53 protein-coding genes (2 of these 53 running past the window's edge) are annotated in these 55,830 nt (G+C 65.7%); 29 read left to right on the forward strand and 24 right to left on the reverse strand.

The genetic code is table 11. The features are described 5' to 3' along the window. Positions 1 to 996, reverse strand: the 5' portion of a protein-coding gene (locus NLR35_RS21320; RefSeq protein ID WP_257168675.1) for an NAD(P)/FAD-dependent oxidoreductase. Its footprint begins 513 nt before the window's first position; the window shows 996 of its 1,509 coding nt (coding positions 1–996); its start codon is at positions 994 to 996; the stop codon falls past the left edge of the window. A gap of 97 nt (positions 997 to 1,093) precedes the next feature. On the opposite strand from NLR35_RS21320, the gene NLR35_RS21325 reads away from it, so the two are divergent. Together NLR35_RS21325 and NLR35_RS21330 are read left to right on the forward strand one after the other, a co-directional pair. Next, positions 1,094 to 1,819, forward strand: coding sequence for a hypothetical protein (locus NLR35_RS21325; RefSeq protein ID WP_257168494.1), 726 nt, complete (start codon positions 1,094 to 1,096; stop codon positions 1,817 to 1,819). 166 nt (positions 1,820 to 1,985) lie between these two features. After that, positions 1,986 to 2,717 (forward strand): alanyl-tRNA editing protein, encoded by a 732-nt coding sequence (locus tag NLR35_RS21330; RefSeq protein WP_257168495.1) that lies wholly within the window; start codon positions 1,986 to 1,988, stop codon positions 2,715 to 2,717. Positions 2,718 to 2,737: 20 nt separating this feature from the next. Here NLR35_RS21330 and NLR35_RS21335 read toward each other — a convergent pair whose 3' ends face one another. From NLR35_RS21335 to NLR35_RS21350, 4 genes are read right to left on the reverse strand one after another with little or no spacing between them, the layout of a single operon-like run. Beyond that, positions 2,738 to 3,028: a hypothetical protein gene (locus NLR35_RS21335; protein ID WP_257168496.1), complete on the reverse strand. Its 291-nt coding sequence runs from the start codon at positions 3,026 to 3,028 to the stop codon at positions 2,738 to 2,740. 29 nt (positions 3,029 to 3,057) lie between these two features. Next, a complete protein-coding gene (locus NLR35_RS21340) occupies positions 3,058 to 3,927 on the reverse strand; it encodes a lysozyme inhibitor LprI family protein (protein WP_257168497.1) in 870 nt (289 codons plus the stop codon). A 13-nt stretch (positions 3,928 to 3,940) separates the two neighbouring features. Continuing rightward, entirely contained in the window at positions 3,941 to 5,191 is a 1,251-nt protein-coding gene (locus NLR35_RS21345) for a dienelactone hydrolase family protein (RefSeq protein ID WP_257168498.1), read from the reverse strand. Between the two features lie 23 nt (positions 5,192 to 5,214). Further along, entirely contained in the window at positions 5,215 to 5,706 is a 492-nt protein-coding gene (locus tag NLR35_RS21350; protein ID WP_257168499.1) for an ATP-binding protein, read from the reverse strand. A gap of 299 nt (positions 5,707 to 6,005) precedes the next feature. Here NLR35_RS21350 and NLR35_RS21355 point away from each other — a divergent pair, with 299 nt between their 5' ends. The 4 genes from NLR35_RS21355 to NLR35_RS21370 all read left to right on the forward strand — a co-directional run bounded on the left by NLR35_RS21355 (position 6,006) and on the right by NLR35_RS21370 (position 8,648). Further along, positions 6,006 to 6,296: a hypothetical protein gene (locus NLR35_RS21355; RefSeq protein WP_257168500.1), complete on the forward strand. Its 291-nt coding sequence runs from the start codon at positions 6,006 to 6,008 to the stop codon at positions 6,294 to 6,296. A gap of 193 nt (positions 6,297 to 6,489) precedes the next feature. Next, positions 6,490 to 6,768, forward strand: coding sequence for a PepSY domain-containing protein (locus NLR35_RS21360; RefSeq protein ID WP_257168501.1), 279 nt, complete (start codon positions 6,490 to 6,492; stop codon positions 6,766 to 6,768). 67 nt (positions 6,769 to 6,835) lie between these two features. Then, the gene (locus NLR35_RS21365; RefSeq protein WP_257168502.1) at positions 6,836 to 7,477 is read left to right on the forward strand and encodes a cytochrome b/b6 domain-containing protein; all 642 of its coding nucleotides are present in this window, start codon (positions 6,836 to 6,838) and stop codon (positions 7,475 to 7,477) included. Between the two features lie 133 nt (positions 7,478 to 7,610). Further along, complete coding sequence (locus NLR35_RS21370) at positions 7,611 to 8,648, forward strand: D-alanyl-D-alanine carboxypeptidase family protein (RefSeq protein WP_257168503.1); 1,038 nt, start codon at positions 7,611 to 7,613, stop codon at positions 8,646 to 8,648. Between the two features lie 174 nt (positions 8,649 to 8,822). Here the strand turns inward: NLR35_RS21370 and ahcY are convergent, their stop codons facing one another. The 3 genes from ahcY to NLR35_RS21385 form a co-directional block, all read right to left on the reverse strand. Further along, positions 8,823 to 10,244 (reverse strand): adenosylhomocysteinase, encoded by a 1,422-nt coding sequence (gene ahcY, locus NLR35_RS21375; protein ID WP_257168504.1) that lies wholly within the window; start codon positions 10,242 to 10,244, stop codon positions 8,823 to 8,825. 199 nt (positions 10,245 to 10,443) lie between these two features. After that, positions 10,444 to 11,640, reverse strand: a complete 1,197-nt coding sequence (metK, locus tag NLR35_RS21380; protein WP_257168505.1) for a methionine adenosyltransferase — start codon at positions 11,638 to 11,640, stop codon at positions 10,444 to 10,446. 84 nt (positions 11,641 to 11,724) lie between these two features. Continuing rightward, entirely contained in the window at positions 11,725 to 13,074 is a 1,350-nt protein-coding gene (locus NLR35_RS21385; RefSeq protein ID WP_257168506.1) for a hypothetical protein, read from the reverse strand. 176 nt (positions 13,075 to 13,250) lie between these two features. Between NLR35_RS21385 and NLR35_RS21390 the strand changes: the two genes are divergently transcribed. The 5 genes from NLR35_RS21390 (at position 13,251) to NLR35_RS21410 (ending at position 18,702) form a co-directional block, all read left to right on the forward strand. After that, on the forward strand, positions 13,251 to 14,366 hold the full coding sequence (locus NLR35_RS21390) for an aspartyl protease family protein (RefSeq protein WP_257168507.1): 1,116 nt from the start codon (positions 13,251 to 13,253) through the stop codon (positions 14,364 to 14,366). Positions 14,367 to 14,473: 107 nt separating this feature from the next. Further along, positions 14,474 to 16,147 (forward strand): caspase family protein, encoded by a 1,674-nt coding sequence (locus NLR35_RS21395; RefSeq protein ID WP_257168508.1) that lies wholly within the window; start codon positions 14,474 to 14,476, stop codon positions 16,145 to 16,147. Positions 16,148 to 16,332: 185 nt separating this feature from the next. After that, positions 16,333 to 16,722 carry a DUF2147 domain-containing protein gene (locus NLR35_RS21400; protein WP_257168509.1) on the forward strand — a complete coding sequence of 130 codons (390 nt, stop codon included), beginning with the start codon at positions 16,333 to 16,335 and terminating at the stop codon, positions 16,720 to 16,722. A gap of 49 nt (positions 16,723 to 16,771) precedes the next feature. Next, positions 16,772 to 17,464, forward strand: coding sequence for an SGNH/GDSL hydrolase family protein (locus tag NLR35_RS21405; RefSeq protein ID WP_257168510.1), 693 nt, complete (start codon positions 16,772 to 16,774; stop codon positions 17,462 to 17,464). A gap of 107 nt (positions 17,465 to 17,571) precedes the next feature. Then, complete coding sequence (locus tag NLR35_RS21410; protein ID WP_257168511.1) at positions 17,572 to 18,702, forward strand: acyltransferase; 1,131 nt, start codon at positions 17,572 to 17,574, stop codon at positions 18,700 to 18,702. Between the two features lie 40 nt (positions 18,703 to 18,742). On the opposite strand, the gene NLR35_RS21415 is transcribed toward NLR35_RS21410, so the two are convergent. The 6 genes from NLR35_RS21415 to NLR35_RS21440 form a co-directional block, all read right to left on the reverse strand. Beyond that, complete coding sequence (locus NLR35_RS21415; RefSeq protein WP_257168512.1) at positions 18,743 to 19,861, reverse strand: cobalamin-independent methionine synthase II family protein; 1,119 nt, start codon at positions 19,859 to 19,861, stop codon at positions 18,743 to 18,745. Between the two features lie 355 nt (positions 19,862 to 20,216). Continuing rightward, a complete protein-coding gene (locus NLR35_RS21420) occupies positions 20,217 to 20,933 on the reverse strand; it encodes an ABC transporter ATP-binding protein (RefSeq protein ID WP_257168513.1) in 717 nt (238 codons plus the stop codon). Then, positions 20,933 to 21,679 (reverse strand): ABC transporter ATP-binding protein, encoded by a 747-nt coding sequence (locus NLR35_RS21425; protein ID WP_257168514.1) that lies wholly within the window; start codon positions 21,677 to 21,679, stop codon positions 20,933 to 20,935. The genes NLR35_RS21420 and NLR35_RS21425 overlap by 1 nt, the downstream gene beginning before the upstream one ends. Further along, on the reverse strand, positions 21,676 to 22,713 hold the full coding sequence (locus NLR35_RS21430; protein WP_257168515.1) for a branched-chain amino acid ABC transporter permease: 1,038 nt from the start codon (positions 22,711 to 22,713) through the stop codon (positions 21,676 to 21,678). Before NLR35_RS21430 ends, NLR35_RS21425 begins: the two co-directional genes overlap by 4 nt. 7 nt (positions 22,714 to 22,720) lie before the next feature. Beyond that, complete coding sequence (locus NLR35_RS21435; RefSeq protein WP_257168516.1) at positions 22,721 to 23,590, reverse strand: branched-chain amino acid ABC transporter permease; 870 nt, start codon at positions 23,588 to 23,590, stop codon at positions 22,721 to 22,723. A gap of 140 nt (positions 23,591 to 23,730) precedes the next feature. Beyond that, on the reverse strand, positions 23,731 to 24,876 hold the full coding sequence (locus NLR35_RS21440; protein ID WP_257168676.1) for an ABC transporter substrate-binding protein: 1,146 nt from the start codon (positions 24,874 to 24,876) through the stop codon (positions 23,731 to 23,733). 351 nt (positions 24,877 to 25,227) lie between these two features. Here NLR35_RS21440 and NLR35_RS21445 point away from each other — a divergent pair, with 351 nt between their 5' ends. Next, complete coding sequence (locus NLR35_RS21445) at positions 25,228 to 25,509, forward strand: hypothetical protein (RefSeq protein ID WP_257168517.1); 282 nt, start codon at positions 25,228 to 25,230, stop codon at positions 25,507 to 25,509. Positions 25,510 to 25,659: 150 nt separating this feature from the next. Here NLR35_RS21445 and purU read toward each other — a convergent pair whose 3' ends face one another. Then, positions 25,660 to 26,523 (reverse strand): formyltetrahydrofolate deformylase, encoded by an 864-nt coding sequence (gene purU, locus NLR35_RS21450; RefSeq protein ID WP_257168518.1) that lies wholly within the window; start codon positions 26,521 to 26,523, stop codon positions 25,660 to 25,662. Between the two features lie 148 nt (positions 26,524 to 26,671). Here purU and NLR35_RS21455 point away from each other — a divergent pair, with 148 nt between their 5' ends. Continuing rightward, positions 26,672 to 27,514, forward strand: coding sequence for a uroporphyrinogen-III synthase (locus NLR35_RS21455; RefSeq protein ID WP_257168519.1), 843 nt, complete (start codon positions 26,672 to 26,674; stop codon positions 27,512 to 27,514). A 130-nt stretch (positions 27,515 to 27,644) separates the two neighbouring features. Here NLR35_RS21455 and NLR35_RS21460 read toward each other — a convergent pair whose 3' ends face one another. Then, on the reverse strand, positions 27,645 to 28,598 hold the full coding sequence (locus NLR35_RS21460) for a GDP-L-fucose synthase (protein ID WP_257168520.1): 954 nt from the start codon (positions 28,596 to 28,598) through the stop codon (positions 27,645 to 27,647). Between the two features lie 42 nt (positions 28,599 to 28,640). Then, positions 28,641 to 29,315, reverse strand: coding sequence for a Crp/Fnr family transcriptional regulator (locus NLR35_RS21465; protein WP_257168521.1), 675 nt, complete (start codon positions 29,313 to 29,315; stop codon positions 28,641 to 28,643). Between the two features lie 335 nt (positions 29,316 to 29,650). Between NLR35_RS21465 and NLR35_RS21470 the strand changes: the two genes are divergently transcribed. The 9 genes from NLR35_RS21470 (at position 29,651) to NLR35_RS21510 (ending at position 40,024) form a co-directional block, all read left to right on the forward strand. Continuing rightward, positions 29,651 to 30,472, forward strand: a complete 822-nt coding sequence (locus NLR35_RS21470; RefSeq protein WP_035644545.1) for an ABC transporter ATP-binding protein — start codon at positions 29,651 to 29,653, stop codon at positions 30,470 to 30,472. Beyond that, complete coding sequence (locus NLR35_RS21475) at positions 30,469 to 32,400, forward strand: long-chain fatty acid--CoA ligase (RefSeq protein ID WP_257168522.1); 1,932 nt, start codon at positions 30,469 to 30,471, stop codon at positions 32,398 to 32,400. Before NLR35_RS21470 ends, NLR35_RS21475 begins: the two co-directional genes overlap by 4 nt. Positions 32,401 to 32,707: 307 nt before the next feature. Beyond that, a complete protein-coding gene (locus NLR35_RS21480; protein ID WP_257168523.1) occupies positions 32,708 to 33,601 on the forward strand; it encodes a branched-chain amino acid ABC transporter permease in 894 nt (297 codons plus the stop codon). 4 nt (positions 33,602 to 33,605) lie between these two features. Continuing rightward, on the forward strand, positions 33,606 to 34,679 hold the full coding sequence (locus NLR35_RS21485; RefSeq protein WP_257168524.1) for a branched-chain amino acid ABC transporter permease: 1,074 nt from the start codon (positions 33,606 to 33,608) through the stop codon (positions 34,677 to 34,679). Positions 34,680 to 34,736: 57 nt separating this feature from the next. Continuing rightward, positions 34,737 to 36,023 carry an ABC transporter substrate-binding protein gene (locus NLR35_RS21490; protein ID WP_257168525.1) on the forward strand — a complete coding sequence of 429 codons (1,287 nt, stop codon included), beginning with the start codon at positions 34,737 to 34,739 and terminating at the stop codon, positions 36,021 to 36,023. 164 nt (positions 36,024 to 36,187) lie between these two features. After that, entirely contained in the window at positions 36,188 to 37,027 is an 840-nt protein-coding gene (locus NLR35_RS21495) for an ABC transporter ATP-binding protein (protein WP_257168526.1), read from the forward strand. Between the two features lie 126 nt (positions 37,028 to 37,153). Then, positions 37,154 to 38,374 (forward strand): phenylacetate--CoA ligase family protein, encoded by a 1,221-nt coding sequence (locus NLR35_RS21500; RefSeq protein WP_257168527.1) that lies wholly within the window; start codon positions 37,154 to 37,156, stop codon positions 38,372 to 38,374. Between the two features lie 129 nt (positions 38,375 to 38,503). Next, entirely contained in the window at positions 38,504 to 39,694 is a 1,191-nt protein-coding gene (locus NLR35_RS21505) for a CaiB/BaiF CoA-transferase family protein (protein ID WP_257168528.1), read from the forward strand. A 168-nt stretch (positions 39,695 to 39,862) separates the two neighbouring features. Continuing rightward, on the forward strand, positions 39,863 to 40,024 hold the full coding sequence (locus NLR35_RS21510) for a hypothetical protein (RefSeq protein ID WP_257168529.1): 162 nt from the start codon (positions 39,863 to 39,865) through the stop codon (positions 40,022 to 40,024). A 419-nt stretch (positions 40,025 to 40,443) separates the two neighbouring features. On the opposite strand, the gene NLR35_RS21515 is transcribed toward NLR35_RS21510, so the two are convergent. From NLR35_RS21515 to NLR35_RS21540, 6 genes are all read right to left on the reverse strand, one after another. Continuing rightward, positions 40,444 to 41,964, reverse strand: a complete 1,521-nt coding sequence (locus NLR35_RS21515; protein ID WP_257168530.1) for a tripartite tricarboxylate transporter permease — start codon at positions 41,962 to 41,964, stop codon at positions 40,444 to 40,446. 120 nt (positions 41,965 to 42,084) lie between these two features. Next, positions 42,085 to 42,627 (reverse strand): tripartite tricarboxylate transporter TctB family protein, encoded by a 543-nt coding sequence (locus NLR35_RS21520; RefSeq protein WP_257168531.1) that lies wholly within the window; start codon positions 42,625 to 42,627, stop codon positions 42,085 to 42,087. Positions 42,628 to 42,652: 25 nt separating this feature from the next. Beyond that, positions 42,653 to 43,639: a tripartite tricarboxylate transporter substrate binding protein gene (locus tag NLR35_RS21525; protein ID WP_257168532.1), complete on the reverse strand. Its 987-nt coding sequence runs from the start codon at positions 43,637 to 43,639 to the stop codon at positions 42,653 to 42,655. 132 nt (positions 43,640 to 43,771) lie between these two features. After that, positions 43,772 to 44,569, reverse strand: coding sequence for an enoyl-CoA hydratase/isomerase family protein (locus NLR35_RS21530; RefSeq protein ID WP_257168533.1), 798 nt, complete (start codon positions 44,567 to 44,569; stop codon positions 43,772 to 43,774). Further along, positions 44,569 to 45,762: an alanine--glyoxylate aminotransferase family protein gene (locus tag NLR35_RS21535; RefSeq protein ID WP_257168534.1), complete on the reverse strand. Its 1,194-nt coding sequence runs from the start codon at positions 45,760 to 45,762 to the stop codon at positions 44,569 to 44,571. The genes NLR35_RS21530 and NLR35_RS21535 overlap by 1 nt, the downstream gene beginning before the upstream one ends. 208 nt (positions 45,763 to 45,970) lie before the next feature. After that, complete coding sequence (locus NLR35_RS21540) at positions 45,971 to 47,176, reverse strand: alanine--glyoxylate aminotransferase family protein (RefSeq protein WP_257168535.1); 1,206 nt, start codon at positions 47,174 to 47,176, stop codon at positions 45,971 to 45,973. Positions 47,177 to 47,302: 126 nt separating this feature from the next. On the opposite strand from NLR35_RS21540, the gene NLR35_RS21545 reads away from it, so the two are divergent. The 6 genes from NLR35_RS21545 (at position 47,303) to NLR35_RS21570 (ending at position 54,184) form a co-directional block, all read left to right on the forward strand. After that, complete coding sequence (locus tag NLR35_RS21545) at positions 47,303 to 48,070, forward strand: GntR family transcriptional regulator (RefSeq protein ID WP_257168536.1); 768 nt, start codon at positions 47,303 to 47,305, stop codon at positions 48,068 to 48,070. Between the two features lie 117 nt (positions 48,071 to 48,187). Next, positions 48,188 to 51,142, forward strand: a complete 2,955-nt coding sequence (locus tag NLR35_RS21550) for an FAD-binding and (Fe-S)-binding domain-containing protein (protein WP_257168537.1) — start codon at positions 48,188 to 48,190, stop codon at positions 51,140 to 51,142. A 133-nt stretch (positions 51,143 to 51,275) separates the two neighbouring features. Next, positions 51,276 to 51,704, forward strand: a complete 429-nt coding sequence (locus tag NLR35_RS21555; protein ID WP_257168538.1) for a heme-binding protein — start codon at positions 51,276 to 51,278, stop codon at positions 51,702 to 51,704. 67 nt (positions 51,705 to 51,771) lie between these two features. Further along, positions 51,772 to 52,632, forward strand: coding sequence for an MBL fold metallo-hydrolase (locus NLR35_RS21560; RefSeq protein WP_257168539.1), 861 nt, complete (start codon positions 51,772 to 51,774; stop codon positions 52,630 to 52,632). A gap of 103 nt (positions 52,633 to 52,735) precedes the next feature. Then, positions 52,736 to 53,740, forward strand: coding sequence for an SDR family oxidoreductase (locus tag NLR35_RS21565; protein WP_257168540.1), 1,005 nt, complete (start codon positions 52,736 to 52,738; stop codon positions 53,738 to 53,740). Positions 53,741 to 53,821: 81 nt separating this feature from the next. Next, positions 53,822 to 54,184 (forward strand): VOC family protein, encoded by a 363-nt coding sequence (locus NLR35_RS21570; RefSeq protein WP_257168541.1) that lies wholly within the window; start codon positions 53,822 to 53,824, stop codon positions 54,182 to 54,184. A 1-nt stretch (position 54,185) separates the two neighbouring features. Here NLR35_RS21570 and NLR35_RS21575 read toward each other — a convergent pair whose 3' ends face one another. Continuing rightward, complete coding sequence (locus NLR35_RS21575) at positions 54,186 to 55,055, reverse strand: GNAT family N-acetyltransferase (protein ID WP_257168542.1); 870 nt, start codon at positions 55,053 to 55,055, stop codon at positions 54,186 to 54,188. Between the two features lie 60 nt (positions 55,056 to 55,115). Here NLR35_RS21575 and NLR35_RS21580 point away from each other — a divergent pair, with 60 nt between their 5' ends. Beyond that, positions 55,116 to 55,830 carry the 5' portion of a DUF418 domain-containing protein gene (locus NLR35_RS21580; RefSeq protein WP_306577669.1) on the forward strand. It continues 578 nt past the right edge of the window, so the window shows 715 of its 1,293 coding nt (coding positions 1–715); it begins with the start codon at positions 55,116 to 55,118; its stop codon lies beyond the right edge, outside the window.

Genomic DNA, 55,830 nt, shown 5'->3' on the forward strand with positions numbered 1-55,830 from the left:
CGAGGCGCGCTGCTCGCGAATGGTCTTGAACAAATCGCCGTCCGGCACCAGGCACAGCCGCTGGTCCCACGGGTTGTAGCGCGGCGTGAAATGCGTGGCGACATCGTAGTCGGCGCCGAGCGCGGCGCGCACCCCGCCGAGGATGAGCTGCTTGACGCGCTCCGGCTTGCGCCGGCTCAGCTGGAAGAAATACATCCCGAACAGCACGTTGCGCCAACGGATCAGGTGATAGGCGAGACCAGGCGGCAGATGGCGGCGCAACTTGTTGGCCAGCGCATCCTGCGCCGGGCGTGACACCACATAGGTCGGCGATCGCTGCAGCATGGTGACATGCGCCGCGGTCTTGGCCATCGCTGGCACCAGGGTCACGGCCGTGGCGCCGGACCCGATCACCACCACGCGCTTGCCGGCATAGTCGAGATCATCAGGCCAGGCCTGCGGATGCACGATGCGGCCCTTGAAATCGGCCATGCCCTTGAAGTCCGGCAGGTAGCCGTTCTCGTAGCGATAATAGCCGGAGCACATGAACAGGAAGCCGCAGGTGATCTGCACGGCTTCCGTGCCCTGCTCCGTCTTGCGCTCGGCCTCGACCGTCCAGCGAGCGTCCGCGCTGGACCAGGAGGCGCGGACGACGCGATGGTTGAAACGGATGTGGCGGTCGATGCCGTTCTCGGTCGCAGTATCCCGGACATATTTCAGGATCTGCGGGCCGTCGGCGATCGCCTTGGGATCGGTCCACGGCTTGAACGAATAGCCGAGCGTGTACATGTCGCTGTCGGAGCGGATGCCGGGGTAGCGGAACAGGTCCCAGGTGCCGCCGATCGCGCCGCGCCCTTCCAGGATCGCGAACCGCTTGCCCGGGCATCTGTGCTGCAGATGATAGGCGGCGGCGATGCCGGACAGTCCGGCGCCGACGATCAGCACGTCGACATGCTCTGTTGACATGAGGCGGTCCTGGCGTTCCCTGGTCCGGCGTCCCGCGCCGGTGGCGGACAGTCGCAACCCCGACCGCCGCTGTCAAATCGGCGGCGCGTTCGTAGTCGATCAACTCTCCTGCTCTATCCAAGATGGTCATCCTCAGACGGACCTCGCGATGAACATCCCCGCCCCGCAGCATGAACCACCCGGCCCGGACGGCAGCCGGGACCGCGGCGGCGCGCAAGCGCATCGCATCGCTTTGGGCGTCACCATCGCCGCGATCGGGCTGGCAGGCTGGTCGCTGTTTCCGAGCTTCCCGGCCGGACAGCTGATCGCGGTCGTCACCGTGATCCCGCTGCTGGCGCTGATCCTCACCTTGCGCTTTCCCGGCCGGTTCCGCATCGGGCTGGGCTCCGGCTACGGCGCCAATCTCGGCACCGGCTGCATCGTGGCCGCCGGCACGCTCGCCGCGCGCACGCTGTCGGACATCAATCTCGTCAGCTGGCTTCCGCTCACGGCCTTCGCCATCGCAGTCGCCCTCGTGTTCCTGATCGTCGCCATCAGGTTCGAAACCCAGCTGCGCCGCCGCGGCTGGCGGATCCTGCTCGCGTCGCTGTTCGTCGGCGCCTACGCCTTCGGGACGCTCGGCCAGTTCAACACCGCGCTCGACCACTCGGCCCCGGCGCTGCTGCGCAGCCGGGTGCTCTCAAAGCATCTCGGCCACAGCCGTCTTGCGACCCATCAGGTGACGCTGGAGCCCTGGGGCCCGTTTGCGATGGCCACCGACGCGCATGTGGCGCACGCGCTGTACGAGCGGCTCCAGCCCGGGGATACCGTGTGCCTGCGCCTGCATGATGGCGCGTTCCGGATGGCGTGGTTCACGGTGGCGGCGTGCCGATGAGGCGCCGCTGGGCACCGAACAGCGATGACCGGCCATTTGCGTCGCGGCGTAATGCTGCGTATCCTCTTTTCTCAGGCCGTACGAGCGCAGCGACATTAGGGGCCTTGCGCGCCACTCCGAATACCCGGGACCTCACTCCAGGCCACGCCACGCGAGCCGTCGTCGCATGACCGACTTCCTGCCCCGCCCTTTCGCCGTCGACCATCCCGATGTGCTGGGACTCGACGTCCCGGCGCTCGACGCACGCCCCGGCGCGGTGCTGCTGGCGCGCTCGCCGTTCTATCCCGGCGGCGGCGGGCAGCTGCCGGACCGCGGCATGATCGCCTGGAACGGCATCGTTCGCGAGGTCGTGGGCTTCGAGCCGACCGCTGACGGCCTCTGGCACCTGCTCGGCGACGATGCCATCCCCGACGGCACGATCGAGCTCCACGTCGATCCCGCCTTCCGTCAGCGCATGTGCGAGCAGCACACCGTCGCCCACCTCGTCAACAGCGCGGTCTACACGCTGTTCGACGGGGCGCTGCTGACCGGCGTGCGCATGACCGACACCGACGAATTCAGCGTCGATTTCGATCTGCCGAAAGTGTCACCGGAGCAGCTCCGCGCCGTCGAGGACGCCGTCAACGCCGCGATTTCCGACGACCGCCCAGTGCGCACCTTCGATATGGATTACGATTCGGCCCAGGCGACCGCCGGCCTGTTCCGCGCCAAATCCGTCGCCCCGCCACGCCAGTCCGACGGCATGATCCGCATCGTCGACATCGAAGCACTCGATCGCCAGGCCTGCGGCGGCACGCATCTGATCTCGACCGCAAAGGCGCGGCGCATCCGTATTCTCAAGGCGGACAACAAGGGCCGGCAGAATCGGCGGCTTCGGATTGGATTGGGGAGCGATTAGCAACACCTGCCGGCGCGACGTCATTTCCGACGATCGTCGATCGTCCCTAGCTCGCTCTCGGCCGCCTCGAAAAGCGCGTCATGCAACGCTTCGTCCTGCTCCCTCGTGTCGCTCCAAACGGGGCTGACGTGCACGATCGCCTTCGCCTCCTGGAGGGTGATGCCCAACGCAGCACGAAGGACGACGATGCTGTCGATCTTCCAACAGCCGCCGTCCCGCAGATGACGCACGAGATCGTCGGTCGTCGCTCCGGCGGCGAGCTTGTCCTTGCAGCTGCGCGCCAGCGCGGCGCGGTCGACCTTCAGCGCCATATGTTCGTCACCCATTGTCCGAGCCGGCATCATGGCTTGGCCGCGGGAGCCGATCGGGTCTGGGCGGGTGGCGGGAAGACCGGCGCGAACAGGCAGTCCTCCATCCACGGCTGATCCTCGAGACGCGCATCGACGTCCGGATCGTATGTCCAACGCTGCTCCCGCGCCGGTGCCGGCGCTGCGGCCGCTCCCGGCGACGCCGTGGTCCAATGGGCGATGGCCTTCACGTCTACGTCGTCATCAGGCTCGGGACATTTGTCGTCGCCGACAAAATCGCGGATCGCGCAACTCGCCTTGGGGCTCGCGCGACCATCCTTCACAACGTCGAGGCTCCGCACCTCAGATATATGGCCGCTGGCCCATTCCAGGCTCACGCTGCAGATGCGGTCCTGGTGCTGGCGATACATGCTGCTGAGGCACAGGTAATTCCAGTTTCCGTAAGGCGGGGGCGAGAAGAAGCACGACGCAGGTTCGTAGCCAGCGAAGGCTCCGCCGCTGTCCTTCGCCACGATCTTCCGCTGCCGCTCCATCGCGCGGATCAACGCGCCGCCTTGCAACTCATCTGTTCGGTGGCGGGTGCGGTCCAGGAGGATGCGTGCATCGCTCTGCTGGGCCTCCGGATCGCTTTCGGCCGCTCCGAAGCGGTCGACGCCACCGGACCGCACCTTGAGCCAGCGCCGCTGGCTCCGGATCAGCGCCTCGTGAAACTCAGGATCCGTCGTCTCGCGCAGCAGCTTGAAGTAGGCGGCGCTCATGGCCTCGTCCGCCTTCTTTAACTGCGGCGAGGCGCAGATGATCTTGTCCACGGGCTGCTGCGCCTTCGTGCAGTCCAGCGCGCGCGCTTCTGGCGCCAGCGCCAGGCCGGCGACAAGCAAAGGTACGTAAGCCGCTACTTTCATCGAACATTTCAATCTACTTCGCCAGCGACGCCAGGAACGCATCGCCGATCGCGCGCCAGCGGTCGGGATAGAGCCGCAGCAGATGACCGTCGCCGGGAACGTCGTGCAGCAGCTCGAAACGCACGCTGCCACCGGCGGCCGCAAAGGCTGTGTGATACTCATTGATCAGGGCCTCCGGGTATAGTCGGTCATTGTCGGCGTAGAGCCAGAGCTGCGGCACTTGTCCCGCAGAACCGCGGCCCGCATTGACGTAGTACGGCGTGGTCACGGGGCCGTAGGGATACCAGCCGCCGGAGAAGTTGACGACGCCCAACACCTCGGCCGGCTTCAGGCCGGCATAATGCATGGCGAGAAAACCGCCGCGCGACTGGCCGGCGAGCAGCACCGGCCCCGGACGCACGCCGGGCAAGGTGCGGCCGAAGGCGATTGCGGAGTCGAGATCCTCGACCGCCTGTGCCACGCCGGACGAGACGTCAACGAGGCTGCCGTCATGGGCGCGGCCGAAATCCTCCTCGCCATTGATGCCCTCTGAACGGCCGCGGCCGCGCCGCATGAACGTCAGCACGGCAAAGCCGTTGTCGCGCAGCCAATGCGCCTCGGTGGCAAACGACCATGTGCGCAGCTGGTTGCGGCCGACATCGGAGCCGTGGGTGACGATCGCGAGCGGCGCCGGGACCGGCCCAGGCGCAGGGTAGTAGGTCGCCTCCAGCCGGATCGGCCGGCTGGCATCGGGCGTGCGCAGCGTCAGATGCGGAATGAAGACGCGCTCGCCTGGCCACGGCCACTCCTCCGGGCGATCGCCGGCCGCGAGGCGCGCGGCGTCGCCGCGCACCAGCGCGCCCGAGGTGACGCCACCGTTCTTGAGCGTCGCGGTCAGGTAGAGCCGGTCCGGACCATCGAAGGCATAACGGAAAATACGGAATCCGGTCATGACGAGAACGCCGTCTTTGATGACCGCCTCATCGCGCCACCATTCGCGATTAGCGCCGTAGAATGCCGAGTCCGACATAGCGAACACGACGTTGGCATGGCCGTCGGCGCGGATACGCTCGACCACCAGGATGTGGCGGTCGTCATGCCAGGTGCCGATCCACGCGCCGAGAAAGCGCGCCATATCCGCCGGCACGTCCGGCGCCGGCGGCTCGATCTCGAACGCCGGCGGCAGCGGCACGATGGCCTCTGGATCGACGGTCAGGGGTAGCGCGACAGCGCCGTGCATCATCATCGCCACCATTATTGCGAGCAAAGCCGATCCCAGACGCATGACGTCACCCCCGGCCGTGAACGTTACGGCCGATGCACAATCACGTCGAATCCTTCCTCGGCCGCCGGCGCCACGAAGTAGGACGTGAACAGATCGAACTCCTCGTCGGTCACGTTGAACGCATGCCCACCCGCTTCATTCCGAGCCCGCAGCCGCGCCTTGCAGACCGCGTCGGGGACGTCGAGATGGTGCAGCTGGTGCGGCACGCCGGCGGCTTCGAACAGGCCGCGCATCCAGCCGCGGCTGGCCAGCGTGTTGGCGGGGAAGTCGAGCACGACCGAGACGCCGGCACGTAGCAGCGCGACGATGTGCGGTCCCATCACGGCGCGCAGCCGCGACGAATTGCGGACATAGTCGGCGAGGCTCGTCTGCTCGCCTGGATAGAGCTGCGCCAGCCAATCGTCCTCGGCCACCACGATGGTGGTCGGGCGTTGGCCCAGCTCCGCAACGAGCGTCGATTTGCCGGCAGCGATCTTGCCGCACACGAGGTGCAGCATGGGTTGGTTCGAAGACATGGACTGAATCCTCACAAGCGGCGCCGCCTCGGGCGCCGAAACGTTCACAAGATGACAATCGCAGGCAAACGCGCCCGGCCCGACGGATCAGGCCGGGTCGGTAATTCGGCGGCTGAGAGCCGCGCCTGCGATGTGAACGCGTGAGATCATGTCAGGAACTCTGCCAGAGATCGGCAGCATCGTCCAGTGACGGCGCTGCCTGCGTTGACGATCCCCGCGCTTATCCCGTTCAATGAGCGCAACACCGGTGGTCTTCGCGCCTGCTTTCGGGGGCCCCGTCGGAAATCAGAGTCTGAGCCATGCTTGAGAGATCATCCGTTTTTCTGTCCCTGACCCGCGCTCTGCTCGGCGAGGTGACGCCATCGCTACGGACCGTTCAGTTTGAGCTCGTTGATCGAAACATCGACATCTTCTGCATCTTCGACGGCAGCATTTCGGAGGATGACCGGGAGTCGATGAGTTGCATGGAGACTGAGGTGATGGCCAACTTCCCGGAGGCGACCGTCCAAGCGCGGTGTCTGCGGATCGACCTGCCGGATCCCGTGCCGAATGCTCCCGGTAGGTCCGTTGTGTTCGCGCGTCGAGAATAGGTCTTCGAGCAGCGAGACCTAACGTCGCGGATACCGGCGAGATCGCTGCGGCCCTTGTTTTTCAGAGGCCGACCGCAATCTGGAAACCCTCTAAGAGCGATTCCAGCCGCCGCTCCGTTGACACATTCGCACCGTTGCCGTCTTCCCTGATCCCACGATGCATCGTGTTTGAATTTGCTCATTGGAGGGATTGATGAGACTGACCACCGCCGCCGCGATCGGCGCCATCCTCGCCGGCTTCGCCATCTCGCCGGCCCTGGCCGACGGCTACAAGGACTGCACCAAGCTCGACAAGGCCCAGTGGAAGCCGGCAGCGGAGGCCGAGGCGAAGGCGAAGGCTCTCGGCTACGAGGTGCGCCGCTCCAAGATCGAAGGCAGCTGCTACGAAGTTTACGGCGTCAAGGAAGGCAAGCTCTACGAGCTGTTCTACAGCCCGGAAGATCTCAGCCTGAAGCATACCGTCGCCAAGTAAGTCGCCAAGTAAGTCGACAAGTCATCGGGGTGGCGTGCGGCTCCGCCGCGCGCTGCGATCTGACGCCATGCACGGCACAGCTCCCAGAGCCAGCGTGACAGACCCGGACCAGGCCGAGACGGTGCTGGTCTGGGATCTCCCCTTGCGCCTGTGGCACTGGCTGCTGGCCGTGCTGGTGCTCGTCGCCTGGATCACTCCGAACGTCTATGATGGCCTGCATCGCCTGGCCGGCTACGCGATCCTCGGGCTGCTCGCCTTTCGGCTGATCTGGGGCGTGCTCGGCACGCGCCATTCGCGCTTTCGCAGCCTCCGTGCCCGGCTCCGCGCGACGCCGTCCTATCTGTGGAATCTGCGGCGCGGCAAGACGGGACGCTATCTCGGACTCAACCCCGCAGGCACGGCGATGCAGCTGGCGCTGCTGCTCGTGCTGATCGTCTCGGCGGTGACCGGCGCGATGCAGGTCACCGTGCGCTTCTTCGGCGTCTGGTGGGTGGAGGATACCCACGAGGTGACGTCGTATCTGCTGATCCCGCTCGTCGTCCTCCATGTCCTCGGGGTCGTGCTCGTGAGCCGGCTGCAGCGCGAGAACCTCGCACGGGCCATGCTGACGGGACGCAAGCTGCTACGGCGCACGACGCAAGGCATCGTCCAACGCCAAACGGACTCATCAGGGACACACGGAACTCACAATCCCCGATCGTTGCGCTGAGGCCACAGTTCCCGCAAAAGCTGCCCGAGACGCCCGTTGTGTTATTGCACCCTGGCGCCAAGCACCGAACAATCGCAGGTATCGGATGCCTGACCGCTCCTGCCTGCAGGAGCACGGATCTTGGGGAGGCCGGATGATGAGCTCGCAGCAGTTCACCACGCGTGCGTTGTGCCGATCGGTTGTTCTCGCAGGCTGCGTCATCGCTTGGCCCGCGTCGGCCGCCGAGCCGGAGACGACGACGCCGGTCGTTGCGGAAGTGACGGCATCCACCACGACGGCAGCGACAGCGGCGCAGGCGCTCTCATCGGAAACGGCGCTGACGACGGCATCGATCACGCCGTCGGCTCCCCTGCCCGTCGACGAGTTGGTCGCGCCGGTGGCCTCCGGCGAAATGCCGAAGTCGGCCGTCGCCAGCGCCGATCGCATCGAGATCCTCGACGAGTGCCCCGATATCGATGCCTGCGTCGATCGCTATCTGTTCGCGCTGTATGAGCGCGCGCCAAAGCTCGACAAGATCCGTGAGACCGAGCGCCGCGTCGTCTCCGTCAAGCGCAAGGGCCGCATGGTGAAGGTGACGCGCAGCTTCACCAAGCTCGTCGACAATGATTTCGCCTGGAAAGATCCGAAGGCGGCCGAGCGGGTCGGCCGCAGCATGGCGGAGTATGTGATCGGCGGCATGGATCGCGGCTTCAAGCTGAAGCTGTTTCATACGCTGCACGCCGCGGAGGCCGCAGGGCTCGCGCCCGGCATCACCAGCGGCTTCCGCGACGACTATCGCCAGGAGATCGCGAGCGGGCTGAAGGCGGCGACCAACCGCTCCTATCACGGCGGCAGCCTGCGCGGCGGCTACGGCCACGGCCTCGCCGCCGACATCGTCAGCGTCAACGGCGCCACGCGTGCGCAGCGCTGGGTGGCGACCGAGCAGCTGTGGAAATGGGTCGACGCCAACGGCAAGAGTTTTGGTGTCGGCCGTCCCTATCTCGACCGCGACCCGCCGCATGTCGGCCCGGTCGACGGCGAGGAATACACCAAGCATCGCACGCCGGCCGTGAAGGTCGCGGCGGCGGAGACGAAGAAGGGCAAACGAATTGCGGCGCGGTCGGAGCATCATGCCGCCAAGCGCGCGAAGGCGGTGCGAGCGTCGGCGCTGTCGTCGCGGCGGACGGGGTGATTGCGAGCGTCCGTTGTAGTGCGCGTTAATGTGCCCTCTCCCCTTGTGGGAGAGGGCGCATTCACTGGCAGCGCGAATCTTCATCGTTGGCAGCCAATCAAGTACGTGACCAAAACAAAAAGGCCGGGGCATCGCCCCGGCCTTCGCCGTCTCCGCTGCGCGTCGCGCCAGATTTCAGTAGCGGTAGTGCTCGGCCTTGAACGGGCCTTCCTGCTTGACGCCGATATAGGCGGCCTGGTCGGGGCGCAGCTTGGTGAGGTTCACGCCGATCTTGGCGAGGTGCAGCATGGCCACCTTCTCGTCCAGCGACTTCGGCAGCACGTAGACTTCCTTCTTGTACTTGCCGTCCTTGTTGTTGGCGTAGAGCTCGATCTGCGCCAGCGTCTGGTTGGTGAACGACGCCGACATCACGAAGGACGGGTGGCCCATCGCATTGCCGAGGTTCACGAGGCGGCCTTCGGACAGCAGGATCATCCGCTTGCCGTCGGGGAAGGTGATCTCGTCGACCTGCGGCTTGATGTTGGTCCACTTCAGGTTCTTCAGCGAGGCGACCTGGATCTCGTTGTCGAAGTGGCCGATGTTGCAGACGATGGCGCGATCCTTCATCGCGCGCATGTGCTCGATGGTGATGATGTCCTTGTTGCCGGTGGCGGTCACGAAGATGTCGGCGCGCGGCGCGGCGTCCTCCATCGTCACCACCTCATAGCCCTCCATGGCCGCCTGCAGCGCGCAGATCGGATCGACCTCGGAGACCATCACGCGGCAGCCGGCCTGGCGCAGCGACGCGGCCGAGCCCTTGCCGACGTCGCCGAAGCCCGCGACCATCGCGACCTTGCCCGACATCATCACATCGGTGCCGCGGCGGATGCCGTCGACCAGCGACTCGCGGCAGCCATAGAGGTTGTCGAATTTCGACTTGGTGACGCTGTCGTTGACGTTGATCGCGGGCCACAGCAGCGTGCCGGCCTTCTGCATGTCGTACAGACGATGCACGCCCGTGGTGGTCTCCTCGGAGACGCCCTTGATCGACTTGGCGATCTCGGCGAAGTAGCCCTTCGGCTTCTCCTTGAGCTGCTTCTTGAGCAGCGCAAAGAACACCTCTTCTTCCTCGGACGCCGGCTTGTCGAGGAACGCCGTGTCGCCGTTCTCGGCGCGCAGGCCGAGATGGACGTACATGGTGGCGTCGCCGCCGTCATCGAGGATCATGTTCGGGTGGCCGCCGCCGTGCCAGTCGAACAGCTTGGCGGTGTAGTCCCAATAGTCGACCAGGGTCTCGCCCTTGATGGCGAACACCGGAATGCCGGCGGCGGCGATCGCGGCGGCGGCGTGGTCCTGGGTCGAGTAGATGTTGCAGGAGACCCAGCGGATGTCGGCGCCGAGCGCCTTCAGCGTCTCGATCAGCACCGCGGTCTGGATGGTCATGTGCAGGGAGCCTGCGATGCGCGCGCCCTTCAGCGGCTGCTTCGGGCCATACTCCTCGCGCGTCGCCATCAGGCCGGGCATCTCGGTCTCAGCGAGCGAGATCTCCTTGCGGCCGAACTCGGCGAGCGACATGTCCTTGACGATGTAGTCGGTAAAACCTGGCTTGGCGGTCATGTGGGGGTTCCTGGTCGGATGAATTCGAACTGGTCGTAACGAACGAGATAGACGCGTCGAGGCGCGGTCCAGATCACTCTCCCCGTTGCTCACGGGGAGAGGCAACGGCGGCCTTCTGCCGCCATCTTCAATCTAACGACACCGATGCGGGGCATCGGCTGTCATCTCCCCCCGCGCGCGGGGGGAGATGACGCGTGCATCACACCGCGCGCTTCAGCGGCTCGACGAGGTCGGTCTTCTCCCAGGAGAAGCCGCCCTCATTGTCCGGCGTGCGGCCGAAATGGCCGTAGGACGAGGTGCGCGCGTAGATCGGCCGGTTGAGGTCGAGATGAGTGCGGATACCGCGCGGCGTCAGGTCCATGGCCTTGGCCACGGCCTTCTCGAGCGCATCCTCCGACACCTTGCCGGTACCGTGAGTGTCGATATAGATCGACAGCGGGCGCGCCACGCCGATGGCGTAGGCAAGCTGCAGGGTGCAACGATCGGCGAGACCGGCGGCGACGATATTCTTGGCGACATAGCGCGCCGCATAGGCGGCTGAGCGGTCGACCTTGGTCGGGTCCTTGCCGGAGAACGCGCCGCCGCCATGCGGGGCCGCGCCGCCGTAGGTATCGACGATGATCTTGCGGCCCGTGAGGCCGGCATCGCCGTCGGGACCGCCGATGAAGAACTTGCCGGTCGGGTTGATGTGCCAGATCGTCTTCGGCGTGATCCAGCCTTCCGGCAGCGCCTTGCGCACGTAGGGCTCGACGCGCTCGCGCACCTGCGCCGAAGTCATGTCCTCGACCAGATGCTGATGCGAGACAACGATCTCCCGCACGCCGACCGGCTTGCCGTTCTCATATTGCACGGTGACCTGGCTCTTGGAGTCCGGGCCGAGCACCTTTTCGACGCCGGAGTGACGGGCTTCCGAGATCAGACGCAGGATCTTGTGGGCGTAGAAGATCGGCGCCGGCATCAGATCCGGCGTCTCGTTGGTCGCGTAACCGAACATGATGCCCTGGTCGCCGGCACCCTCTTCCTTGACTTCGCCGGGCTGCAGCGCATCGACGCCCTGCGCGATGTCGGCCGACTGCGGATGCAGGAGGATCTCGATGTCGCAGGTCTTCCAGTGGAAACCTTGCTGCTCGTAGCCGATGTCCTTGATGGCCTCGCGGACGACGTGCTCGATGTGCTCGTTGGTGACCGAGGACGGGCCGCGGGTCTCACCGGCGATCACGACCTTGTTGGTGGTGGCGAGCGTCTCGCAGGCGGCGCGGATAGCCCACGGATCGATGCCGGCCTTCGGCCCTTCGCGGTAGAACAGGTCGACGATCTCGTCCGAAATGCGGTCGCAGACCTTGTCCGGATGGCCCTCGGACACCGATTCCGACGTGAACAGATATGACGCGCGCATCAAGCAACCCCTTCTTCGCCGCCCACGGCGGTCGTTCGTATTGATCCCAAGTGTCTTGATCCCAACTGTCCTGATCTCAGGATGTCAGTCGCGACGCCGCGAGATGACGTAGGACTCGTCGTAGAACCACAGCCCGTTGTGCTTTCGCAGAACCTCTCTGGCGGCGTCGAGCGCGCGGGACGAGTGGGCCACCTCGGTCAGGCGGTCTTCCTCGATCTGCGCGACATACACCGCCGCGTTCCAGGCTGCAAAGGCCGTCGAGGTTCCGATCGCACCGGTGACCTCGTTGGGCAGAGCCTCCATCTCATACCTGAAAATCGAGCGATTGTCCGCATAGGCGTTAAAATTTAAGTCCCGCCCACTGGAGCCCAGCTCGTACTTGACGGCGCGCAATAGCTCATGGCGGCTGACCGAGAAAGGATTTTCTCCCGGCCACACCGCCTGGATGATTTCCAGGCCCGGATCCTGGCCGTGGGAGTGGATTCCGATCAGCCGGCCGCCCGGCTTCAGCGCCCGCGCCAGCGGTGCGATGATGCGCTTGGCGCGAAAATTGACAGAGGACCGCGCCCGATAGGGCTGCGAGGCGATGATCAGGTCGAAATTGGCCTCGACCCGCCCTGCCCTGGGAATGATGTTGTCGAGCAGGAAGCGGTGGTCCTCGCGGTACAGCACCAGCGCGATCGGCCGCTCATAGACCGGCATGCCGGTGCGCTGGGAGACGTTGGCGCGCCAGTTCTGCTCCAAAAACGGCTTCAGCGCCGTGATCTGGGCCTCGAAATCCCCTGACGAATCGCCTTGCAGCACGACCTCGTGCCAGATCATCGAGGCCGCCACCGAGGGCGAGGCCGGCGTCAGCCAGGGCGCCTCGGCATAGTTCATGTTGGTGAACACGAACACGCTGGCCGGATGCTCGAACAGCCGGTCCGGCACCTTCTCCAGGGTCAGCCGGACGTCCTCGAGGCTGAGCTCCTTGCCGGCGACGTAGAATGGAATGTGTGGAAAACGGCCGTGCATCGTCCGCAGAACCTTCGACAACACGGTGCCGTCACCGACTCCGGCATCGAACAGCCGCAGCGCCGGCGGACGCGGATGGATGCTGGCGAGCTCGAGGCCGACGCGCTCGGCCACCACCCGCTTTTCGCTGCAGGTGTGCACGAACAGAAGATATTTCTGGCGGTTCTCGAAGAAGCGGAAATTGCTCTTGGGGTCGCGCTTCTCCGGCACGATGTCGAGCCGCGGCGGCGGCAAAGTGCCGGTGGAGGCCGCGATATAGGCCTGGATGCGGTCCAGCGTGTCGATGGTGATGCGCTTGCCCTCGCGCAGCCGCTGCACGAGCTTGCCGTCGTTGACGGCGCGCCGGCCGAACGTCGATTCCGCCATGTCCGAATGGCGGCAGAACTCCGTGATCTGGGCGAGCAGCTGGTCGTTCTTCATCCGGCCGGGTGGTCCGCCAAAGTCGGTGGGAAGCGAGAGTGGGCAGCAGCCCGTTGGCCCAATCGTCTAGCAGCTTCTGCCCACCATGCAAAGGCCTGGGAGCCCCCTGGGCCGGTACCTTGTTCCGACACTCTTTGGAGCTATAGAGTTCCCAGGGGATCAACGCTGGGGTGAGCATGTCGAAGTGTAAGGGGCCCACGCCGTTCGTGGCCGCGCTGCTGCTTGCTGCCGCGCTCGGTGGGGCCACGTCGGGACCTGCCGCGGCCGGCTATCTCGACGAAAATCCTGACGAGGTCTTCGCCGGTGTCTACGAGCGGCTGGGAGCGCTGCCGCTGCAGGCTGCCCGCGATCCGTTCGTCTGGCTGCGCCTGCAGGAGCTCAAGCGCGAGCCCTGCGACCAGAAGAGCATCAGCGACCTCGCGCTGATGCTCGACAAGCTCGGCTATCGACGTCAGGCCGCCGAAGGTCAATTCCGCTTCGTGAAGGAGTGCGGCGCCCCGCTGATGGCCCTGCACCGCGCCGCCGACACCTACATGAAGCTCACCGACTATCCCCGGGCGGTCGAGGTCGCCGACGAATATGTCCGCCGGGCGCCCTCGAACCGCGATGCGCATTATCTGCGCGCCACGGCGCTGGCCGGTGCGGGCGATCATCAGCGCGCGCTGACCGACTACTCCGACACGATCGAACTCTCGCCGGACAAGGCGAAGGTGGCCAGCCGCGTCTTCACGCAGATGGCCGAGGCCTATGCGGCGATGAAGCGCTATTGCGAGGCGGTCGCGCCGATCAGCCTGTGGGTGTCGTTCGATCCAGTGGCCCGCGATACCGGCCAGACCCAGCGGATGATCGCGGACTATGAACGGCAGGGCAATTGTGTCGCCCCGACGGACGCCCGCAACGAGCGGTTTCCCCTCGGCAGGCAGAAGAACGTCGTGGTGGTCAAGGCGGAGATCAACGGCGTCAAGGGATCGTTCATCCTCGACACCGGCGCGAGCTACGTGTCCGTCCGCTCGGCCTTTGCCGAGCGAGCCAAGCTGCCGCTGAACGTCGGCAGCGACATCACGCTGATCAGCGCGAATGGAGAAACGAAAGCGCGGCTGTCGCGGGCGGACAAGGTCAAGCTCAACTCGCTTTCGGCGACCGGGATTCCGGTCGCGGTCCAGGCCGGCGACCAGAAGGATTACGGCAGCGGCATCGACGGGCTGCTGGGCATGAGCTTCCTGTCACGCTTCGACGTCCAGATCGCCGCCGATTTCGTCGAGGTTCGTCCCCACAAGGCCCGAAAGCCCTAGCGCAGTTCGCATCGGCGACGATACGGGGAGAGCTCGCCGGGGCGCCTTGAACCCCGCCATCCCCCTCCGCAACAAAGGACCAAAGCCACCAGCCGCCATGGTCCCGCATGCGCCGTTATCTACCGCTGCTCTGCCTGCTTCTCGCGCAGCTTTGTTCGCCGGCCTCCGCGCAGTCGCGCTCACAGCTCGGGCCGCTGTGCACCACCGAGACCACGCCGGCGGATCAGATGATATCGGCCTGCACCAAGATCATTGCGCTCAAGGTGTTCTCCGGCGGCCAGCTCGGGACGATCTATTTCTGGCGCGCGGTCGGCTGGAACAAGACGGGCGACTACGCGCGCGTGATCGCCGACACCACGGAAGCGCTGCGGCTGCAGCCGGCGCAGGCGATCTACAATCTGCGGGGCTCGGCCTATTACGACAAGGGCGAATACGAGATCGCGATCGCCGACTTCAACGACGCGCTCAAGAGCGGTCCGCCGAGCGGCACGATCTTCCACAACCGCGGCAATGCGTATCGCGGCAGCGGTGATTTCGCCAAGGCAATCGCCGACTATGGAGAGGCGATCAGGCTCACGCCGAAATCCGCGCTGTCCTGGCAGAACCGCGGCATCTCCAAGCAGGCGACCGGCGATCTCGACGGCGCGCTCACCGACATCAACGAAGCGATCCGCCTCGACCCGGGGCTCGCCTCTCCGCTGATCAATCGCAGCGTGATCTGGCGCGCCAAGGGCAATTTCGACCGCGCCATCACCGACGCCTCGGAGGCGGTCCGGCTGGCTCAGAACCCGCCGGCGAACATCATGACGCCTCCCGGCAGCGTGATCATCTCGGCGCATGTGCATCGCGCGCTGGCCTACGAGGTCAAGGGCGAGTTCGACGCGGCCAAGGCCGACTATGCCGCGGCGCTGAAGCCTACCGCATCCGATGCCGGCAGCAAGGCCAACCAAGCCACCGCCAAGGTCCGGCTGTCGCTGCTGTCGGAGCCGCCTGCCCCGCCGCCGCAGCGCGCGGAGCCCGCGGCCGCACCATCCTCCCCCGTGCCGGCGGCTGCCGCGGCCGGACAGCGCATGGCGCTGGTCATCGGCAACGGCGCCTACGCGCACGTGCAGGCGCTGCCCAATCCGCCGCGGGATGCGCGCGCGATCGCCAAGAGCCTGCGCGACATCGGTTTCACCGTGGTTGAGGGCACCGATCTGGACCGCGCGGCCATGCAGGCCAAGACCCGCGACTTCCTGCGCGACGCAGCGCGGGCGCAGGTCGCCGTGGTGTTCTATGCCGGGCATGGCGTGCAGATCGACGGCCGCAATTATCTGGTGCCCACAGACATCGCGTTCGCATCGGGAAGCAACGTCACGTCAGCCATGGTCGACATGGACCAGATTCTCGCCGGGCTCGACGACCAGGTCCGCACCAACATCCTGATCCTCGATGCCTGCCGCAACAATCCGTTCGCGCCGCCGGAAGGCGCCGGCGCGGCGGCAAGCCGGAGCCTGAGCGGCAGTGGCTTGGCCGCGCCGTCCTCGCTCGGCACCGGTGCGACCTCGGGCGCCGGCACGCTGATCGCGTTTGCGACTGCTCCGGGCAAGGTCGCGCTCGACGGCGACGGCGAGAACAGCCCGTTCTCCGCGGCACTGTCGCGCCACATCGGCACGCCCGGGCTCGAGGTGCAGCAGATGCTGACGCGGGTGCGGGCCGAGGTCGTCGCCGGCACCAGGAACCGACAGGTGCCGTGGTCGAACTCCTCGCTGCTCGGCGAGGTCTATCTGGCGGCGAAATAGAGCTGCCGGAACTCGGAGGCTGCGACAGACGGCTCCCCACAGCCGCTGTTCGAAGCAGCTGCAGCACGCCCGAATCCTGCTATCCTTTTTGCTCACAGAGACGACGCGGATCGCCGTCGGCACATCTCGTTGCCGACACGATCCGGCGCAACAAGACGCGTCTCGAACGATGCAGGGAGGCTCGCATGATCAGTCGTTTCATCCTCGGACTCATCCTTGGACTTGGTTTTTCGCTCGCGCTCGCCGCGAGCCCGGCGCTGGCCGACGACGTCGCCGGCGTCTGGCTGCGCGAGACCGGTGCGTCCAAGGTCAAGTTCGCGCCGTGCGGGGGCGCCATCTGCGGCACGCTGGTCTGGATCAAGGAGGGCACCGATACGCCCGCCAAGGTCGGCCAACGGCTGTTCTCCGGCATGAAGCCGACCGGTCCCAACGCCTGGGCCGGCAGCTACAGCAATCCCGACGACGGCAAGACCTATGATGCAAAGATGACGCTGTCGGGCGGCACGCTGACGACCGCAGGCTGCGCCTTCGGCGGCGCGATCTGCCGGTCCTCGACCTGGACGCGGGCGAACTAGCGCTCCAGCATCGCACCACGGCGGGGTCGCAGAGGACATCGATCATCCAATGGCAGCGAAGACGCAGGCCCGGCTGGGGTTCGTGCTGTTCGCGTTGATCGCCGCGGCGGCCGCGACCTTCGTGCTGGTGCGCCGCTCGGCGACGCCGTCCAGCAGCGATCATCGCACCGTTCGCCAGCTCGTCGTTCACTACAACCTGCTGTCGCGCCCGGATGACCCGATCATCGTACTCGGCGACAGCATCGTCGAGGCGGCGACCCTGCCGGCCAGCGCCTGCGGACATCCGATCGTCAACGCCGGCCTTGCCGGCGCTGGCACACGCAGCGATCTCGCCGGCTGGCTCAAGCCGGCGCTGGGGCCGAAGCGGCCGTTCGCCATCATCGTCTCGCTCGGCGTCAACGACGCGCTCACCGCCAAGCCCGACTCCAGCCAAGTGTTCGCCGGACGCTACGAGGCGCTGCTGCGCGAGCTGACGACGCTGACCACGCGCCTCTTCATCATAGAGTTTCCTCCAGTCGAGGTGCGCGGTCCGTTCACGGCGGCGATGGAAAAGGCCGCGGCGGCGAGCATCACCGGCTATCGTGCCGCACTGCCCGACCTCGCCAAGCGCACCGGCGCGACCTTCATGCCCCTGCCGCCGATGGAAGCGCCGTTCACGCTCGAAGGCGTCCACCTCAATGCTGCGGGCTACCGATCCTGGGATCAGGCGATCCAGCAGGCCACGGAGCTCGCCTGCCGCTGAGGCCGTCGCGCCGAGCCGCTGTCCCCCGACGGACGAAAACAATCCTTCACTCCGCTCCGGCTAGGATCGGGCAGCGCTTCCCGTGTCCACGGTTAACAAATCGCTACATGACCTTGCCCCCACCATCGACGTCGCCGGGAACTCACAAGCTGCTCGGGCTCGAGCTGCTGCGTTTCATCGCCACGATCTCGGTGCTGCTGTGGCACTACCCGCATTTCGCCTACGTCGCAGCCTCGCCGGTCGGCCTCGTCCGCAGCGAGCTGCCGTTCTACCGCGTGCTGTTCCCGTTCTATGAGCTCGGCGAATACGGCGTGGTGATCTTCTGGTGCATCTCGGGGTTCATCTTCTTCTGGAAGTACAGCGCGCTCATCCCGAATGGCGCGGTCGACGGCTGGACCTTCTTCGTCAACCGGCTGTCGCGGCTCTACCCGCTGCATCTCGCGACGCTGCTGCTGGTCGCAGCCCTGCAGGCTGTCTACGTCACACAGCATGGCTTCTACTTCGTCTACCAGAGCAACGATCCCGGCCATTTCCTCGCGCAGCTTCTCATGGCCAGCGACTGGCTGCCGCCGACCGGCGTCAGCTTCAACGGACCGATCTGGTCGGTCTCGATCGAGGTGCTGGTCTACGCTGCGTTCTTCCTGGGCTTGCGGTTCGTCACCACGTCGCCGCTGTTGAACCTGGCGATGATCCTGGCGGGAATCGCGAGCGGCACGCTGGTCGGCAAATGTTTCGTGTTCTTCTATGCCGGTGGCCTCGCCGCGATGGCGCGGCAGAGCGTTGCCGACGCCCCGTACCGACCGAAACTGGAGGCGCTCGCCGCGTGCGCCGCCGTCGGCATTCCCTTGGCGCTCTGGCTATCCGGCGTCGCCCTCGCCGAGCGATCCGCAGCGCTGCTGCTGATCTATACGCCGATCGTGTTGTTCGTCTGCGCAAGGCCTCTCTCGCTACCAGGACGGATTGAAGACCTGGTGCAGGCCGCCGGCAACATGACCTATTCGTGCTACCTGCTGCACTTCCCGATCCAGCTCATGATCGCGCTGGCTTTCGCGACCTGGGGCCAACCGATCCCGTATGGCGGCCAGCTGTTCTGGGTCGGCTTCATGGGGCTGACCCTGACTGCGGCGTATCTCACTTATGCCTTGTTCGAGGCCCCCGCCCAGCGGCTGATCCGCCGCGCGCTGCTGCGCAAAAGCGAAGCGGGGCGGATTGCTCCGGCCCCGCTTCCACGTCATTGATCATCGCCTGATCGCCAGGCGCGCCGCCTCAGGCAGCTGATTACTTGCCCCAGATTTCTTCGGCGAGCTCGACGCAGAGGCGCAGCTTGGCCCACTGCTCTTCCTCGCTGAGAATGTTGCCTTCCTCGGTCGAGGCGAAGCCGCATTGCGGGGACAGCGCGAGCTGGTCGAGGGGAGCGAATTTCGAGGCCTCTTCCATGCGGCGCTTGATGTCGTCCTTCTTCTCGAGCTCGCCGACCTTCGAGGTGACGAGACCGACGACGACGACCTTGTTGCCCTTGGGCAGGAATCGCAACGGCTCGAAGCCGCCGGCGCGCTCGCTGTCATACTCCAGGAAGTAGCCGTCATAGTTGGTGTTGGCGAGCATGGTCTCGGCGACCGGCTCGTAGCCGCCCGAGGAGATCCAGGTCGAGCGGAAGTTGCCGCGGCAGACATGGGTCGAGATCGTCATGTCGGCCGGACGCTCGGCGATCGCGTAGTTGATGACGCGCGAATAGATCTGCTGCAGGCCGTCCGGATTGTCGCCACGCTCCCTGGCCTTCTTCAGCTCCTCCTGCGAGCAGAGATAGGCCCAGACGGTGTCGTCGAACTGCAGATAGCGGCAGCCGGCGTCGTAGAACGCCTTCACGGCCTTGCGGTAGGTCTTGCCGAGATCCTCGTAGAACGCGTCGAGATCCGGATAGACGTCCTTGGAGATCGACTTGCGGCCACCGCGGAAATGCAGCACCGCCGGCGACGGGATCGTCATCTTCGCCGTCACATGCGCCGTATCGGCGTGCTTCTTGAGGAAGCGGAAGTGGTCGAGCATCGGATGATCGTCCGGGAAGTCCAGCTTGCCGATCACGCGCACCGCGTCGTGACGGGTCTGCACGCCCGTGAACTGGATGCCGGCGTCAGGATGAAACAGCTCGCAGCCGGTCAGCTTGGCCAGGAAGTCGAAATGCCACCAGGAGCGGCGAAACTCGCCGTCGGTCGCGAGCTTCAGGCCGGTCGAGGCCTGGCGGTGCACGACCTTCTCGATCTCCATGTCCTCGATCTTGGCGAGGTCGGCCGCGGAGATCTCGCCCTTCTCGAGCTTGGCGCGAGCTTCCTTGATCTTCTGCGGGCGCAGCAGGCTGCCGACTTCGTCGGCGCGGAAGGGAGGCTTGGTGCGTTGCATCTGTTCACTCCTTGGAATGGTCGACGTCTTCGATTTGGTCGATGGATCGGTTAAATGATTGACCTCAGCGAGCGGCCTCGTGGCTGGCGCCCGCGCGTTCTCAAATGCCGGGGCAAGCCCTAGCGCGTCTCCGATCAGTATACAATTACGTTCGGTCAGGATTGTGCGCGGGGGTCGAAAGTCCCGACCCATGCCGGGCTGGCTTTGGCGTCTCGGCCGATTTCACGCTTCCGGTCATACGGCCGGGATGACGGACGATCCCTGCGGCCGACGTTCCGGTATACAGAATAACCCTCCGCGCCTGGTCGAGACAGCTCGCCCGTAGCGATCGGGCCCGGCCGCGGGGGCCTGAACGTCAGTGCGCCGCCGCGCTCGCAACGCCGAGATGGCGCTCCAACGGCGCGGGGTCGGCCTTCAGCGCGCTGGAGGGCGCGTCGTGGACGATGGTGCCGCGCTCCAGGATCACGACGCGGTCGGCCAGCGCGAGCAGCTTCTGGGCGTGCTGCTCGACGATGATGGAGCATAACCCGCCGGCGCGGCTGATGGTGCCGATCGCAGCCAGCAACTCCTCCACGATGATCGGCGCCAATCCTTCGGTCGGCTCGTCCAGCAGCAGCACCTTCGGGTTCAGCGTGAGCGCGCGGCCGATCGCCAGCATCTGCTGCTCGCCGCCGGAGAGCTGGTTGCCGAAATTGTTGCGGCGCTCCTTCAGCCGCGGAAACATCTGGTAGACGCGCTCGACCGTCCACGGCCCGGGCTGAGCCACCGCGGTCATGTTCTCCTCCACCGTGAGCGAGCGGAAGATGTTGCGCTCCTGCGGCACCCAGCCGATGCCGGCGCGGGCGCGCTGGTCGGCGCGCAACGAGGTGATGTCGGTGCCGCCGAGCGCGAGCTTGCCCTGGAAGCGGCGGGTGACGCCGACGATGGAGTTGATCAGCGTGGTCTTGCCGGCGCCGTTGCGGCCGAGCAGCGCCAGCACCTGCCCCTCGGGCAGCGACAGCGACATGTTCGGCAGCACGACCGCCTGGCCGTAGCCGGCGCGGAGGTTCTCGATTGCGAGCAGATCGGTCATCACGCGGCCTCGCCGAGATAGACCGCCTTGACCTGCGGATCGCGCGCGACCTCGTCGGGCGCACCCTCGACCAGCAGCGCGCCGGAGACGAGAACCGAGATGCGGTCGGCGAACGAGAAGACGAGATCCATGTCGTGCTCGATCAGCAGCACCGTGACGTCGCGCGGCAGCGCGGCGACGGCGGCGAGAATGTCCTTGCGCTCGCCTTCGGGCACGCCGGCGGCGGGCTCGTCGAGCAAGAGCACCCGCGGCTTGGCCGCGATCGCGACCGCGATCTCCAGCAGGCGCTGCTTGCCATAAGGAAGCGTCGAGGTGCGGTCGTTCATCACGTCGAGCAGCCGGAAGCGCTCCAGGGTCTCGGCGATCTCGGCATTGATATCGTCGCGCGTGCCCATGCGCCGCCACCAATTGCCGCCGCCGCCGAGCCGCTCGGACACCGCGAGACCAATCGTCTCCAGCGGCGTCAGGTCGGGATAGAGCTGGTTGATCTGGAATGTGCGCGACAGGCCGCGCAGCACGCGCTTGTGCACGGGCAGATCGGTGATGTCTTGCCCTTCGAGCAGGATGCGGCCGGAGCTAGGCTCCAGCACGCCGGTGAGCTGATTGATCACCGTCGTCTTGCCGGCGCCGTTCGGGCCGATCAGCGCGTGTCGCGCGCCAGGCCTGATCTGCAGCGACAGATCGCGAGTGACGTGCAGGCCGCCGAAATGCTTGTCGAGGCCGCGTGTTTCCAAGGCGTAGGTCATGGCGCCTCGTTATCGGTGAGGGCCACCGCGGCCTTGCGGCCGGCGATCTGCCGAAGGATGAGGTTGGGCAGCCACAGCGCATAAGCGTGGATGCGATGGCGGCCGACGAGCACGATGATGACGAGCACGAGGCCGATCCAGAACATCCAGTATTGCGGCGTGATCCACTGGAACAGCTCCTGCAGCATCCGGAACACGGCGGCGCCGATCAGGCCGCCATAGAGATAGCCGGAGCCGCCGATGACCAGCATCAGCACGAGGTCGGCGGAGCGTTCGAAGGAGAACACGTCGAGCGAGGCGAGCGCCGTGGTCTGGGTGAACAATGCGCCGGCAATGCCCGCATAGAACGCCGCGACGGTGTAGATCGCGATCAGGCGCTTGTTGACGGGAATGCCGATCGCCGAGGCGCGCAGCGGATTGTTCTTGATGGCGCGCAGCGACAGGCCGAACGGAGAATGCACGATGATCCGCGCCAGCAGGAACAGCACGAACAGCACGGCGAGCGCGTAGAAAAAGCCGGTCTTGCCGAACATGTCGAAGGCGAACACGCCGAAGATCGGCTGGATGTCGATCCCTTGCAGGCCGTCGGTGCCGCCGGTGATGTTGGAGAAGCGCTCGGCGAGCGCTTCCATCAGCAGCGCGATGCCGAGCGTCACCATCAGTCGCGTCAGGTCGACGCCGCGGATGACGAGGAAGCTCGTGGCGAAGCCGAGCACGGTGGCGGCCAGTCCCGCCACGATCAGCGCCAGCACCGGCTCGTTGATGATCCCGTGCACCGACAACAGGCCGGCGCAATAGGCGCCGACGCCGAAGAAGGCGGCGTGGCCGAGCGAGACGATGCCGGCATAGCCGAGGATCAGATCCAGCGACAGCGCGAACAGCGCCAGCCGCAGGATCTCGGTCATGATCAGGTAGCGTGAGGGAAACGCGAGCCCGACCGCCAGCACGACGATCCAGAAGGCGAACTCGCTCCAGTGCCAGCGGCCATGCTGCCTGGCAAGGAGGCCGACCTCGGTCTGTGCGTTCGTGGTCATGCGATCCTCACCGCGTCGCCGTGCGACCGAACAAGCCGTTCGGACGCCAGATCAGGATCACGATCATGATGGTGTAGATGACGAACGGGCCGACCTTCGGCACGTAATATTTGCCGGCGACGTCGCCGATGCCGAGCAGCAGCGAGGCCAAGAACGGGCCGGTGATCGAGGACGAGCCGCCGACCGTGACCACGATCAGGAAGTAGATCATGAACTTCAGCGGAAAGTACGGATCAAGGCCGAGGATCTCGGCGCTGAGCGCGCCGCCGAGGCCGGCAAGGCCGCAGCCGAAGGCGAAAGTGAAGGCGAACACCTGCGGCACGTTGATGCCGAGGCCGCTGGCGGCGCGCGGGTCATCGACCGCGGCGCGCAGCCGGCTGCCGAAGCGGGTCTTGGACAGGACAAGCTGGAGTCCCACCGTCAAAAGTCCGCAGATCACGATGATCATCAGCCGGTAGCGGCCGATGCCGACGCCGAAGATGTCGAACTGGCCCTGGAGAACGGCGGGCAGCTTGATGAAGATGCGCGACGAGCCCATGATGTAGTCGACGGTGGCGACCGTCATGAACACCAGCCCGATCGAGAACAGCACCTGGTCGAGATGGCTGCGCGCGTAGAGATGCTGATAGAGCGTGCGCTCCAGCAGCGCGCCGATCACGGCGCTGGCGACGAAGGCCATTGGCAGCGCGGCGAAGAACGGCCAGCCGATCCGGTTGACGAGCACGGCGCAGACATAGCCGCCGGCCATCGCGAAGGCGCCATGCGCGAGGTTGACGAAGTTCATCAGGCCGAGCGTCACGGCGAGCCCGCAGGCCAGCACGAACAGCAGCATGCCGTAGGCGACGCCGTCGAACAGGTTGGTGAGGATGGAGGTCATCGAACGAGGCGAGCCGGGTTGGAGATCGTCATTCCGGGGCAGCGCGCAGCGCTGAACCCGGAATCTCTTCAATCATGTCGAGATCCCGGGTTCGCCGGCGCTTTGCGCCGACGCCCCGGGATGACGCTGCCGAGGCAGCGTCACTTCTTCGCCTTGCCCGGATCCTTCACGGCCTCGAAGGTCTGGAACTCGACGTTGTAGAGCTCGCCGTCGACCTTCTCGACCTTGCGGATGTAGACGTTCTGGACGATGTCGCGCGTCTCCGGGTCGATCGAGATCGGGCCGCGCGGGCTCTCCCACGCCATGCCCTTCATCGCCGCGAGCAGCGAGTCGCCGTCGGTCTTGCCGTCGGCCTTCTTCAGCGCCTGGTAGATCAGGTGGATGCCGTCATAGCCGCCGACCGCCATGAAGCCTGGACGGCTGTTGAAGGCCTTCTTGTAGGCCGCGACGAATTCCTTGTTCTTGTCCGACGGATGCGCCGCCGAATAGATGTGCGCGGTGACAGCGCCGAGCACCGCGTCGCCCATGTCGTTGAGGAGGTCGTCGTCGGTCACGTCGCCCGGACCAATCACCTTGATGCCGCTCTTGTCGAGGCCGCGCTCGGCATATTGCTTCATGAAGTTGCCGCCCTGCCCGGCCGGCACGAACACGAACATCGCGTCCGGCTTGGAGTCCTTCATGCGCTGCAGGAACGGAGCGAAGTCCGGATTTTGCAGCGGGACCTTCACCTCCTCGACGATCTCGCCGCCGCCGGCGGTGAAGCGCTCCTTGAAGGAGGCCAGCGCGTCGTTACCCGGCGCGTAGTCCGAGGTGAGCGTCGCGACCTTCTTGATGCCGTTCTTGACCGCCCAGTCGCCGATGATCGTGGAGGACTGCGGCAGGGTGAAGCTGGTGCGGACGATGTAGGGAGATTTCTCGGTGATGATCGAGGTGCCGGCAGCCATCACGACCTCGGGGATCTTGCCCTGGGTGGCGAGCGGCGCCGCGGCAAAAGCAGCCGGGGTCACGCCGAAGCCGGCGATGACGTTGACCTTGTCGTTGACGATCAGCTCCTGCGCCAGCCGCTTGGTGTTGTCAGGCAGCGCGGCGTCGTCCTTGAGGATGACCTGGATCTTCTTGCCGGCGACGGTGTCGCCGTTCTGCTGCATGTACAGCTTGATCGCGTTGTCGATCTGCTTGCCGGTCGACGCCTGGCCGCCGGTCATCGGCACGATCAGGCCGATCTTGAACGTATCTTCGGCGTAAGCCGGACAAGCGGCGAGCGCGGCGGCCGCGCCGGCCAACATCAGACCCGCAATTCGATTGTTCACGTGCCATCCTCCCTTTGCGCCGCTTCGAAGGGCGGCGCTTACGATCAAATGTTCAGTTTTGCGGCGACGCTAAAGCGATTTGTGACCGCCGAACACCTGCCGCACGCTCTAACAGCTATAGCAATTCGGAATAGATTCTGTATGCCAGCCATGCAACTGCGGAATTTCTTCGGAGGGTTGGCGGGTGATGACCGTCAGGACAGGAAGGACCGACAGGGGCAGAAAAGAGTATTATATTACCTGGCATCAAATCGACTGAATTGGCCGGTTGAAGGCGGACATTGCCGCGCTGCTGGCCTGCCTTGTTCCCTATGGTGTTGCTGACTCATGCCGCGCAGTTTTCGTCTAGTTCTCGCCCCGCTGGCAGCCGCCGTTGCCCTGTCCTTGGCCGGCTGCTCGTCGATCAATGCGACGGTCGGGGCCGGGATGGGCGACCTGATGCCGCAATGGGCTGGTGGCCTGCCGGCGAATGCCCCGCCCCGACCCGGGTCGCCGGAATACGAACGCTTCATGCAGGAGCGCGAGCGGCAGCGGCAATTGCCGGCGAGCGAGCGCGACAAGGAGACGCAGTCGGACTCCAATGCGCAGGCGGCCACGCCTCGACGCTGAGGGCCTGCCCGAATCGCGACACGAGCTTGCGCGGAGCCGAGGTCGCTCTTCCCCCGGCGCCCATGCCGCGATGGCCGGCGCATGACAGGACGCCGCGCCTGCGATCCGCGATTGCGACTGGACCGCCGGCGACGTCCGCCCGCGCTTCGATCAGTCCATGAACACGACGGTCTTGCGGCCGTTGAGGATGACGCGATCCTCGAGGTGATAGCGGATCGCCCGCGCCAGCACGCGCCGCTCGATGTCGCGGCCCTTGCGCACGAGATCCTCCGGCGTGTCGCGGTGGCTGATGCGCTCGACGTCCTGGTCGATGATCGGGCCCTCGTCGAGGTCGCGGGTGACGTAATGCGCGGTGGCGCCGATCAGCTTGACGCCGCGCTCATAGGCCTGGTGATAGGGTTTTGCGCCCTTGAAGCCCGGCAAGAACGAATGGTGGATGTTGATGCAGCGGCCGGACAGGCTCGCCGACATCTCGTCCGACAGGATCTGCATGTAGCGCGCGAGCACCACGAGATCGGTCTTGGTGTCCTCGACCAGCTTCAGGATGGCCTGCTCCTGGTCGCGCTTGCTGTCCTTGGTCACCGGCATGTGGTGGAACGGAATGTCGCCGAAATCGAGCCCGGCATAGGTCTCGCGCGGATGGTTGGAGACGATCGCCGTGGGGATCATCGACAGGTCGCGGGTGCGCCAGCGATAGAGGATGTCGACCAGGCAGTGGTCGAACTTCGACACCAGCAGCATCACCCGGCGCTGCCCGGCGCGGTCGCGCATCTGCCAATCCATCGCGAAGCGTTCGGCGATCGCCGCGAAGCCGGTCTGCAGCGCCGGCAGGTTGACCGCGAGATCGGCGGCGGTGAACACCACGCGCATGAAGAAGTGACCCGTCTCGAAGTCGCCGAACTGCTGGGCGTCGAGAATGTTCTGGCCGTTATGGGCGAGAAAGGTGGAGACGGCCGAGACGATCCCGGGACGATCCGGGCAGGACAGGGTCAGGACATACTGGTGGTCGGACATGGCGATGGCGTACCGGATGGGGAGATTGATCTTGCGGCAGGCGCGGGGGCCGTTTCGGGCCCTGCTCTATCACCCTCCGCGCCCTTGCGCCAACGCTCGCCGAGGGGGCAGGATGAACAAAACATCACCTCTTTCGGTGGAGAATGGCATGGCCGACCGGCTGACCGGCAACCGCATCCTGATCCTGGAAACGCGCGAGGAAGCGCAGTTCTCGCGCCTGCTCGCCGAGCAAGGCGCCAACGTGCTGCAATGTCCGATGTTCACGATCCAGGATGCCCCGGATCCGGCGCCGATCGAAGCCTGGATCCGCCGCTGCATCGAGCGTCCGTTCGACGATCTCGTGCTGATGACCGGCGAGGGCCTGCGCCGGCTGATGACGGTGGCGCGCCGAATCGGCGTGGAAGCGGAGTTCATCGCAGCGCTGGGCAAAGCGCGCAAATTCACCCGCGGGCCGAAGCCGGGACGAGCCCTGCGCGAGCTCGGCCTCGAGCCGCAGATGACGACCGAGAAGCCGACCTCCGAAGGCGTTGCTGAATTGCTGGGACGATTCGAGCTCAAAGGCCATCGCCTCGGGCTGCAGCTCTATCCCGACAAGGACCATTCCGCACTGATCGGCGCCATCAGGGCCGGTGGCGCCGAGGTCGATCCTGTGCTGCCTTACGTCTACGACGCCAAGGCGGCCGATGCGAACATCCTCACAGCGATCGACGAGATGACCGCCGGCAAGGTCGATGCCATCGCGCTGACGAGCTCGGGCCAGCCGCGACGGCTGTTCGATGTCGCCAAGGCGCACGGCATCGAGGATCGGCTGCGCCAGGGCTTGGCGCGGACGCAAATCGCCTCCGTCGGACCTGTCGTGACCGAGGAGCTGGCGGCGCATGGCCTGTCACCATCGATCACTCCGACCGGCGAGGCCTATTTCATGAAGCCCCTGATCTCGGCGATGGCCGCGGCGCTGGGTGTGAAAGTGCCACGACCTTCACTCAACTAACGGTGTCGTCCCGGCGAACGCCGGGACCCATACCGCGTGATGTCCGAAATGGGCAGGCGGCGCGTACCGCGCGTCCCACGACGTTCGGTGGCTATGGGTCCCGGCTCAAGGCCGGGACGACGGCGGAGTATTAGGCGCTAGCGCGGCCAACCTCTTTCAGGAACGCCTGGTACGCGCGCGCAATGCCCTCCTCCAACGAGGTCGTCGCGCACCAGCCGAGCTTGGCCAGCCGCGACACGTCGAGCAGCTTGCGCGGCGTGCCATCGGGGCGCGAGGGGTCGAAGCTGATGCGGCCCTGGTAGCCAACGGCTGCCGCGACCACGCGCGCGAAATCGGCAATCGTGATGTCCTCGCCGGTGCCGATATTGACCAGCTCGTGATCCGAATAGGTCTGCATCAGATGCACGCAGGCATCCGCCATGTCGTCGACATAGAGAAATTCGCGCCGCGGCGTGCCGGAGCCCCAGACCACCACCTCCGGCGCATCAACCAGCTTCGCTTCATGGAAACGCCGGATCAGCGCAGCGACGACATGGCTGTATTCCGGATGATAGTTGTCGCCGGGGCCGTAAAGGTTGGTCGGCATGACGTTGATGAAGTCGGCGCCATATTGGCTGCGATAAGCCTCCACCATCTTGATGCCGGCAATCTTGGCGATCGCATAGGGCTCGTTGGTCGGCTCGAGCGGACCGGTCAGCATCGCGTCCTCGCGCAGCGGCTGCGCGGCGAGCTTGGGATAGATGCAGGACGAGCCGAGAAACATCAGCTTTTCGGCGCCGTTCACATGCGCGGCATGGATGACGTTGGCGGCGATCGCGATGTTGTCGTAGATGAACTCGGCGCGCAGCGTGTTGTTGGCGACGATGCCGCCGACCTTGGCTGCGGCCAGGAACACGGCCTGCGGCCTGACCTTCGCAAACCACGAGAACACCGCGGCCTGATCGCGCAGATCGACCTCGCTGCGCGACACCGTGACGAGCTCGACACCTTCCCGCGCCAGCCGCCGCACCAGCGCGCCACCGACCATGCCGCGATGTCCCGCGACGAATACGCGCTTTCCGGCGAGATCAAAGCTCGACGCCACGGGCCAACTCCTGACGTGCCACGTCAATTAGGTACAGCAGATCTAGTCTCCATAGCAGCGCAGGTGGTCGAGATTGAGGATCGTGATCCCCCCATATTCCACCCGCAACAGACCCTCGCGCTCCAAGGTCTTGAGGCATTGATTGGCGTTCTGTCGCGACAGTCCGGAGAGCGCACCGATCTCCTCCTGGGTGATCTCCAGGTGGCGTGTCGTATTCGGGTAGAGGATAGGGTTGAACAGCGAGGCGATGCTGCGGGCGAGCCGCGCGGTCGCATCCAGCGTGCGGCCGACCTCGACGAGGCCGATGAACTGGCCGAGCCGTTCGTTGAGCTGGGTGACGAGGAAGCGGTTGAAGCCGACGCTGTTCTCGAACAGCCACATGAAGGTCGGCCGCTCCATCAGCGCCGCCCGCGTGTCGCGTAGCGCCACCACGTCATAGCGGCGCGGCTCGTTCTTGAGCACGCTGCCCTCGCCGAACCAGGCCCCCGCGGACATGCCGGCAAAGGTGGTGGCCTTGCCGCCACGCGACACCGTGCTCATGCGCGCCAGACCGGTGACGATGCCGGTCCAGTAGTCGAACTGGTCGCCGCGCAGGAAGATGTGCTCGTTGGCCGCGAAGGAGCGTTCGACGACGCCGGCGGACGCGACCTCGATCTCCTCGGGCTTCAGATGGCGCGACCAGGGGGCGATGCGCAACAGGGTGTCGGAGGCGATCAAGCCGTCATCTCGTCTCGTCGAATCTCGCCGCGACCATATTGCATCGCAACAAACACGTCATGAATTTTGCCTGGGAATTGTCAGGCGCAAGACAGTTCCTGATAGCGCTTTCCCCTAACCAGGACCACCGCATTCGACTCGGCAACTCCGGGGCGGATGACGCGGATCGGCCTGAAGATGCGGCAAAGTGCGCCGCCCCAGGCAGTCCCGTCATTCGTCGGATGGCGCGGAACCAGGGAGCGGGCTAGGATTACGACGACAGCGGCGCGACAGACGTCGCGACGCGAGGCTTAAAGAGCGCGACAAGCGCCGACAAGGGACTTCGGGAGGACGACTTGGACTATACGTTGGAAGCGCGCGGAGTCTCGCTGCGTTTCGGCGGGGTGAAAGCCCTGACCGACGTCAGCTTCGGTGTGCGCGAGGGCGAGCTGTTCTCGATCATCGGCCCGAACGGCGCCGGCAAGACCTCGATCGTCAACTGCATCTCCGGCCGCTACAAGCCGACCGAGGGCCGCCTGTTCCATCGCGGACGCGACATTACCGGCCTGCCGCCGAATGCGCGCGCCAATATCGGCATCGGCCGCACCTTCCAGAACCTCGCGCTGTTCCACCATATGAGCGTGCTCGACAACATCATGGTCGGGCGGCACCACCTGCTGAAGAACAACTTCCTCACCGGCTCGCTCTATTGGCTGACCGGCGCGCGCCGCGAGGAGCTGAAGCACCGCGAGAAGGTCGAGCAGATCATCGACTTCCTCGACCTGCAGTCGGTGCGCAAGGCGCCGGCGGGCACGCTCTCCTACGGCCTGCGCAAGCGCGTCGAACTCGCGCGCGCCATGGCGCTGGAGCCGCATCTCATCCTCCTCGACGAGCCGATGGCCGGCATGAACTTCGAGGAGAAGGAGGACATGGCCCGCTACATCGTCGACCTCAACGAAGAATACGGCATGACGGTCGTGATGATCGAGCACGACATGGGCGTCGTCATGGACATCTCCCACCGCGTCATGGTGCTCGATTTCGGCCGAAAGATCGCGGAAGGCGATCCCGCAGCGGTGCTCGCCGATCCCCACGTCAAGCGCGCCTATCTCGGCGAGGAGGATGAGCTGCTGGTCGACCCCGACGAGGCGCCCTCCATCGCGGAGGACGCGGCATGATGGACTATGCGGGTCGCGTCAAACAGGCGGACACCTATCCGAAGCTGCTGCGGCTGAACGCCAAGGAGCACGGCCGGGAGATCGCGCTGCGCGAGAAGGATCTCGGCCTCTGGCGGACCTTCACCTGGGCGGACTACCAGGCGCGCGTCCGCGACTTCGCGCTCGGCATGGTCGAGCTCGGGCTCGGCAAGGACGACGTCGTCGGCGTCATCGGCGACAACCGGCCGGACTGGGTCGCGGCGGAGATCGCGGCGCATGCGATCCGTGGCCACAGCCTCGGCCTATATCGCGACGTGCTGGACGACGAAGCGGCCTACCTGCTCAACTATGGCGAGGCACGGCTAGTGTTCGCCGAGGACGAGGAGCAGGTCGACAAGCTGCTCAACCTCGCCGACCGCGTGCCGGCGCTCAAGCACATCATCTATTCCGACCCGCGCGGCATGCGGAAGTACGACGACCCCAGGCTCATGCCGGCCGACAAGCTCGCCGAACTCGGGCGCGCACGCGCGGCGCGCGAACCCGATCTCTACGACCGCATGGTCGACGCAACGGTCGGCGACGACGTTGCTATTCTCTGCACGACATCAGGCACCACTTCGCATCCGAAACTCGCGATGCTCTCGGCGGCACGCGTCCTGAAGCATTGCGCGACCTATCTGGCCTTCGACCCCAAGGGTCCGGAGGACGAATATGTCTCGGTGCTGCCGCTACCCTGGATCATGGAACAGGTCTACGTGCTCGGCAAAGGCCTGCTCTGCCGGATGAAGGTCAACTTCGTCGAAGAGCCGGATACCATGATGAACGACTTCCGCGAGATCGCGCCGACGTTCGTTCTGTTCGCGCCGCGGGTCTGGGAGCAGATCGCGGCCGACGTCCGCGCCGCGGTGATGGATGCCTCGCCGCTGAAGCAGCGGCTGTATCAGATGGGCATGTCGAGCGGCCTCGCCGTGCTGGAGAAGGGCCAGCATTCGGGCTTCGCCGACATGCTGCTGTTCCGCGCGCTGCGCGACCGGCTCGGCTTCACCCGGCTGCGCTCGGCCGCGACCGGCGGCGCCGCGCTTGGGCCCGACACCTTCAAGTTCTTCCGCGCCATGGGCGTGCCGTTGCGCACGCTGTATGGCCAGACCGAGCTGTTAGGGGCCTACACGCTGCATCCGGATGACAAGGTCGATCCGGACACGACCGGCGTGCCGATGTCGCAGGACATCGAGATCAAGATCGACCAGCCGGACAGCCAGGGCATCGGCGAGATCCTGGTGCGCCATCCCAACATGTTCCTAGGCTACTACAAGAACCCGGAAGCCTCGGCCGCCGACATCAAGGACGGCTGGATGCATTCCGGCGATGCCGGCTATTTCAACGGCGCCAAGCAGCTCGTCGTCATCGACCGCATCAAGGACCTCGCCGAGACGTCGCGCGGCGAGCGCTTCTCGCCGCAATATATCGAGAACAAGCTGAAATTCTCGCCCTACATTGCGGAAGCCGTCGTGCTCGGCGCCGGCCGCGAGCACCTCGCGGCGATGATCTGCATCCGCTACTCGATCATCTCGAAATGGGCAGAGAAGAACCGCATCGCGTTCACGACCTATTCCGATCTCGCCTCGCGCAACGAGGTCTATGCGCTCTTGCAGAAGGAGGTCGAGACCGTCAATGCGCACCTGCCCCCAGCCCAGCGCATCGCCCGCTTCCTGCTGCTCTACAAGGAGCTCGACGCCGACGACGGCGAGTTGACCCGCACCCGCAAAGTGCGACGTAGCGTGATCAACGAGAAATACGCCGACATCATCGACGGCATCTATGGCGGCAAGCCGGCCATTCCCGTCGACACCATCATCCGTTTCCAGGACGGCACCACCCAGCGCATCCGCACCACGCTGAAGGTGGTGGACCTGGGTGGGCGTGGACCGATGGCGGAGGCGGCGGAGTGATGCGCGTGTTGTCATCCCCAGTCGTCATGCGCGGGCTCGACCCGCGCATCCATTCTCTTCCGAAGGCCATGTATCGCCGGGTCAAGCCCGGCGATGACGACCGAGGTCGCGAGCAGCAACAAGCGCGACTGCGCATGACTGCGCCCTCTCCCCTTGTGGGAGAGGGCATCTCCGCCGGTCGACGCGAATGCGGTCGGGTGAGGGGTCTCTCTCCCCTCGCTCGCCCGCGGAGAGAACCCCTCACCCGGCTGCGCTGCGCGCAGCCACCCTCTCCCACAAGGGGAGAGGGTTACAGCGTGCCCACACCATGAACACCGCCTTCCTCATCCAGCTCCTGGTCAACGGCCTCGTGGTCGGCACGCTCTATGGCGTGGTCGCGATGTCGTTCGTGCTGATCTACAAGGCGACACAGGTCGTCAATTTCGCGCAAGGCGAGCTGCTCTTGATCGGCGCCTGGGTGTGCTGGACCCTGCTCACCAAGTTCCAGGTGCCGTTCTGGGCCGGCATGCCGCTGTCGCTGATCTTCATGTTCGCGTTCGGCATCGCGATCCAGGTCGTGATCCTCCGGCCGATGATCGGTGAGCCCATCATCTCCGTCATCATGGTCACGATCGGCCTCTCGACCGTGTTCCAGGCTGCGCTGAAATGGATCTACGGCGTCAACCCGCAGCCATTCCCGCCGGTGTTTTCCAGCAAGGCGGTCGACATCTTCGGCCTGCAGATCCAGACCGTCTACGTGATGAGCCTCGTCGTGTCGGTGCTGATGATGCTCGGCATGGCCTGGTTCTTCAAAGCCTCCAAATACGGCCTGGCGATGCGCGCCACCGCCTTCAACCAGCAGGTCGCGCAGTCGCTGGGCATTTCCGTCAAGAGCGTGTTCGCGATGGCCTGGGCGATCTCGGCGACGGTGTCCGCCGTCGCAGGTGTCGTCGTCGCGGTCGTCAACGGCGTCTCGTCGGGCCTGTCGGCCTACGGCATCAAGGTATTCCCCGCGGCGATCCTCGGCGGCCTCGACTCCGTCGGCGGCGCTGTGCTCGGCGGCATCATCATCGGCCTCCTGGAGAACATCGCGCAGTATGTCGACAGCCAGTATCTGCACTGGGGCAATCTGTACGAGATCGCGCCGTTCTACGTGCTGATCATCATCCTCATGATCAAGCCCTACGGCCTGTTCGGCACCAAAGACATCGAGCGGATCTAAAATCATGGTTGCACGCTCTACGATCCCCGCCGGTGACTTCCGCACCTCCTACGCGGCCGACACTACGATCTTCCCGACGAAGACCAGCCGCAATTTCGCGATCGCCGGCGTGATCCTGCTGTGCTTCGCGCCGCAGGTGTTCTCGGAATTCTGGCTGTCGATCGCGATCCAGATCGGCATCTTCTCGATCGCGGCGCTCGGGCTGAACATCCTGGTCGGCTTCACCGGCCAGATCTCGATCGGCCAGGCCGGCTTCTTCCTGCTCGGCGCCTTCACCTCGGCCTACATCAACAACGCATATGCCATCCCGGTGTTCTTCGCGATCCCGCTCGCCGGCGTGGTCACGGCGCTGGTCGGGCTCGTGTTCGGCATTCCCGCCGCGCGGCTGAAAGGTCTCTACCTCGTCATCGCCACGCTCGCCGCGCAGTACATCCTGCTCGACTTCTTCTCCCGCGCGGAATGGTTTTCGGGCGGCTCGGTGCCGGCCTCCGCCAATCCGTTCTCGATCTTCGGCTACACGCTGCGCGGCGACCGGCAATATTTCTACGTCGTGCTCGCCTACGTGCTGGTCTGCTATCTGCTGGTCACCAATTTGATGCGCACGCGCGACGGCCGCGCGCTGATCGCGATCCGCGACCATTATCTCTCGGCCGAGATCATGGGCATCAATCTGACCAAGTACCGGACGCTGTCCTTCGGCCTCGCCGCATTCTTTGCCGGCATCGCCGGCGCGCTCTATGCGCACTACCAGCTGGTGGTCTCGCAGGAGGGCTTCGGCATCGAGCGTTCGATCCTGTTCCTGGCCATGATCATCATCGGCGGCACCGGCTCGATCATGGGCACCCTGATGGGGACGGCCTTCGTCGTGCTGCTGCCGGAATCGATGGAATTGCTGAGCCACTACCTCAAGGGCGGCGCGATCGACAAGGCGCTCGCGCTCAACAACAACATCACCTTCCTGCGCGAGATCGCGATCGGCCTGATCATCATCGCCTTCCTGATGTTCGAGCCGGACGGGCTCGCGCATCGCTGGCGGCAGATCAAGACATATTGGAAGCTCTATCCGTTCTCGCATTGATTCCAACCAACAGGGACCGGCGACAATCCGGCCCGGACCACCACAGGAGGAAGCACTATGACGATCAAATCATGGCTCGGCTCGGCGGCGCTGGCGCTGCTCGCAGGCACCTTTGCATCATCGGCAAACGCGCAGCAGATCGCGATCGGCCATCTGCAGGATCTCTCGGGCGGCACGTCCGACGTCGGCACGCCCTATGGCCAGGGCGTCGTCGACACCTTCGCGTGGATCAACAAGAACGGCGGCATCGGCGGCAAGCAGCTTGCTGTCGACAGCAACGACTACGGCTACCAGGTGCCGAAGGCGATCGCGCTGTACAAGAAGTGGTCGGCGCCGGACAACAAGGTCGCCGCGATCATGGGCTGGGGCACCGCCGACACCGAGGCCCTGACCGGCTTCCTCGCCAATGACAAGATCCCGGACATGTCGGGCTCCTATGCCGCCGCGCTCACGGATCCCGAAGGCACCAGCGGCAAGGCCAAGGCCGCGCCCTACAACTTCTTCTACGGCCCGAGCTACTCGGATGCGCTGCGCGCCGAGCTGACCTGGGCGGCCGAGGATTGGAAGGCCAAGGGCAAGCCGGGCAAGCCGAAATTCGTCCACATGGGCGCCAACCACCCCTACCCCAACGCGCCGAAGGCCGCAGGCGAGGCGCTCGCCACCGAGCTCGGCTTCGAGGTGCTGCCGCCGCTGGTGTTCGCGCTGGCGCCCGGCGACTACAGCGCGCAGTGCCTGAGCCTGAAGAGCTCCGGCGCCAACTACGCCTATCTCGGCAACACCGCCGCCTCCAACATCTCGGTGATGAAGGCCTGCAAGAATGCCGGCGTCGACATCCAGTTCCTGTCCAATGTCTGGGGCATGGATGAGAATGCGGCCAAGACCGCGGGCGATGCCGCAGACGGCGTGATCTTCCCGCTGCGCACCTCGGTCGCCTGGGGCGGCGATGCACCGGGCATGAAGACGGTGCAGGAGATCGCCAAGATGTCCGATCCCACCGGCAAGGTGTATCGCCCGGTGCACTACGTCGCCGCGATCTGCTCCTCGCTCTACATGAAGGAGGCGCTCGACTGGGCGGCGAAGAATGGCGGAGCCACCGGCGAGAACGTCGCCAAGGGCTTCCACCAGAAGAAGGACTGGGTGCCGGCTGGCATGGAAGGCGTCTGCAGTCCCTCGACCTGGACCGAGAAGGACCACCGCGGCACCATGAAGGTCGACCTCTATCGCGCGCGCGTCACGGGTCCGACCGAGGGCGACCTCAACGACCTCATGGCCAAGGGCGTGATCAAGCTCGAGAAGGTCAAGACCATCGAGCTGCCGCGCAAGGCCGAATGGGCGGGCTGGTAAGTTGCTGGGCGGCGACTGAGTAAGCTCAGCCGTCGCCACAAACACAATCGTCATCCCCGCGAAGGCGGGGATCCAGTACGCCGCGGCTTCTCGGTGAAGCCTCGGCGTCTCTGGAATACTGGGTCCCCCGCCTTCGCGGGGGACGACAGCGGTGGACAACCACGATGACCGAGACACTCGACAACCCGCGAACCGGCGCAGCCAGCTCAGCAGCAGCCCCGCTGCTCTCCGTGCGCAACATCGAGGTCGTCTATGACGACGTCATCCTGGTGCTGCGCGGGCTCAGCCTCGATGTGCCCAAGGGCGCCATCGTCGCGCTGCTCGGCGCCAATGGCGCGGGCAAGTCGACGACGCTGAAGGCGATCTCGGGGCTGCTCAAGACCGAGGATGGCGAAGTCACGCGCGGCGAGATCATGTTCGACGGCGCGCGCATTGACGGCATCGATCCGGAGAAGATCGTCCGCCGCGGCATCTTCCAGGTCATGGAAGGCCGGCGCATCGTCGCCGACATGACCTCGCTGGAGAACCTCAAGCTCGGCGCCTTCACGCGCTCCGACCGCGAGGTCAACAACGACATCGAGATGGTGTACAATTATTTCCCGCGGCTGAAGGAACGCACCGGCCTGGCCGGTTATCTCTCCGGCGGCGAGCAGCAGATGCTGGCGATCGGACGCGCCCTGATGGCGCGGCCGAAGATGATCCTGATGGACGAGCCGTCGATGGGCCTCTCGCCGCTGCTGGTCAAGGAAGTGTTCGCGATCATCAAGGAGATCAACCGGGATCTCGGCGTCACCATTCTCCTGGTCGAGCAGAACGCGCGCGCGGCGCTGTCGGTCGCCAGCCACGGCTACATCATGGAGCAGGGCAAGGTCGTGCTCGATGGCACCGCGGACGCGCTGCGCGACAATGAGGACGTCAAGGAATTCTACCTCGGCGGCGCCGGCGACCAGCGCAAGAGCTTCAAGAACCTGAAGAGCTTCAAGCGGCGGAAGCGGTGGCTGTAGCCCAACTCTCTCCTCGTCATGGCCGGGCTTGACCCGGCCATCCACGCGCGAGCCGCAACGATGAACGACGTGGATGCCCGGGACAAGCCCGGGCATGACGACCGTAAGATTCAAGGACTGGGTACGATGTCCCACTACGATGCCCTCGAGACCCGCGATCCCGCCGAACGCGAGCAGGATCTGTTTGGCCGCCTGCCCGACGTGCTGCGCGCGGCGATGCAAGCGCCGGCCTATGCGGCGCTGCTGCAGGGCATCGATCCCCAGGACATCACAACCCGCGCCGCGCTCGCGCAGTTGCCGGTGCTGCGCAAGTCCGAGCTCCCTGCCCTGCACAAGGCGGCGCCACCGTTCGGCGGTTTCGTCGCGCAATCGCCAGGCAGCTTCTCGCGCCTGTTCACCTCGCCCGGGCCGATCTTCGAACCGGAGGCCGCGCACAGCGATCCCTGGCGCGGCGCCCGCGCGCTGTTCGCCGCCGGCTTCCGCAGCAACGATGTCGTGCTCAACACCTTCAGCTATCACCTGACGCCCGGCGGCTTCATCTTCGACGCCTCGGCGCGCGCGCTCGGCTGCGCGGTCATCCCGGCCGGACCGGGCAATACCGAGGCGCAGTTCGAGCTGATCGAGGCGTATCGGCCGATCGGCTACAGCGGCACGCCCGACTTCCTGAAGATCCTGCTCGACGCTGCCGCCGGCGCCGGCCGCGACGTCTCCTCGCTCAAGCGCGCGCTGGTGTCGGGCGCGGCGTTCCCGCCGTCGCTGCAGGCCGAGATCAAGGCGCGCGGCATCGACGCCTACCAGGCGTTCGGCACCGCCGATCTCGGCATCATCGCCTATGAGACAGCGGCGCGCGACGGCATGGTCGTCAATGAGGACCTGATCTTCGAGATCGTCCGCCCCGGCACCGGCGATCCGGTAGCATCAGGCGATGTCGGCGAGATCGTCGTCACCTCGCTCGATCCTGCCCACCCCTGGATTCGTCTCGCCCTCGGCGACCTGACCGCCGCCCTGCCCGGCCTCAGCGCCTGCGGCCGCACCAACATGCGCATCAAGGGCTGGATGGGCCGCGCCGACCAGACCACCAAGATCAAGGGCATGTTCGTGCGCCCCGAGCAGGTCGCCGAGATCGGCAAACGCCATCCCGAACTCGGCCGTCTCCGCCTCGTCGTGACCCGCGCCGGCGAGACCGACGCGATGACGTTGAAGGCCGAATGCGCCGCGCCGTCGGACGCTCTCGCCGAGACGCTGAACGCGAGCTTGCGCAGCATCACCAAGCTCGGCGGCAGCGTCGCACTGGTTGCGCCGGGCACGCTGCCCAACGACGGCAAGGTGATCGCCGACGAACGCTGAGACTGGTTCCGGAAAGACCAAGCCCTGCAACAGCAGCATGAGCCGTGCGGCGCGCACGGCCCCTGCGCAATTGTCGCGTTGAGCGCCCTCTCCTATACAGCCATGTCACGTCCCCTGGAGTTCGTTCGCATGGCCTTCCCGCGCGCGTCCAAAGCCCTGTCCCGCTTCACCGTGCTCGATTTGACGCGGGTGCGCGCCGGCCCGACCTGCGCGCGGCAGTTTGCCGATTGGGGCGCCAACGTCATCAAGATCGACGCCATGATGGAAGACGGCGGCGAGGCGCTCGGCGGCCCGCGCCGCGGTTCCGACTTCCAGAACCTGCATCGCAACAAGCGCGCGATGACGCTCAATCTGAAAGACCCCCGGGGCGTCGACGTGTTCATGCGGCTCGCCAAGCAAGCCGACGTCGTCATCGAGAACTATCGGCCTGATGTGAAGACCAAGCTCGGCATCGACTACGAGGCCGTGCGCAAGGTCAATCCGCGCATCGTCTATGGCAGCATCTCCGGCTTCGGCCAGGACGGCCCCTATTCCAAGCGGCCGGGCTTCGATCAGATCGCGCAGGGCATGGGCGGACTGATGTCGATCACCGGCGCACCCGGCGAAGGCCCGATGCGCGCGGGCATCCCGATCGCCGACCTCTCCGCAGGGCTCTCCTGCGCGATTGGCATCCTCACCGCGCTGCTCGAGCGCGAGGTCTCCGGCGAGGGCCAGTGGGTGCAGACCTCGCTGCTGCAGGCGCAGATCTTCATGCTCGACTTCCAGGCCGCGCGCTGGCTGATGGAGAAGGACGTCGCGCCGCAGGCCGGCAACAACCATCCGACCAGCATCCCGACCGGCGTGTTCAAGACGTCCGACGGCTACATCAACATCGCCGCCACCGGCGGCCGGATCTGGGAGCGGCTGTGCCAGACGCTCGGCGCGCCCGAATGGATCGACAATCCGGACTACGCCACCGCGCCGGCGCGCTCCAAGAACCGCGATGCGCTCAACGCCGAGATCAACGCGCGTACGCTTTCGAAGACCAGCGAGCAATGGGTCGCCGAGCTCAACGCCGCCGGCGTGCCCTGCGGGCCGATCTACGCGATCGATCAGATGTTCGAAGACCCCCAGGTGAAGCATCTCGGCATGGCGCAGAAAGTACCGACCGACGATGATCGCGACATCACGCTGGTGGCGCAGCCCTTCACCTTGTCGCGCACGCCGAGCTCCATGGCGGCGCGGCCGCCGGAGTTCGGCGAGCAGACCGAGGAGATCCTCTCCGAATTCGGCTTCACCGACGGCGAGATCGCCGATCTCCGGCTGCATCGCGTCGTGTGAGCAGGTGCAATATGACGGAGCCGCGGCATCCCGCCGCTGTGGCCCAGATGTCACCACGTTGGAACTTCGACCTGGGCGGGATTGAGGCCGGAGCGAGACCGCGTTAACCTCTTCTCATCAGTTGATCGCGGACCTCTCGGGGCCCGCGCGTGTGAGGAGTAGCGGGTCATGAGCGCGTCGGAATTGAACGAGTTTCTGTCGGCAATGGACATGGTGCGCGACGTCAATGCGGCGGCTGTGAACCATGACGGCGTGCTGCCCTTCGACGAGACCATGCTCGACAACGAGTCCGACTGGTACCACATGCCGGTCGAGGAGACCTCGCACTAACCGGTCGCTGCCGCTTGTCGCGCGCGTCTCGATAGCCCGACTTTCAAAGCCTTCGCCCGCCCGGACGAAGGCTTTTGCTTTTCAGGAGACTGATCAGTTCAGGTCGGAATGACCCCAACTGAGAGCCGTGCAAAAAAAAGCCCGACGCAAGCGCCGGGCGAGGTGATCGTCTCGGGAGGAAACATCAGGACGCGATGACCAGAGATCGGGCACCGCGCGTGAGCAGCACAACCTCTGCCCATGAATGAAGCCTACCACCGCGCTGCCTAAAATGCTGTCATCGCAAAGACACAACCTCTGGAGAAGCGCGGAAGCGATTCGAACAACGGTCCGACGCCCACGACCGAGCCGCAAGCAAGCGTGGCGGCGACGCCACAGCCGCCTGCGAATCGCGGCGAGTTTCGAGAGCCCTGTGGCCCCTAAGCCTCGACCTTCGCCGCCGGCGGGGTCGACTTCCCGAAGCTCGCGACCAGCCGATCGATCAGCGGCCAGAACAACAACAGGATGGCGAGCGTCGTGATGGTGCCCACCAGCCCGTTCGCCCAGAACACCTTCATGTTGCCGCCGGAGATGATCATCGACTGCCGGAACGCGTCCTCGGCGCGGCTGCCGAGCACCAGCGCCAAGGTGAAGGGCGCCAGCGGAATCTTGATCTTCTTGAAGACATAGCCGACCACGCCGAAGCCGAGCATCAGCCAGACGTCGAACATCGCGTTCTGGATCGCATAGGCACCGATCGCGCAGGACACCACGATCATCGGCGCGACGGCCGCGAACGGCACGCGCAGGATCGAGGCGAAGATCGGCACGGTCGAGAGCACCAGCACGAGGCCGACGACGTTGCCGAGATACATCGAGGCAATCAGGCCCCAGACGAAATCCTTGTGCTCGACGAACAGCAGCGGTCCGGGATTGAGGCCCCACACCATCAGGCCGCCGAGCAGGATCGCCGCGGTGCCCGAACCGGGAATGCCGAGCGCCAGCATCGGCAGCAGCGCCGCGGTGCCCGAGGCATGCGCGGCGGTCTCAGGCGCGAACACGCCCTCGATGCGGCCCTTGCCAAAACTGTCCTGGTCCTTCGAGAAGCGCTTGGCGAGATTGTAGCCCATGAAGGAGGCCGCGATCGCGCCGCCCGGGGTGATGCCGAGCCAGCAGCCGATCACCGAGGAGCGCAGCAGGGTCATCCAGTATTTCGGCAGGTCCTTCCAGACGGCGAGCACCGTGCGCAGCGAGATCGACGCGGCGTGGCCGCGCAGCGCGAGGCGCTCCTCCATGGTCAGCAGGATCTCGCTGATGCCGAACAGGCCGATGACCGCGACCAGGAAGTTGATGCCGCGCAACAGATCCGTCGAGCCGAAGGTCATGCGCAGCTGACCCGAGACCGTGTCCATGCCGACGCCGGCGAGCAGCAGGCCGAGCGCCATCGCGATGACGGTCTTGTGCTTGTCCTCGCGTCCGAGGCCGACGAACGAGCAGAAGGTGAGCAGATAGACGGCGAAGAACTCGGGCGGCCCGAACTTCAGCGCAAAGGACGAGATCCACGGCGCAAGAAATGTGATCAGCAACACCGCGACCAGCGAGCCGATGAAGGACGAGGTGAAGGCCGCCGTCAGCGCCTCGGCCGCCTTGCCCTGCTGCGCCATCGGATAGCCGTCGAAGGTGGTCGCGACCGACCAGGCCTCGCCGGGGATGTTGAACAGGATCGAGGTAATGGCTCCGCCGAACAACGCGCCCCAATAAATGCAGGACAGCATCACGATGGCCGAGGTCGGATCCATCGAGAAGGTCAGCGGCAGCAGGATCGCGACGCCGTTGGGGCCACCGAGGCCCGGCAGCACGCCGACGAAGACGCCGAGCACCAGCCCGACCATCATCAACAGCAGCGTCTTCCAGGTCAGGAGGACCGCGAACCCGTGCAGCAGCAGACCCAAGGCTTCCATAATTTCAATCCAACTGTTTCCTCGTCATTGCGAGCGCAGCGAAGCAGTCCAGAGTCACGTACTTTGCCCTGGATTGCTTCGTCGCGTTGCTCCTCGCAATGACGGAAGGAGAGACCGGTATCAGTACCCGAACGCCGCTTCGAGCGGTCCCTTGGGCATGAGCACGTCGAAGACGATATCGAAGGTCACGAACATCACGGCGCTGAACAGGAACGCCGTGAGCAGCGATTTCCAGATCGCGATCTTGCCGACGATCCGCATGAAGCCGGCGATCAACAGGAAGCTCGCGACGTAGATGCCGAGAAACTGCATCGCGATGCAGAACAGCAGCGTCGGCACGAACACCGCCATCACGCGGCGCAGCTGCGCGCGCGTCACGAAGGTCTCCATCGCCTCCTTGCTCGACAGAAACGCCGCGCCGATGCCGTACAGGCTGGCGCCGCCGAGGATCACCGACAGATAGAACGGGAAGTAGCCGGCTTCCGGACCGGTCGAGTCCCAGGAGGCGCCGGTCCGCCAATTGTCCCAGGCGAGCACGACGGCCAGCGCGAGCAGCAACAGCGATACGGCGACGTCCACGGCACGGTTGGAGGTGACCGAAGGAGAGTTCTCCTCCGGCGCGGTCGGATCGTCGACCGCGATCTCGATCTCAGCGTTGGACATCGGTCCTGCTCCCCTTGGCCTCGTGCTACTTCGCGACGAAGCCGGCTTCCGTCATCAGCTGCTTATTAAGCGAGCCGTCCTCTTCGAGGAACTGAATCATGTCCTTGCCGGTGAGGAAGATCGGCTTGAGCGCCTGCTTCTCCATGTAGTCCTTGTATTCCGGCGTCTGCACCAGCTTGCTGAACAGGTCGACGTAGAACTCCTGCTGCTCCTGGCTGACCTTGCCCGGCAGGAACATCGCGCGCAGCATCAGGTACTGCACGTCCAGCCCCTGCTCCTTGCAGGTCGGAATGTCGTTCCAGGACTGCGTCTCCGTGACCTTGGCGGTGTAGGAGATGCGCTCCTTGTCGAACACGCAGAGCGGACGCACCTGACCGGCGCGCCAGACTTCGAGGTTCTCGGAGGGATTGTTGACGTTGGCCTCGGTGTGTCCGCCGACGAGCTGCGTCGCCGCCTCGCCGCCGGACTTGTAGGGCAGATAGGAGAACTTGGCGCCGGTCTTCTTCTCGAGGAACACCGTGAGCACGTGATCCTCGCGCTTCGAGCCGGTGCCGCCCAGCTTGAACGGCGAGCCCGACGCCTTGGCGGCCTCGATGAATTCCTTCACCGTCTTCGGCCCGTTGACATTGTCCCACAGCACGAACTGGTCGAGTGCGATCACCGCAACGGGGGACAATTCTTTCCAGTCGAACGGCAGCTTGGCCGACAGTGGCAGCATGTAGATCAGCGAATAGGCGATGAGAACCTTGTTCGCATCGCCGTCGCTGGACTTCATGTACATCAGCGCTTCGGCCCCGGACGCGCCGCCCTTCAGCGACACGACGACCGGCTGCTTCAGCAGGTTGTTCTTCTGGATCGCGGCTTGCATCATCCGCGCCATCTGGTCCGATGCACCGCCGGCGCCGGCGGCGACGACGATCTCAACCGGCTTGCTCGGCTCCCAGCCGGCCGAGGCCGGCGCACTTGCGAAAATGGCAGCCGCAGCGGCTGCGATCGTGATCAAATTACGCATGTGTTTTCATCCCCGTTCGAAGCGCCTGCTTGTATCCTACCAGGATACTGCTGGCTTATTGTGGTCAGTTCAAGAACACAAGCATGATCCGGCCTGATGACCTCGGCATAAGGTCGCAAGACCGGCATCGGACTACTTGCCCTTCCAGTTCGGCGTCCGCTTGTTCAGGAACGCGTCCATGCCCTCGCGGAAATCCTCGCTCATATAGGCGCGCAGGATCAGGTCCTCGCCTTCATCGCGCGACAGCGTCCGGCGGATGCGGCGGACCGCCTCCTTGGTCACTTCGAGCGTGATCGGCGCATGCGAGGCCACCAGCCTGGCCGTCTCCAGCGCCCGCGCTTGCAGCGTGTCGACATCCGGGACGATCTCGTTGAGCAGGCCGAGCGCGAGCGCCTCCGGCGCTTCCACCAGCCGTGCCTTGAAGATCAGGTCCTTGGTACGAGCCGGCCCGATCAGGGACACGACGCGGGAGATGTTTGACATCGACAGGCAATTGCCGAGCGTGCGCGCGATCGGAAAACCGATGCGTGTCGTCTCGGTGCCGATGCGGAGGTCGCAGCAGGCGGCGATGCCGGCGCCGCCGCCGGTGCAGGCACCCGCGATCGCCGCGATGACGGGCACGCGGCACAGTTCGAGGGTGCCGAGCACGCGATCGATCCGCGCCTCGTAGTCCAGCGCATCCTGCGCCGTCTTGAACGCGCGAAACTGGGAGATGTCGGTGCCGGAGGCGAAGGCCTTGTCGCCGGCGCCGGTCAGGATCAGCGCCTTGATCGACCGGTCGGCATTGATGGCCTCGCAGATCGAGGCCATCTGGTCGTACATCGCGAAGGTCATCGCGTTGCGCGCCTGCGGCCGGTTGAAGGTGATCTTGGCGATGCCGTCGTCGACGGCATAGATGAGATCGTCGGAGCCGCTCGCAGGCACGTTCATCAGGCCACCTTCGGGATCGGCGCGGCCTCGCGCGCCTTGAGGACATCCATCGCCGCGAGCACGCCACCGGCGCGATGCGGCACGTTGGCGAGCGCAAGGCCCATCTCGACGCCGGACAGCGTGCCCATCAGCATCAGGTCGTTGAAGTGACCGATATGGCCGATGCGGAACACCCTGCCCTTGATCTTGTTCAGGCCGGTGCCGAGCGACATGTCGAAGTTGTCCAGCACGGTCTTGCGGAACGCATCGGCGTCATGGCCGTCGGGCATGACGACGCCGGTCAGCGCCGGCGAATGCGCCTGCGCGTCCTGGCACTGCGTATCCAGGCCCCACGCCTTCACCGCGGCGCGCGTGGCGAGGCTGTGGCGGCGATGGCGCGCGAACACGTTCTCGTGGCCCTCCTCCTCCAGCATCTTCAGCGCCTCGTTGAGGCCCATCAGGAGATTGCAGGCCGGCGTATACGGGAAGGTGCCGAGCTTGTTGAAGGTGATGATCTCCTGCCAGTCCCAATAGGAGCGCATGCCGGGATTGGACTTGGCCACGGCGAGCGCCTTCTCCGAGACGGCATTGAAGCCGAGACCCGGCGGCAGCATCAGACCCTTCTGCGAACCCGCGACGGAGACGTCGATGCCCCAGGCGTCGTGCTCATACTCCATCGAGCCGAGGCCGGAGATGGTGTCGACCATCAGCAGCGCCGGATGGCCGGCGCGGTCGAGCGCCTTGCGCACCTCGAGCGGCGGCGTCAGGCAGCCGGTCGAGGTCTCGTTGTGCACGATGCACACGGCCTTGATCTTGTGCGCCTTGTCCTCGTTGAGGCGCTGCTCGATCGCGGCGATGTCGGCGCCGTGACGCCAGTCGCCCGCCACGAAGTCGACGTCGAGCTTGAACTTGTCGGCGATGCCCTTCCACAGCACCGCGAACTGACCGGTCTCGGCCATCAGCACCTTGTCGCCGGGCGCGAGCGTGTTGACGATCGCAGCTTCCCACGCGCCGGTGCCGGACGACGGATAGATGATCACCGGCTGCTTGGTGCGGAAAATCCGCTGCGACGCTGCGAGTACGGCGAAGCCCAGCTCCGCGAATTCAGGGCCGCGATGGTCCATCGTCGGCATGTCCATCGCGCGCAGCACGCGGTCGGGCACGTTGGTCGGCCCCGGAATCTGAAGAAAATGCCGTCCTGTGTGCACAGTCATTGGCGTCCATCCCCGGTCATTTGGTTGGTGCGCGGACGTGGTATCCCACGCGCTCGTCGCGCTTTTCTCCCGCCAGACCGCTGGCGTCAACACAGAAGACGCAAGCACCGATCGCTTCGGGCTGACATCCCTCAGATGCACACGACTCCCCTTTTTCTGTGCAGTGCGGCAAGGGCCAATGCGGCCCGTGCCCGCACGTGATTTTGCCTTACTTCACAACCGCGAGATGCCGCGGTGCATTGCCCGATGGGGGCTGATCGAGCAAACCCATCGCGGCATCGACACCGCCAGCGCGGTGCGGCACACCGGCCACCCGCAGCCCCATCTCGACACCGCTGAGCGCCGCCATCAGGGTGAGCTCGTTGCACTCGCCGAGATGGCCGATGCGGAACACCTTGCCGGCGACCTTGGACAGACCCGAGCCGAGTGACATGTTGAAATTGTCCAGTACGACCTGGCGGAACTCATCGGCATTATGGCCGGGCGGCATCAGAACCGCCGTCAGCACCGGCGAGTAGTCCTCGGGGGCTTGGCACAGCACCTCCAGCCCCCAATGCTCGACCGCAGCGCGGGTCGCCGCCGCGAGCCGCAGGTGACGCGCGAACACCTGATCGAGCCCCTCCTCGAGCAGCATCGCGATCGCTTCGCGCAGCCCGTAAAGCAGGTTCGTCGCAGGCGTATAGGGGAAGAAGCCGTTCGCGTTCAGCTTCAGCATGTCCTCCCAGTCCCAGAACGAGCGCGGCATCTTGTTGGTCTTGGCGACCGCACGCGCCTTGTCCGAGACGGCATTGAAGCCGAGCCCCGGCGGCAGCATGAAACCCTTCTGCGAGCAGGACACGGCAACGTCGACCTTCCACTCGTCGAAGCGGAAGTCCGCCGAGGCAAGGCCGGAGATTGTGTCGACCATCAGCAAAGCCGGGTGCTGGGCGCGATCGATCGCGGCGCGGACCTCGCCGATCCGGCTGGTCGCGCCGGTCGAGGTCTCGTTGTGCACGACCATCACGGCCTTGAGCTGATGCGCCGTGTCGGCCGTGAGCTTCTCTTCGATCACCGCAGGATCGACGCCGCGACGCCAGTCGCCGGGAATGAAATCGACCTCGATGCCCCAGCGCGCCGCCATCTGCCGCCACAGCGTGGCGAAGTGGCCGGTCTCCACCATCAGCACCTTGTCGCCGGGCGACAGCGTGTTGACGATCGCGGCCTCCCAGGCACCGGTGCCTGAGGACGGATAGATGATCACCGGGCTCGTCGTCTTGAAGATCTTCTGCGAGCCGGAGAGCACGGCCTTGCCGAGCTCGGCGAACTCGGCGCTGCGGTGATCGATCACCGGCATGTCCATCGCCCTGAGCACGCGCTCGGGCACCGGACTCGGGCCCGGAATGTGCAGGAAATGACGGCCTTGGTGACGGGTCACGGCAGAACTCCAAACGAAAACGGCATTCTGACACCCACAATTGCATGCAATATCTAAATTAACAAGTCCGTAGAGTATGCATTTCTGCCGTCGACCCCATCTGTAACTACCGCTACAATCGTTTCCATGAGTTCCACGATTCCAGACGTTGAAACTGTCCCATTGACCGGGCCAAACGACCGTCCCGCCCCGGCGCGGGACGAGACGTCGCTGCATGACGAGATCCTGGCGCGGCTGCGCGACTATATCGTCGAGGGCCACGTGCCGGATGGCGGCCGGCTGTCGGAGCGGCAGCTGTGCGAAATGCTGGGCGTGTCCCGCACGCCCTTGCGCGAGGCTCTCAAGGTGCTGGCAGCAGAGGGTCTCGTCGAGCTGCTACCCAATCGCGGCGCGCGCGTCCGCCCCCTGAGCGCCGCCGACATCCAGGAACTGTTCGACCTCATGGGCGGCCTGGAAGGCCTTGCCGGCCGCCTCGCCTGCGAGAAGATCTCGGATGAAGAGATCGCGAAGATCGAACAATATCATCACGATATGTACGGCTTTTACATGCGCCAGGACATGCAGGGCTATTTCCGCATGAACCAGCTCATCCACCGCGCGATCGTCGACGCCGCCGCCAACGCGACCCTTCACGCGACCTATGACAGCCTGGCGGGACGCATCCGCCGGGTGCGCTTCTCGGCGAATTTCGCCCGCAAGCGCGAGCGCTGGAGCGAGGCGATGCGCGAGCACGAGCTGATCCTCGACGCGCTGCGCCGGCGCGCCGGTAGCGAGATCTCCGACATCCTGTTTCAGCACCTGCGCAACAAGGGCTCGGCCGCCATTGCCTACTTCGCCGAAGAGCAGACCGGCTTCCCTTCCACCCCTAGTGGAAAGCCGGCCAGAGTAGACTAAGGTCGACATCGCCCGTCTCAAATTGCATGCAATCCGGTTGACGCTGTTCCATAAATGATTGACACCGGGGCAAGGCCCGGTGAACTGCGACGCGACCAGGGCTGATCAGGGATCATCATGCCGAACGCCAAAGCCGGTCCGTCCAGCCTCGAACAGAAGCTCCGTGCGGAGATCACGGGCGATGTCTTCTTCGACCGCTTCAATCGTGGCCGCTACGCCACCGATGCCTCGTTCTACCAGGTCATCCCGGCCGGCGTGGTCGTGCCGCGGACCATGGACGAGGCGCTGCGGGCGCTGGCGATCGCCCGCGACGACGGCCGTATCGTCACGCCGCGCGGCGGCGGCACCTCGCAATGCGGCCAGACCGTCAACGAAGGCATCGTCGTCGACTTCTCCAAACACCTGAACCGCATCGTCTCGCTCGACGTCGAGGGCCGCACCTGCGTCGTCGAGCCGGGCATCGTGCTCGATGACCTCAACCGCCAGCTCAAGAAGCACGGCCTGTGGTTTCCGGTCGACGTCTCCACCGCCTCGCGCGCCACGATCGGCGGCATGGCCGGCAACAATTCCTGCGGCGGCCGCTCGCTGCGCTACGGCACGATGCGCGACAATACGATTGCGATCGATGCAGCCCTCGCCGACGGCACGCCGGCGCGTTTCGGCGAGGTGCCGCGCGATCTCGGCGGCATCAACGCACCGGACAACGCCCGCGCGCTGTTCCGCGAGATACTGGCGCTGGGCGAGCGCGAGGCCGCGGAGATCGCCGACAAGTTTCCAAAAGTGCAGCGCCGGGTCGGCGGCTACAATCTCGACGCGCTGACGCCGCGCAACGCGGCCAACAATCTCGCTCACCTGCTGGTCGGATCGGAAGGCACCCTCGCCTTCTCCACTCGCATCGAGCTGAAGCTGTGGCCCTTGATTGGCGCCAAGGTGCTCGGCGTCTGCCATTTCGGCAGCTTCTACCAGGCGATGGATGCAGCCCAGCACCTGGTCAAGCTGAAGCCGATCGCGGTCGAGCTGGTCGACCGCACCATGATCGGGCTCGGACGCGACATCGCCATGTTCCAGCCGGTGATCGCGGCTGCCGTCCGCGGCGATCCCGAGGCCATTCTGGTGGTGGAGTTCGCCGAAGAGACCAGGGACGAGAACGTCGCCAAGCTGAAGCAGCTCTCCGAGCTGATGGGCGATCTCGGATTCGCCTGGACGAACGAACCGCGCAAATGGGGCGGCGTCGTCGAGATCACCGAGCCCGCGCTGCAGACCGCCGTCGCCGATTTCCGCGCCGCCGGCCTCAACGTGATGATGTCGATGAAGGAAGCCGGAAAGCCGGTGTCCTTTGTCGAGGACTGCGCCGTGCCGCTGCCGCATCTCGCCGACTACACGGCACGCCTCAACGAGGTCTTCGCCAGGCACGGCACCCGCGGCACGATGTATGCGCATGCCTCCGAAGGCTGCCTGCACGTCCGTCCGGTGCTGAACCTGAAGCTGGAGAAGGACGTCAAGGCGATGCGCGCCATTGCCGAGGAAGCCTTCGCGATGGTCCGCGAATACAAGGGCTCGCATTCCGGCGAGCATGGCGACGGCATCGTGCGCTCGGAATTCCACGAGCAGATGTTCGGCCGCCGCATCGTCGCCGACTTCAAGGAAGTGAAACAACGCTTCGACCCCGGCAACGTCCTCAACCCCGGCCGCATCGTCGATCCGCCCAAGATGGACGATCGCTCGCTGTTCCGCTATCCGCCGGACTATCGCATCGACGACATCAAGCCCGTGCTCGACTGGTCGGCCTATCCTGGCGCGGCCGGCGGCTTCCAGGGCGCGGTCGAGATGTGCAACAACAACGGCGCCTGCCGCAAGCTCGACGGCGGCGTGATGTGTCCGTCCTATCGCGCCACCCGCGACGAGAAGGATGTCACGCGCGGGCGGGCCAATACGTTGAGGCTTGCGATCTCCGGTCAGCTCGGCCCCGGCGCGCTGTCATCCGACGAGATGATGGAGACGCTGAAGCTGTGCGTCTCCTGCAAGGCCTGCCGCCGCGAGTGTCCGACCGGCGTCGACATGGCCAAGATGAAGATCGAGGTGCTGGCGGCCCGAGCTACGACGCACGGCCTCACCTTGCGCGACCGGCTCGTCGCCTATCTGCCGCGCTACGCTGATCTCGCCGCCCGCGTCGCGCCGCTCGTGAACCTGCGCAATCACCTTGCGCCGTTGCGTGCGCTGATGGAGCGCGTCGCCGGCATCAGCGCCAGGCGCAAGCTGCCGGCGTTCCGCAGCGATACCTTCCGTGTCGACGCCGAGGCGTTCGGTCCGGCCGATGGCCGCGAGGTCGTGCTGTTCGGCGACACCTTCAACCGCGTCTATGAGCGCGAGAACCTCGACGCCGCGCTGCGCGTGCTGATCGCCGGCGGCTATCGCGTCTACGTGCCCAGGCCGGCCGATGGCGGCCGCGCGCTGTGCTGCGGCCGAACCTTCCTCTCCGCAGGTCTCGTCGACGAAGCGAAGTCCGAGTTGCAGCGCCTGGTCGAGACCTACGCGCCGTTCGCCACGCGCGGCGTGCCGATCATCGGGCTCGAGCCGAGCTGTCTCCTGACCTTGCGCGACGAGCTGCTGTCACTGCGCAACGACACGAGCGCCAAGGCGATCAGCGCCCACGCATTGCTGCTGGAGGAATTCCTGGCGCGCGAGGCCGAGAGCGGCCGGCTTGCACTGCCGCTTGGCCCGCTGCCCGGCAAGGCGCTGCTGCACGGCCATTGCCACCAGAAGTCCTTCGCCGCCTTCAAGCCGGTCGAGCAGGTGCTGCGGCTCATTCCCGAGCTCGCGGTCGAGACCATCGACTCCTCCTGCTGCGGCATGGCCGGCGCGTTCGGTTATGGCGCGGAGACCTATGACGTCTCGCTGCAGATGGCGGAGGTCTCGCTGCTGCCGGCCGTGCGCAAGGCTGACAGCACGACCTTCATCGTCGCCGACGGCACCTCCTGCCGCCACCAGATTCAGGACGGCGCCGCCCGCGGTGCCGTCCACGCCGCGCAGCTCCTGGCGATGAGCCTGGAGCGAGGGCACGCGTCCAATTAGTTCACGAGTCCGCAGGGTGGGCAAAGCGAAGCGTGCCCACCACAGACCTTCCGCTTCGCAAGATGGTGGGCACGCTCCGCTTCGCCCACCCTACGCAGCTCCGCTCGACTTAACGACATAGGAACTCACCGACATGGCCGACCTCACGCTCGACACCGCCCGCAAGATCCTCGACGCCACCCTTGCCAAGGGCCTCGAGAAGAAGCTGAAGCCGCTGGCTGTCATGGTGCTCGACGCCCGCGGCTGCCTGAAGGCCGCCGCCGCGCAGGACGGCACCAGCCTGATGCGGGCCGAAGTCGCGCATGGCAAGGCCTATGGCGCGCTGGCGCTCGGCCTCGGCTCCCGCGCCCTGTTCCAGCGTGCCCAGGAGCAGGCCTATTTCATCGACGCCGTGAACACGCTGGCGCAGGGCCGCATGGTGCCGGTACCCGGCGGCGTGCTGATCATGGACGGCGCCACCTTGCTCGGCGCGGTCGGCGTCTCCGGCGACAGCTCCGACAATGACGAGATCTGCGCCGTTGCCGGCATCGAGGCAGCTGGCCTCAAGGCCAATGCCGGCTGAGCTCTCCGCGCTTTAGCAACCTTTCGTCGCTCCGCGGCTTCCCTGGTGATCTCACCACGGAGGCCGCATGACTCAGATTCCGCTGCCTGCATCGGCGCTGGCCGAGAACCATGAAGCCGACGCCGCGCGCGACGATGGCGTGCGCGAGATCGCGCCTGATGTCGCCTATCGGCAGCTCGCGATCGTCAATGTCGTGTTCTACGGCGAGGCGGGCGCGGGCGATGGCGGCTGGGTGCTGATCGATGCCGGCGTGTTCGGCTCCGGCCCTGCGATCCGCCACGCCGCACAGGCGCGCTTCGGCGGCAGCGGCCGCCCCGCCTGCATCGTCCTCACCCACGGCCATTTCGATCATGTCGGTGTGCTGGAGACGCTGAGCCGGGAGTGGAACGTGCCGGTCTATGCGCACCCGCTGGAACATCCCTATCTCAACGGCACCCGCTCCTACCCGTCACCGGATCCCCATGTCGGCGGCGGCATGCTGGCCAGGCTGTCACCGCTGTTTCCGACCAAACCGGTCGATGTCGGCGCGCACTTGCGCGATCTGCCGCCCGACTGCTCGGTCCCGTTCATGCCGGAGTTTCGCTGGATCCATACGCCCGGCCACGCGCCCGGTCATGTCTCGCTGTGGCGCGAACGCGACCGCCTGCTGATCGCAGGCGATGCCATTGTCACCACCGCGCAGGAATCGGTCTATGCGTCCGTGACGCAGGCGCCGGAGATGCATGGGCCGCCGATGTATTTCACGCCGGACTGGACGGCGGCGCGCGAGTCCGTTCGCGCCATTGACGCCCTGTCGCCGGAGATCGTGATCACCGGTCATGGCGCGGCGATGCGCGGCCAGGAGATGAAGCTGGCGCTGGCCGAGCTGGCGCGGGATTTCGACAGCGTGGCCGTTCCCGAGGACGGGCGGGGAACGCGACCGGGCTGACGGCGCCCAGGATCTTACCAAGGTTTCACGGGCGCGGCTCTCCCCGCCCGAAACATTGCCGCGGGCTGCACGTTTGTACGACGGGGCGCGTGGAGAAACCGACATGCCTGGCAGATCAGCTCGCACCATCATCATCACAGGCGCTTCGGCCGGCGTCGGCCGTGCCATCGCCAAGCGCTTCGGCGAGGCCGGCGATCGCGTCGGCCTGATCGCGCGCGATGAGGAAGCTCTGCGTGACGTGCAGCGCGAGCTGCAGGGCCGCTTTGCCCATGCCGAGTATGAGGCCGTCGATGTCGCCAACGCGCAGGCCCTGTTCGATGCCGCCGAGCGGCTGGAGCAGCGCCTGGGTCCGGTCGACATCTGGATCAACGACGCGATGGAGACGGTGTTCTCGACGGTCGCCGACATCACGCCCGATGAATTCCGCCGCGTCACCGAGGTCACCTATCTCGGCTTCGTGCATGGGACGATGGCGGCGCTGCGCTCGATGCGCCGGCGCGGCGAGGGCCGCATCATCCAGATCGGCTCGGCGCTCGCCTATCGCGGCATTCCGCTGCAGGCCGCCTATTGCGGCGCCAAGCACGCGATCCGCGGCTTCACCGACTCGCTGCGCGCCGAGCTGATGCACGAGCGCTCGCGCATCACATTGTGCATGGTCGATCTTCCAGCGGTGAACACGCCGCAATTCGATTGGGCCCGCGCACATCTCGCGCATACGCCACGGCCGATGGGGCGCCCGGTCGAGCCGGAGGTGATCGCGGACGCCGTGTATCGCGTCGCCGGGGGCGGCTTCCGCGAATACTGGATCGGCTGGCCGACGCTGCTCACCATCCTCGGCAATGCCGTCGCGCCGGCTTTGCTCGACCACTACCTCGCAGCCAAGGCGATCGCCGGGCAGCAGACCGACGTGCCGCTGGTGCCCGACCGCACCGACAATCTCGACCGCCCCGTCACGCGCCTGCACCGCACCCGCGGCTCGTTCAGCCAGGAGGCCGCACAGCAGGCCGTGCTGCTGCCCGGCGACGTCGCCCGCGCCGCAACCGTCGCGATCGGGGCGGCGATCTTCTTCGCGCTGGGAGCGACCATGAGCCGGCGGCGCTGGCGCTAGAGCGCCTACCGGCGCTTGCGTGACACCGGCGAACTGCGCTTCTCTGTTCGGCAGGCGTCCATTCCGGTCCGGAGCGCTTCCATGAGCATCGAGAGCATCAGCGCGATCACCATCGCCACCCACGACATGGCCCGCGCGGTCGCCTTCTATCGCGCACTCGGCTTCGACGATATTCCCTATGGCGGCGCGGAGTCGCCATTCACGACTTTCCGCGTCGGCACTGGCTATCTCAACCTCATCGCCATGCCCGATGACAAGCAATGGAGCTGGTGGGGCCGCATCATCTTCCATGTCTCGGATGTCGACGCCGTCTATGCCAAGGCGCTGGCCGCCGGCTTCGCGCCCTCGACCACGCCGCGCGATGCCGAATGGGGCGAGCGCTATTTCCACCTCACCGATCCCGACGGCCACGAGCTGAGCTTCGCCCGGCCGCTCGGCAAATGAGCTAACCAAGCTCGAAGGTCGTGATGCCGAACACCCGTTCGATCCGTAGCGGCGCGATCGGGCCGGTGTACATGCGCGCCGTCTCGAACACCGGCTTCAGCCCGAGCCCCTCGGCAAGCGCCACCGCCGCAGGATTGATCGCGGGCACGTCCAGGAAAATCTCGCCGTCGCCGATCGCAGCGCATAGCGCGGCGACGACGGCCTCGGCATCGGCGCGGCGATCCGCAACCAGCGGACCGATCTTGTAGCCGGTGCGGCACGGACGGATCACGCCCCACGCCACCAGTTCACCGCCCCTGAGCAGCGCTCGACCGATATGCCCGGGCGAGCCGATCCAGCTCTGCAGGAACGCGCGCCGCGGCGCCGGAAACACGGTCGCGTCCGATGCCTCGATCTGAGCGATCGGCACGTCCGCCAACGCGACGAGATGGGGCGCGACCGCGGCCGGCAGGACCGCAGGCCGCCCGCCAAAGCGGATGTTGGCATAGGCGTAGCTGAACCCCGATTTGCGATAGTTGTCCTGCTGCGCGACCACGCCGTCGAGCCCGATGACCCGCGCCCCCGCATGCACCATCGCCGCCCGCCAGAGCCGCAGGCCGTAGCCGCGCCCACGCATGTCCGGACGCACGATGTAGAAGCCGAGAAAGGCGAAGTGGTCGTCATAGTTGACGCAGGACACGGTCGCCACCGGCTCGCCCTTGAACTCGGCGACGAGGAATCCCTGCGGATCGACCACCGCGAAACAGGCCGCATCGGACAGACCGGGATTCCAGCCCTCGGCCGCCGCCCAGTCGATCGCGACGGAAATCTCGTCGGGGCGCATGGGCCGGATGGTGAGGCCGTCGGTTGCATCGGAGGCGGACAACGTCATGCCTCCATCCTACTGCGTCGAAGAGGCCAGCGCATCAGCAACGAAGCCTTGACTGGCGCCATGTCAACTGCTTCACCGCCGGACCTGATGACCTTGCCGCACCGGCGAGACACCACACCCGCTGAGGTCGACTTAACAGCTCCTCTTGACAGAGACGGTGCGCCGAGTCCGCCCTCCTCTGTCGCAACCACCGACCGTCTCGTCAGCATCGACATCCTGCGCGGCCTCGCGCTGTTCGGCGTCATGGCGATCAACGTCGTGTTCGAATTCCGAGTCTCGATCTTCGGTCAGTTTCTGCCAGCGTCGAGATCGCATGAGCCGGGGACGATTTTCTTCACCGGATCCTCCTCACCTGACATGACCAGGCTCATGTGGGCCATCATCAGCGACTCGCCGTTCAATCGGGCCGTGGAGGGCATTCTCGCGCACGCCGTCTCCATGAAGGCATTTGCGGTATTCTCGCTGCTGTTCGGCATCGGACTAGCGATGCAGTTCGACAGGATCGCTCCGCCCCGACGTGTTGCCTTGCTGCTGCGGCGAATGCTCGTCCTGCTCGCGATCGGCCTGCTGCACCTGACGCTGCTGTGGAACGGGGACATCCTGACCGAGTATGCGCTCGCCGGACTGATCGTGCTGCCGTTCCTGTTCGCCGCGAATTGGCTGGTGATCGCGAGCAGCCTCGCGCTGCTCGGGCTGTATTTCACCGGCTGGCTGATCAACGTACTGCCGTTGCCGAGCCCGGCCTGGATGACGCAGCATGTGGCCGATGCCAATC

This window comes from Bradyrhizobium sp. SRS-191, assembly GCF_024586915.1.
Lineage (GTDB): Bacteria > Pseudomonadota > Alphaproteobacteria > Rhizobiales > Xanthobacteraceae > Bradyrhizobium.

What these genes read in the sequence shown, in the direction of transcription:
- NLR35_RS21325 (WP_257168494.1), top strand. Translation starts at nt 1,094, where the DNA reads ATGAACATCCCCGCCCCGCAGCATGAACCACCCGGCCCGGACGGCAGC.
- NLR35_RS21330 (WP_257168495.1), top strand. Translation starts at nt 1,986, where the DNA reads ATGACCGACTTCCTGCCCCGCCCTTTCGCCGTCGACCATCCCGATGTG.
- NLR35_RS21335 (WP_257168496.1), bottom strand. Translation starts at nt 3,028, where the DNA reads ATGGCGCTGAAGGTCGACCGCGCCGCGCTGGCGCGCAGCTGCAAGGAC.
- NLR35_RS21340 (WP_257168497.1), bottom strand. Translation starts at nt 3,927, where the DNA reads ATGAAAGTAGCGGCTTACGTACCTTTGCTTGTCGCCGGCCTGGCGCTG.
- NLR35_RS21345 (WP_257168498.1), bottom strand. Translation starts at nt 5,191, where the DNA reads ATGCGTCTGGGATCGGCTTTGCTCGCAATAATGGTGGCGATGATGATG.
- NLR35_RS21350 (WP_257168499.1), bottom strand. Translation starts at nt 5,706, where the DNA reads ATGTCTTCGAACCAACCCATGCTGCACCTCGTGTGCGGCAAGATCGCT.
- NLR35_RS21355 (WP_257168500.1), top strand. Translation starts at nt 6,006, where the DNA reads ATGCTTGAGAGATCATCCGTTTTTCTGTCCCTGACCCGCGCTCTGCTC.
- NLR35_RS21360 (WP_257168501.1), top strand. Translation starts at nt 6,490, where the DNA reads ATGAGACTGACCACCGCCGCCGCGATCGGCGCCATCCTCGCCGGCTTC.
- NLR35_RS21365 (WP_257168502.1), top strand. Translation starts at nt 6,836, where the DNA reads ATGCACGGCACAGCTCCCAGAGCCAGCGTGACAGACCCGGACCAGGCC.
- NLR35_RS21370 (WP_257168503.1), top strand. Translation starts at nt 7,611, where the DNA reads ATGATGAGCTCGCAGCAGTTCACCACGCGTGCGTTGTGCCGATCGGTT.
- ahcY (WP_257168504.1), bottom strand. Translation starts at nt 10,244, where the DNA reads ATGACCGCCAAGCCAGGTTTTACCGACTACATCGTCAAGGACATGTCG.
- metK (WP_257168505.1), bottom strand. Translation starts at nt 11,640, where the DNA reads ATGCGCGCGTCATATCTGTTCACGTCGGAATCGGTGTCCGAGGGCCAT.
- NLR35_RS21385 (WP_257168506.1), bottom strand. Translation starts at nt 13,074, where the DNA reads ATGAAGAACGACCAGCTGCTCGCCCAGATCACGGAGTTCTGCCGCCAT.
- NLR35_RS21390 (WP_257168507.1), top strand. Translation starts at nt 13,251, where the DNA reads ATGTCGAAGTGTAAGGGGCCCACGCCGTTCGTGGCCGCGCTGCTGCTT.
- NLR35_RS21395 (WP_257168508.1), top strand. Translation starts at nt 14,474, where the DNA reads ATGCGCCGTTATCTACCGCTGCTCTGCCTGCTTCTCGCGCAGCTTTGT.
- NLR35_RS21400 (WP_257168509.1), top strand. Translation starts at nt 16,333, where the DNA reads ATGATCAGTCGTTTCATCCTCGGACTCATCCTTGGACTTGGTTTTTCG.
- NLR35_RS21405 (WP_257168510.1), top strand. Translation starts at nt 16,772, where the DNA reads ATGGCAGCGAAGACGCAGGCCCGGCTGGGGTTCGTGCTGTTCGCGTTG.
- NLR35_RS21410 (WP_257168511.1), top strand. Translation starts at nt 17,572, where the DNA reads ATGACCTTGCCCCCACCATCGACGTCGCCGGGAACTCACAAGCTGCTC.
- NLR35_RS21415 (WP_257168512.1), bottom strand. Translation starts at nt 19,861, where the DNA reads ATGCAACGCACCAAGCCTCCCTTCCGCGCCGACGAAGTCGGCAGCCTG.
- NLR35_RS21420 (WP_257168513.1), bottom strand. Translation starts at nt 20,933, where the DNA reads ATGACCGATCTGCTCGCAATCGAGAACCTCCGCGCCGGCTACGGCCAG.
- NLR35_RS21425 (WP_257168514.1), bottom strand. Translation starts at nt 21,679, where the DNA reads ATGACCTACGCCTTGGAAACACGCGGCCTCGACAAGCATTTCGGCGGC.
- NLR35_RS21430 (WP_257168515.1), bottom strand. Translation starts at nt 22,713, where the DNA reads ATGACCACGAACGCACAGACCGAGGTCGGCCTCCTTGCCAGGCAGCAT.
- NLR35_RS21435 (WP_257168516.1), bottom strand. Translation starts at nt 23,590, where the DNA reads ATGACCTCCATCCTCACCAACCTGTTCGACGGCGTCGCCTACGGCATG.
- NLR35_RS21440 (WP_257168676.1), bottom strand. Translation starts at nt 24,876, where the DNA reads ATGTTGGCCGGCGCGGCCGCCGCGCTCGCCGCTTGTCCGGCTTACGCC.
- NLR35_RS21445 (WP_257168517.1), top strand. Translation starts at nt 25,228, where the DNA reads ATGCCGCGCAGTTTTCGTCTAGTTCTCGCCCCGCTGGCAGCCGCCGTT.
- purU (WP_257168518.1), bottom strand. Translation starts at nt 26,523, where the DNA reads ATGTCCGACCACCAGTATGTCCTGACCCTGTCCTGCCCGGATCGTCCC.
- NLR35_RS21455 (WP_257168519.1), top strand. Translation starts at nt 26,672, where the DNA reads ATGGCCGACCGGCTGACCGGCAACCGCATCCTGATCCTGGAAACGCGC.
- NLR35_RS21475 (WP_257168522.1), top strand. Translation starts at nt 30,469, where the DNA reads ATGATGGACTATGCGGGTCGCGTCAAACAGGCGGACACCTATCCGAAG.
- NLR35_RS21480 (WP_257168523.1), top strand. Translation starts at nt 32,708, where the DNA reads ATGAACACCGCCTTCCTCATCCAGCTCCTGGTCAACGGCCTCGTGGTC.
- NLR35_RS21485 (WP_257168524.1), top strand. Translation starts at nt 33,606, where the DNA reads ATGGTTGCACGCTCTACGATCCCCGCCGGTGACTTCCGCACCTCCTAC.
- NLR35_RS21490 (WP_257168525.1), top strand. Translation starts at nt 34,737, where the DNA reads ATGACGATCAAATCATGGCTCGGCTCGGCGGCGCTGGCGCTGCTCGCA.
- NLR35_RS21495 (WP_257168526.1), top strand. Translation starts at nt 36,188, where the DNA reads ATGACCGAGACACTCGACAACCCGCGAACCGGCGCAGCCAGCTCAGCA.
- NLR35_RS21500 (WP_257168527.1), top strand. Translation starts at nt 37,154, where the DNA reads ATGTCCCACTACGATGCCCTCGAGACCCGCGATCCCGCCGAACGCGAG.
- NLR35_RS21505 (WP_257168528.1), top strand. Translation starts at nt 38,504, where the DNA reads ATGGCCTTCCCGCGCGCGTCCAAAGCCCTGTCCCGCTTCACCGTGCTC.
- NLR35_RS21510 (WP_257168529.1), top strand. Translation starts at nt 39,863, where the DNA reads ATGAGCGCGTCGGAATTGAACGAGTTTCTGTCGGCAATGGACATGGTG.
- NLR35_RS21515 (WP_257168530.1), bottom strand. Translation starts at nt 41,964, where the DNA reads ATGGAAGCCTTGGGTCTGCTGCTGCACGGGTTCGCGGTCCTCCTGACC.
- NLR35_RS21520 (WP_257168531.1), bottom strand. Translation starts at nt 42,627, where the DNA reads ATGTCCAACGCTGAGATCGAGATCGCGGTCGACGATCCGACCGCGCCG.
- NLR35_RS21525 (WP_257168532.1), bottom strand. Translation starts at nt 43,639, where the DNA reads ATGCGTAATTTGATCACGATCGCAGCCGCTGCGGCTGCCATTTTCGCA.
- NLR35_RS21530 (WP_257168533.1), bottom strand. Translation starts at nt 44,569, where the DNA reads ATGAACGTGCCTGCGAGCGGCTCCGACGATCTCATCTATGCCGTCGAC.
- NLR35_RS21535 (WP_257168534.1), bottom strand. Translation starts at nt 45,762, where the DNA reads ATGACTGTGCACACAGGACGGCATTTTCTTCAGATTCCGGGGCCGACC.
- NLR35_RS21545 (WP_257168536.1), top strand. Translation starts at nt 47,303, where the DNA reads ATGAGTTCCACGATTCCAGACGTTGAAACTGTCCCATTGACCGGGCCA.
- NLR35_RS21550 (WP_257168537.1), top strand. Translation starts at nt 48,188, where the DNA reads ATGCCGAACGCCAAAGCCGGTCCGTCCAGCCTCGAACAGAAGCTCCGT.
- NLR35_RS21555 (WP_257168538.1), top strand. Translation starts at nt 51,276, where the DNA reads ATGGCCGACCTCACGCTCGACACCGCCCGCAAGATCCTCGACGCCACC.
- NLR35_RS21560 (WP_257168539.1), top strand. Translation starts at nt 51,772, where the DNA reads ATGACTCAGATTCCGCTGCCTGCATCGGCGCTGGCCGAGAACCATGAA.
- NLR35_RS21565 (WP_257168540.1), top strand. Translation starts at nt 52,736, where the DNA reads ATGCCTGGCAGATCAGCTCGCACCATCATCATCACAGGCGCTTCGGCC.
- NLR35_RS21570 (WP_257168541.1), top strand. Translation starts at nt 53,822, where the DNA reads ATGAGCATCGAGAGCATCAGCGCGATCACCATCGCCACCCACGACATG.
- NLR35_RS21575 (WP_257168542.1), bottom strand. Translation starts at nt 55,055, where the DNA reads ATGACGTTGTCCGCCTCCGATGCAACCGACGGCCTCACCATCCGGCCC.